The sequence below is a fragment of the Deltaproteobacteria bacterium genome (assembly GCA_029860075.1).
GTDB lineage: Bacteria > Desulfobacterota > JADFVX01 > JADFVX01 > JADFVX01 > JAOUBX01.
The window spans coordinates 1-43,050 of record JAOUBX010000036.1 but is presented as its reverse complement, the minus strand read 5'-3'; the positions used below and the strand labels follow the sequence as shown (position 1 = coordinate 43,050).

Annotated in this window: 36 protein-coding genes; 25 read left to right on the top strand and 11 right to left on the bottom strand. The window is 45.2% G+C overall.

Annotated features, from left to right (window positions below; translation table 11 throughout):
* Together OEV42_11940 and OEV42_11935 are read left to right on the top strand one after the other, a co-directional pair.
* Window positions 1–1,197: LysM peptidoglycan-binding domain-containing protein (locus OEV42_11940; protein ID MDH3974981.1), on the top strand; the 1,197-nt coding region annotated here is incomplete at its 5' end.
* A 255-nt stretch (window positions 1,198–1,452) separates the two neighbouring features.
* Entirely contained in the window at window positions 1,453–2,055 is a 603-nt protein-coding gene (locus OEV42_11935) for a response regulator (protein ID MDH3974980.1), read from the top strand.
* A 34-nt stretch (window positions 2,056–2,089) separates the two neighbouring features.
* Here OEV42_11935 and OEV42_11930 read toward each other — a convergent pair whose 3' ends face one another.
* The 7 genes from OEV42_11930 to OEV42_11900 all read right to left on the bottom strand — a co-directional run bounded on the left by OEV42_11930 (window position 2,090) and on the right by OEV42_11900 (window position 13,236).
* On the bottom strand, window positions 2,090–4,366 hold the full coding sequence (locus OEV42_11930; GenBank protein MDH3974979.1) for an RNA-binding transcriptional accessory protein: 2,277 nt from the start codon (window positions 4,364–4,366) through the stop codon (window positions 2,090–2,092).
* A 281-nt stretch (window positions 4,367–4,647) separates the two neighbouring features.
* Window positions 4,648–6,819 (bottom strand): UvrD-helicase domain-containing protein, encoded by a 2,172-nt coding sequence (locus OEV42_11925; protein ID MDH3974978.1) that lies wholly within the window; start codon window positions 6,817–6,819, stop codon window positions 4,648–4,650.
* Window positions 6,819–8,579: a chloride channel protein gene (locus OEV42_11920; protein MDH3974977.1), complete on the bottom strand. Its 1,761-nt coding sequence runs from the start codon at window positions 8,577–8,579 to the stop codon at window positions 6,819–6,821. Before OEV42_11920 ends, OEV42_11925 begins: the two co-directional genes overlap by 1 nt.
* Entirely contained in the window at window positions 8,579–10,408 is a 1,830-nt protein-coding gene (gene glmS, locus OEV42_11915; GenBank protein ID MDH3974976.1) for a glutamine--fructose-6-phosphate transaminase (isomerizing), read from the bottom strand. The genes OEV42_11920 and glmS overlap by 1 nt, the downstream gene beginning before the upstream one ends.
* A 3-nt stretch (window positions 10,409–10,411) precedes the next feature.
* Window positions 10,412–11,791: a bifunctional UDP-N-acetylglucosamine diphosphorylase/glucosamine-1-phosphate N-acetyltransferase GlmU gene (gene glmU, locus OEV42_11910; GenBank protein ID MDH3974975.1), complete on the bottom strand. Its 1,380-nt coding sequence runs from the start codon at window positions 11,789–11,791 to the stop codon at window positions 10,412–10,414.
* Between the two features lie 8 nt (window positions 11,792–11,799).
* Window positions 11,800–12,327 carry an ATP-dependent protease subunit HslV gene (gene hslV / locus OEV42_11905; GenBank protein ID MDH3974974.1) on the bottom strand — a complete coding sequence of 176 codons (528 nt, stop codon included), beginning with the start codon at window positions 12,325–12,327 and terminating at the stop codon, window positions 11,800–11,802.
* A 24-nt stretch (window positions 12,328–12,351) separates the two neighbouring features.
* Entirely contained in the window at window positions 12,352–13,236 is an 885-nt protein-coding gene (locus OEV42_11900; protein ID MDH3974973.1) for a tyrosine recombinase XerC, read from the bottom strand.
* A 160-nt stretch (window positions 13,237–13,396) separates the two neighbouring features.
* Here OEV42_11900 and OEV42_11895 point away from each other — a divergent pair, with 160 nt between their 5' ends.
* From OEV42_11895 to OEV42_11815, 17 genes are all read left to right on the top strand, one after another.
* Complete coding sequence (locus OEV42_11895) at window positions 13,397–14,824, top strand: diguanylate cyclase (protein ID MDH3974972.1); 1,428 nt, start codon at window positions 13,397–13,399, stop codon at window positions 14,822–14,824.
* Window positions 14,825–15,154: 330 nt separating this feature from the next.
* Window positions 15,155–16,714, top strand: coding sequence for a bifunctional phosphoribosylaminoimidazolecarboxamide formyltransferase/IMP cyclohydrolase (gene purH / locus OEV42_11890; protein MDH3974971.1), 1,560 nt, complete (start codon window positions 15,155–15,157; stop codon window positions 16,712–16,714).
* 210 nt (window positions 16,715–16,924) lie between these two features.
* On the top strand, window positions 16,925–18,124 hold the full coding sequence (locus OEV42_11885) for a cofactor-independent phosphoglycerate mutase (GenBank protein ID MDH3974970.1): 1,200 nt from the start codon (window positions 16,925–16,927) through the stop codon (window positions 18,122–18,124).
* Between the two features lie 107 nt (window positions 18,125–18,231).
* Window positions 18,232–19,185: a class II fructose-bisphosphatase gene (gene glpX / locus OEV42_11880; GenBank protein ID MDH3974969.1), complete on the top strand. Its 954-nt coding sequence runs from the start codon at window positions 18,232–18,234 to the stop codon at window positions 19,183–19,185.
* 354 nt (window positions 19,186–19,539) lie between these two features.
* Window positions 19,540–21,126, top strand: a complete 1,587-nt coding sequence (locus OEV42_11875) for a nitrite reductase (GenBank protein MDH3974968.1) — start codon at window positions 19,540–19,542, stop codon at window positions 21,124–21,126.
* A 151-nt stretch (window positions 21,127–21,277) separates the two neighbouring features.
* Entirely contained in the window at window positions 21,278–22,114 is an 837-nt protein-coding gene (locus OEV42_11870) for a 4Fe-4S dicluster domain-containing protein (GenBank protein ID MDH3974967.1), read from the top strand.
* An 11-nt stretch (window positions 22,115–22,125) separates the two neighbouring features.
* The gene (nrfD, locus tag OEV42_11865; GenBank protein ID MDH3974966.1) at window positions 22,126–23,034 is read left to right on the top strand and encodes a polysulfide reductase NrfD; all 909 of its coding nucleotides are present in this window, start codon (window positions 22,126–22,128) and stop codon (window positions 23,032–23,034) included.
* A 12-nt stretch (window positions 23,035–23,046) separates the two neighbouring features.
* Entirely contained in the window at window positions 23,047–25,461 is a 2,415-nt protein-coding gene (locus OEV42_11860; protein ID MDH3974965.1) for a molybdopterin-dependent oxidoreductase, read from the top strand.
* Between the two features lie 2 nt (window positions 25,462–25,463).
* Entirely contained in the window at window positions 25,464–26,105 is a 642-nt protein-coding gene (locus OEV42_11855; protein ID MDH3974964.1) for a NapC/NirT family cytochrome c, read from the top strand.
* Window positions 26,106–26,200: 95 nt separating this feature from the next.
* Window positions 26,201–26,626: a c-type cytochrome gene (locus OEV42_11850; protein ID MDH3974963.1), complete on the top strand. Its 426-nt coding sequence runs from the start codon at window positions 26,201–26,203 to the stop codon at window positions 26,624–26,626.
* Window positions 26,627–26,824: 198 nt separating this feature from the next.
* A complete protein-coding gene (locus OEV42_11845; protein ID MDH3974962.1) occupies window positions 26,825–28,207 on the top strand; it encodes a nitrite reductase in 1,383 nt (460 codons plus the stop codon).
* Window positions 28,208–28,209: 2 nt separating this feature from the next.
* A complete protein-coding gene (locus OEV42_11840) occupies window positions 28,210–29,448 on the top strand; it encodes a protein nirF (protein MDH3974961.1) in 1,239 nt (412 codons plus the stop codon).
* 5 nt (window positions 29,449–29,453) lie between these two features.
* A complete protein-coding gene (locus OEV42_11835) occupies window positions 29,454–29,852 on the top strand; it encodes a GxxExxY protein (protein ID MDH3974960.1) in 399 nt (132 codons plus the stop codon).
* Window positions 29,853–29,900: 48 nt separating this feature from the next.
* Window positions 29,901–30,665, top strand: a complete 765-nt coding sequence (gene cobA / locus OEV42_11830) for a uroporphyrinogen-III C-methyltransferase (GenBank protein ID MDH3974959.1) — start codon at window positions 29,901–29,903, stop codon at window positions 30,663–30,665.
* Window positions 30,666–31,059: 394 nt separating this feature from the next.
* Complete coding sequence (locus tag OEV42_11825; GenBank protein ID MDH3974958.1) at window positions 31,060–32,250, top strand: alginate export family protein; 1,191 nt, start codon at window positions 31,060–31,062, stop codon at window positions 32,248–32,250.
* Between the two features lie 132 nt (window positions 32,251–32,382).
* Complete coding sequence (locus tag OEV42_11820; GenBank protein MDH3974957.1) at window positions 32,383–32,835, top strand: AsnC family transcriptional regulator; 453 nt, start codon at window positions 32,383–32,385, stop codon at window positions 32,833–32,835.
* A gap of 99 nt (window positions 32,836–32,934) precedes the next feature.
* On the top strand, window positions 32,935–33,315 hold the full coding sequence (locus OEV42_11815) for an Lrp/AsnC family transcriptional regulator (protein MDH3974956.1): 381 nt from the start codon (window positions 32,935–32,937) through the stop codon (window positions 33,313–33,315).
* Between the two features lie 175 nt (window positions 33,316–33,490).
* On the opposite strand, the gene OEV42_11810 is transcribed toward OEV42_11815, so the two are convergent.
* Together OEV42_11810 and OEV42_11805 are read right to left on the bottom strand one after the other, a co-directional pair.
* Window positions 33,491–34,546: a radical SAM protein gene (locus OEV42_11810; GenBank protein MDH3974955.1), complete on the bottom strand. Its 1,056-nt coding sequence runs from the start codon at window positions 34,544–34,546 to the stop codon at window positions 33,491–33,493.
* A gap of 179 nt (window positions 34,547–34,725) precedes the next feature.
* Entirely contained in the window at window positions 34,726–35,361 is a 636-nt protein-coding gene (locus OEV42_11805) for a c-type cytochrome (GenBank protein ID MDH3974954.1), read from the bottom strand.
* 114 nt (window positions 35,362–35,475) lie between these two features.
* On the opposite strand from OEV42_11805, the gene acs reads away from it, so the two are divergent.
* From acs to OEV42_11775, 6 genes are all read left to right on the top strand, one after another.
* Window positions 35,476–37,425 (top strand): acetate--CoA ligase, encoded by a 1,950-nt coding sequence (acs, locus tag OEV42_11800; protein ID MDH3974953.1) that lies wholly within the window; start codon window positions 35,476–35,478, stop codon window positions 37,423–37,425.
* Between the two features lie 74 nt (window positions 37,426–37,499).
* Window positions 37,500–38,126, top strand: coding sequence for a metallophosphoesterase (locus OEV42_11795; GenBank protein MDH3974952.1), 627 nt, complete (start codon window positions 37,500–37,502; stop codon window positions 38,124–38,126).
* Window positions 38,127–38,289: 163 nt separating this feature from the next.
* A complete protein-coding gene (locus OEV42_11790) occupies window positions 38,290–38,442 on the top strand; it encodes a hypothetical protein (protein ID MDH3974951.1) in 153 nt (50 codons plus the stop codon).
* Between the two features lie 34 nt (window positions 38,443–38,476).
* On the top strand, window positions 38,477–39,010 hold the full coding sequence (locus OEV42_11785; GenBank protein ID MDH3974950.1) for a cytochrome C oxidase subunit II: 534 nt from the start codon (window positions 38,477–38,479) through the stop codon (window positions 39,008–39,010).
* 11 nt (window positions 39,011–39,021) lie between these two features.
* Complete coding sequence (locus OEV42_11780) at window positions 39,022–40,560, top strand: cbb3-type cytochrome c oxidase subunit I (GenBank protein MDH3974949.1); 1,539 nt, start codon at window positions 39,022–39,024, stop codon at window positions 40,558–40,560.
* A 12-nt stretch (window positions 40,561–40,572) separates the two neighbouring features.
* Window positions 40,573–40,698 carry a hypothetical protein gene (locus OEV42_11775; GenBank protein MDH3974948.1) on the top strand — a complete coding sequence of 42 codons (126 nt, stop codon included), beginning with the start codon at window positions 40,573–40,575 and terminating at the stop codon, window positions 40,696–40,698.
* A gap of 203 nt (window positions 40,699–40,901) precedes the next feature.
* On the opposite strand, the gene OEV42_11770 is transcribed toward OEV42_11775, so the two are convergent.
* Both OEV42_11770 and OEV42_11765 read right to left on the bottom strand, forming a co-directional pair.
* Window positions 40,902–41,903: a M28 family peptidase gene (locus OEV42_11770; protein MDH3974947.1), complete on the bottom strand. Its 1,002-nt coding sequence runs from the start codon at window positions 41,901–41,903 to the stop codon at window positions 40,902–40,904.
* Between the two features lie 150 nt (window positions 41,904–42,053).
* Window positions 42,054–42,860: a hypothetical protein gene (locus OEV42_11765; protein ID MDH3974946.1), complete on the bottom strand. Its 807-nt coding sequence runs from the start codon at window positions 42,858–42,860 to the stop codon at window positions 42,054–42,056.
* Window positions 42,861–43,050 lie beyond the last annotated feature (190 nt).

Genomic DNA, 43,050 nt, shown 5'->3' with positions numbered 1-43,050 from the left:
CCGGGAGATGGAGAGGAAAAGAAAAAGGAAAGCCATGGTGAGGCGCGGCAATTTACCGGCCCCGCCCATATTGGAATTGAGGCAGGCGAGGTTCCCATTGCCTCTCAGGGAGGTTTGGAAGAAACGGCCCGGCAGGAAGAAGAGGAAGAAATGGCCCGGGGAGAAAGGGAAGGGCTGGCCGCAGGGCTTGAAGAGGAGGGGAAATCGGGTATTGAGGGCAAGGAGGAAGCTGTTGAAGAACCCCTTTCCCCCGTCATGAAGAGTGACTCCGCCCATAAGCCGGCTGAAGGTGAGAGCGGTGAAACAGCGGCAATCGATGGCCCTGAGACAGGGGAAGAAGGCAACGGTGAGGAAGTCTCTGAAAAAATGACCGAAAGTGAAGCCGACGGGCCCGGTCCGGCTGGCGAGGCAGGGCCGGAAGAGGAAGAAGCGGTTCAGGGAGAAGAGGAAGTAGTGTGGGCGGAGCTTGAAGATGAAGGAGAGGCTGATGATGCTGATGTCGAGTGTGGCACAATGGAGCCATTGCAGGAGCAGGCAGCGGCTGAACTTGTTAGTGCTGTGGAGTATCCAGAGGCCGGGTTAACATCGGTGGGCGATCCCGGCGAAGTGATGAAATCGACGGCTCTTCCCTCCGGCCCTTCTCCCGCCCCTGTAGATGGGGCTTCCGGCGATAAAGGCAGAAAATGGCTTATATATGGTTTACTCCTTTTTTTACTGATGCTTGCCTTATTTGTTGTCATGCAATTTGAAGACACAGGCAGAGATATTGAAAAGGCAAGCATAATAAAGAAGGATGTTATATCCGGAAGGGGGAGTGCCGGTGAGAGATCCCCCATACTTAGTGAGACAGAGGGAGTGAAAGGGGAAGGCGAAGAAAAAGGGCAGAAAATAGGCCGCCTTGAAGAAGAACCCTCTTCCGTTGCAGCTGAGGCCAAAGGAGGCAATGAGGAAGATACGTTCCTTCTAATGGAGATAGAGGCATTGACAGATAAAATCTCCCTAAAAAGAACAAAAACAGTACCGAAAGGTTCCCGCATATATAAAGTCAGGAAGGGCGATACCTTGTGGGATATAGCCGAGAGCATGACCGGTAATCCTTTTGATTATCGCAGCCTTGCAGCCGACAGCAAGATTAAAAATCCCGATCTTATTTATCCGGGGCAAAAAATATTAATCAGAATCATAGAGGGGGACTAGTACTTGTTTCACTTCGCCATTTTACGGCTTCATTAGGGAAAAGAATGAGGGTATTGTCGATCAGCCTGCTGAAAAATGTGTAAAAAAGGGCCATACTTACAATCTGAATATCGAAATGATCTTCAAATTTCTTTGCTCCTTATTCGTTCCTGCTTTTTTTAAATGCACTCCATCCTGCAATACCCGCCAAAACCTGTTAAAATAAAGAAATCAGGACCGCAGGATAATATACTGCAAGGAAAAGGGAGGCTAAAAATGGGAGAGGCTGCTAAAAGGATGTTTTGCCCCAGTTGCGGGGAGAATGTTGATACTTTCGTCCTGGAAAGGGAGGGGGCTGCGCCGGGTGATCTGGCGGAGGAATTGCTTTGCAGTCATTGTGGAATGCTGGTTGTCGACCAGTGCAAAAAAGAGGTCAGTCCGGTAGAATCGATCCTCATATGCGACGACTCTTCAATGATCAGGGAGCTGCTGGGGGATGTGCTCACTAAAAGCAAGCTGGCGAAGAAGGTTGTTGCATCCAGGGATGGTTCAGACTTTATTACCTGTTTTACAAAAAGCATTATGGAAAAGTCCTTTTTTTCTCTCGTTGTGCTCGACCTTGCCATGCCTGTTTTAAATGGCACGAATGCAGCCATTGCCATGAGAGCCATCGAGAAGGCGCATCATATGAAGCCTGCTCCCATACTTTTTTTTACCGCCTACAAGTGTGATGAAAATTTCAAGAAAGTACTGTCTTTCTGCAAGCCTGCGCTCTATGTGAATAAAGGCGTTAGTTCGACGCCGGACCTGCTCGCGTCGAGAATCAGCCAGGTAGTGGAGCGATTATTGAAAAACAGCCAGGGTGCTTTGGGCAGATAAGGGTTTGCCCATAAAATAATAAATCTTCTTTTCCCTACTTTTTAAAAGCCGCCGCAAAGGGATTATTTGAAAAGGCCGGTTTTGGCGCTTTGGGTTTTTTAGTGTGCCTTGTCTGTTTTTTCCCATCTTTTACTTTTCCGGGGCTTTCCTTCTTTTTCGTCTTTGGCGCCGGGCTTTTCCCGGGTGTGCTTTTCATGGAGAGGGAAATGCGGTTTCTTTTAAGGTCAACTTCCAAAACGGATACGATCACTTTCTGTTGTACTTTAACGACGTCGGCCGGATTTTTAACAAAATTATCGGACAGCTCGCTAATATGGACCAGACCATCCTGATGAACACCGATATCGACGAAGGCGCCGAAAGCCGTTACATTCGTCACGATACCGGGAAGTTTCATTCCCTCCTGCAGGTCTTCCGGTTTATCAATGTCTTCGGCAAAGGCAAAGGCCTCAAAACTCTTTCTCGGATCACGGCCCGGTTTTGCCAGTTCGGCCATAATATCTTCCAGCGTGGGTCGTCCTACCGTTTCAGTTATGTATTTTTCCAGATCGATCTTTTTTCTTAGCTCTTCATCGCTCATGAGGTCTTTGACCAGGCAGCCCAGATCCTTTGCCATAGTCTCTACAATATTGTAGGATTCGGGATGGACAGCGCTGGCGTCTAGCGGGTTTTCGCCCCTTAATCTCAAAAAGCCGGCGGCTTGCTCGAAGGCCTTTGCGCCGAGGCGGGGTACCTTCATAAAGTCCTTCCTCGATTTGAATGGCCCCGCCTCGTTACGGTAGTCGATAATGTTTCCTGCCAGCTGAGGGCCGAGACCTGCTACATAGGTGAGTAACTGCTTGCTGGCGCTGTTTATCTCCACACCGACGGCGTTGACGGAGCTTATGACTACATCATCGAGGCTTTTTTTCAGAGCGCTTTGATCGACGTCATGCTGGTATTGGCCCACACCGATTGATTTAGGGTCGATCTTGACAAGCTCGGCCAACGGATCGATAAGGCGCCGCCCGATGGAGACCGTTCCACGTACGGTCAGGTCGAGATGGGGAAATTCTTCCCGTGCCACTTCCGAAGCGGAGTAGATGGAGGCACCACTTTCATTGACCATAACGATTTGTACAGAGTGGGGGAGGGTAAGGGAACGTACAAAGGCCTCTGTTTCGCGCCCCGCCGTTCCGTTACCGATGGCAATGGCGTCAATAGTGTATTTTTCGCAGAGTGCAAGGATCTTTTGCCCCGCTTCGCTTTTATTCTTTTCCGAATTGTGCGGATAAATGGTGTCGCTTACAAGCAGCTTCCCCTGGGAGTTGAGGCAAACTACCTTACAGCCTGTGCGGAATCCGGGATCGATGGCGAGCACATTTTTCTGCCCCAGAGGGGAGGCGAGCAGAAGTTCCCGCAGGTTGTCCCTGAAGACGTGGATTGCTCCCTCGTCTGCCCTCTCTTTCGTCGCCAGACGTACTTCTGTTTCCATGGAGTTGGCAAGGAGTCGTTTGTAGCTGTCGGCTACTGCCGGCTTTACTTCTTCTGAAGCTGCATTGTTTGCCTTGATAAAGAGCTTCTCCAGGATATTAATGGCTTTTTCTTCATCGGGCCTGAAACTGAGGACGAGAAAGAGCTCCTTTTCACCACGGCGCATGGCAAGAACGCGGTGTGAGGGGGCTTTTGCCAGGGGCTCTGACCAGTCGAAATAATCTCGGAACTTGGCTCCCTCTTCATCGCGGCCAATGATAAGGCGGGATGAAATTCTTCCTTCTTTAAAAAAGAGATCCCGTATTTTTTGCCGGGCCTCCTGGTTTTCATTAATCCATTCGGCCATAATATCACGGGCTCCAGCCAGGGCGTCTTCTATGCTGCCTACTTCCTTTTCGGCGTCGATAAAGGCCTCTGCCTCTTCTTTCACATCAACGTTGCCTTGTTCAAATATCAACTCAGCCAGCGGCTCCAGCCCTTTTTCCCGGGCAATGGTGGCCCGTGTTCTTCTTTTGGGGCGATAGGGGAGGTAGATATCTTCAAGCTCCGTCAGGGTGGTGGCAGCTTCTACCTTTTCTTTTAACTCATCACTAAGGACTTCCTGATCTTCCAGTGATTTGAGAATTGCTTCGCGTCGTTTATCAATTTCCCTCAGCTGCTCCAGACGGTCGCGAATGGCCGTGATTTGTACTTCATCGAGACTTCCTGTGGCTTCTTTTCGGTATCTGGCTATAAAGGGAACCGTACCCCCTTCGTCAAAAAGGGTGATTACGCTGGTAACCTGGTAAGGTTTGATCGATAGTTCCCGGCTGATGATGGTGATATGCTTTTCGGACATGTCTGTTCTCCTGTTGTTTATTACCGAAAATTCGGTATCAAGGTTGTTTTGAGCGGGAGTATAGTAGCAAAGGGGTTAGTTTATAGCAAGCTGGTTGCTAAATTTTTTGACCACCGAAAGAGTGCCTGTAAAAGCATACCACCCCCAGCACCTGCTAATACAGGAGGGGAGTAAGTAAGCAAAAACCCAAAAAAATCCCCTCCTTGATAAGGAGGGGCTGGGGGTGGTTGAATAAATTACGAAGTACCTTTTACAAGCTGACTTTATCTCTGCCTCCAGCATTATAATCTTTCAAGAGCTGAATATTTAAGAACAAGTTTTTTAAGGCCAAGCCGTGGAAAATAGATGCTTATTTTGGCTTTATCCCCCGTTCCTTCTCCCCCTCTTACAACCCCTTCTCCAAAGGTGGGATGCCTCACTTTCGTTCCCCTTGCAAAACCCTCTGCTTCCCCACTACTTGCGCCATCGCTGTCGCCAAAGTTGAACTGTGGACCGGAAGGCGCCGACCTTGCCTTTGTGGAAAATACCTCACTTTGATAGCCTTCATTGAAGGAAGGAGTGATATTGACCCGCATGAGGAGTTCTTCGGGGATGTCGCTTACGTACCTCGATGGAATATTGTGCTGCTGGGCGCCAAAGACCCTCCTCTTGTCGGCATAGGAAAGATAGAGCTTTTCCATGGCCCGCGTCATGCCTACATAACAGAGCCTGCGCTCTTCTTCCATTGCTTCAGGGTCGTCCTTTGACAGGCTGTGAGGGAATAGTCCTTCCTCCATACCGACCATGAATACGACGGGAAATTCGAGTCCCTTTGCGCCGTGGAGCGTCATAAGTGTGAGCCTTTTTTCATTCCTGTCTATTTTATCGACTTCACTCATGAGGGCGGCCCTTTCAAGAAAGGTTTCGATGGAATAGTCTTCACCTTCTCCAATCATTTCCCGCATGGCTTCTTCCAGTTCTTCGAGGTTTTCGAGCCTGCTTCTCGCTTCGACACTTTTTTCTTCTTCCAGCTTTTTAAGGTAGCCCGTTTTTAACAATACTTCTCTAAGCAGGTCCGGCAGTTCAAGTTCATCTTTTAGAGAAATGAGTTCTTCTATGATTTTTTTGAAGGCTATAATTTTGGCATTATTTTCTTCGAGTTCAATGGCGTTGTAGAGAGAGGTCCCATGATCAAGCGCTCTTGATTCAAGTGTTTCTGCACTCTTTTTGCCGATGCCCCGAGGCGGATTATTGATGATCCTTTTGAGGGCCACCGTATCGTCGGGATTGATTATTACTCTCAAATAGGCAAGGATATCCTTGATTTCCATCCTGTCGTAGAATTTCATGCCACCGATAACGGCATAGGGAATGCCCCGCTTTACCAGATCATCTTCGATAACCCTTGATTGGGAATTGGTCCGGTAGAAAATGGTGAAATCATTGTAATCTTTTCCTTCCCTGCTTCTTATGGATGAAATCTCATCAATAACGTATCTTGCTTCCTCGTATTCGTTGGCCATGCGGCAGATGGTGACGGGCTCGCCTTCTCCCGCCTCGGTCCAGAGTTTCTTGCCCTTGCGTCCCATATTTTTTTCAACGACGGCCCCTGCTGCCGAGAGTATTCTTTGGGTAGAACGATAATTCTGTTCGAGCCGTACAAGATGAGCACCGGAAAAGTCTCTTTCAAAATCGAGAATGTTTTGTATATCGGCCCCCCGCCAGCGATAGATGGATTGATCGTCATCACCGACGACGGTGATATTCATTGTATTGCCCGAAAGGAGTTTTATGAGGGTGTACTGAACGGGATTGGTGTCCTGGTATTCATCGACAAGGAGGTGGCTCCATTTTTTCCGGTAGTCGTCCAGTATACTTTCGTTCTCCTTAAAGAGTTTTACCGTCAGGTAGATGAGATCGCCAAAGTCAAGGGCATTACCCTGTTTCATCAGTTCTTCATAGTCCTCGACGGCGGTGATGATCTTGTCCCTGAAAAGACCGTAAGTTGAAGCGGCTGCTTCTATTGGCTTGATGCCTCTGTTTTTGGCGTCATTGATGATGGCCTGTACTCTTTTGGGACTGATGGATTTCTCATCGATGCCTATTCTCTCGAAGATGGTCTTTATTGCAGATATCTGGTCTCTGTCATCGTAAATGACGAAGTTCGATGAATAGCCGAGGTCGTCGATATTCTTTCTGAGTATGGAAGCGCAGATAGAGTGGAAGGTTCCTACCGATATGTTCATTCCTGCAGGACCGAGCAGATTACCTATTCTTTCTTTCATTTCACCTGCCGCCTTGTTGGTAAAGGTAACGGCAAGGATGTTCCAGGGAGGGATGGCCATCTCTTTTATGAGGAAGGCGACCCGGTAGACAAGCACTCTCGTCTTGCCTGAACCTGCGCCTGCAAGGACAAGGAGAGGGCCGCCACGGTAAGTGACCGCCTCATATTGGCTGCTGTTGAGGGATTCCATTACTGCTCCTTAAGGCTCTGTTCCAGAAGACCCTTGTTGTAGGCGGAAATAATGTCCCGGCGTGAAAGCATGCCGACTATTTTTTTGGGATTGTTTTTGGAAACAACGGGGAGCTGCTCAATATTTTTAGTACCTATTTTCTTGAAGGCGTCGTCCAGGTTTTCCTCTGCCGTAATGGTAATAACATTTTCCGTGGCCAGTTCCTTGACAACAATGAGGTCTTCAAGGCCGCTTTCAAATATGACCTCCTTAAAGTCCTGGAAAGAGATGATTCCCGTCATCATTTTGTTTTCATCTACAACGGGAAAGTTGGAGTACTTACTTTTTGTTAAAAACTGGTTGAACTGTCTCAGCGTCATGTTTTCAGGTATGGACTGGGCTCCTTTGGCCATGGCCTCTTTAACGAGAATGCTTTGAAGAATGTTTACCTCTTTACCTGCCTGCAGGTTAATTCCCTGCCTTGCCAGCTTCATTGTGTAAATAGATTCTTTCGAAAGGTAAGAGGCAAAAAGGGTGCTTGTGATGCATGTGAGCATGAGCGGCAGTATAATTTTATAATCGGAAGTCATCTCGAAGATGATCATGATGGCAGTGATGGGTGCATAGGTGCTGCCGGCAACGACGGCCCCCATTCCGACGAGGGCATAGGCCCCTGAAGACGCTGAAAGGGTAGGGAAGATGGCATGGGCAATTTTGCCGAAGGCCCCGCCTGTAGCCGCCCCAATGAAGAGAGAGGGTGCAAATACACCGCCTGAACTGCCGCTGCCGAGGCTTAATGACGTTGCAATAATTTTTAAAAAAATAAGGGCAAATAAAAGATAAAAGGGCATTTCCCCCAAAAGCGCCATGTCAATGACATGATAGCCGACACCAAAAATATGAGGTGAAAAAATACCGATGGCTCCGATCATAAGGCCCCCTATAGCTGCTTTAAAATAGGGAGGAATTTTAACTTTATTATTGAAAAAATCCTCAGTACCGTAGAGCGCTTTGCTGAAGCTGACGGCAACAACGGCTGAAATGAGGCCCAGCATAATATAGGCGGGAATTTCCAATGGGCTTACCAGCTCATATTTGGGTACGTGAAAGACGGGAACGTCCCCCCACCATGCACGGGAGATGATGGTAGCAGTAACGGCTGAAATGACGAGGGGAGAAAAGGTGGAAAAGGCAAGGTCGCCAAGGATAACCTCCAGAGAAAACATGACTCCTGCAATGGGGGCGTTAAAGATGGCTGCAATACCGGCGGCAGCGCCGCAGGCCACCATGGATTTCATCTTTTTACCGGAAAAGTTAAGGGACTGGCCCAGCACGGAACCGAGGGCTGAACCGATCTGCACAATGGGACCTTCGCTTCCCACCGATGATCCTGTGCCGATGGAGATTGCCGAGGCGATCGCTTTTGCGCCTGCTACCCTTCGCCTGATAATACCGCCGCGAAGCGCAACGGCGCTCATCACTTCCGGTACACCGTGGCCCTTTGCTTCGCTTGCAAAAAAGTAGATAATGAGACCCACAATGAGGCCTCCAATAGAGGGAACGAGCAGCTTTTGGTAAAAGGGAGCTTTTTCAATGACATAATAAAGCTCTCCCGCTCCGCCATAAAATAGCCACTGGATTCCCTCGATGGTATATTTAAAGAGGATGGCTCCAAAACCGGCAAGGACGCCGACAGCAACGGCCAGAATGGTAATATGGGCGTACTCGCTCTCCTTTATTTTGTCTATAAAATATTTTAAAGAAAGAGAGGAGTTATTCATTATTCTACGGTCACACTCTTAGCAAGGTTTCGTGGTTGATCTACGTCTGTACCGAGGTGCACTGCCACATGATAGGAAAGGAACTGGAGCGGTATGGTCATGAGAAAGGGACTGATAAAGGATGATGCCCCGGGAATCTCGACAAGACGGTCAGCCCTGGAAGATATTTCCTTGTCACCTTCAGAAAGAATGGCAATGACCTTGCCGTCTCTCGCTTTGACTTCTTCAAGGCCGGCAAGCACCTTATCGTAAAGATCGCCTTCCGGGGCGAGTATGACGACAGGCATGTTTTCGTCGATGAGCGCTATGGGGCCGTGTTTCATTTCTCCCGCCGGATAGCCTTCGGCATGAACGTAGGATATTTCTTTTAACTTAAGCGCACCTTCCAGGGCAATGGGGTATTCAATGCCCCTTCCCAGGTAGAGAAAATCCCGGTATTTTGAAAAATCCTTGGCAATCTCTTCAACGGCGCCATCTGTCTGAAGGGCCTCTTCTGTAAGGGCCGGAAGGTGCTTGAGGGCCGTAATGTGTTCCTTAAAGTCGGCATTGCTCAGGTTCTTTTTTGTTTGTGCAAGATAAAGCGCCAGCAGATAAAGGGCCGCCATTTGCGTGGTAAAAGCCTTTGTCGATGCGACCCCTATTTCCGGTCCGGCATGGGTATAGATAACGCCATCGGTCTCTCTTGCAATGCTGCTTCCCACAACATTACAGATGGAAAGTGTGAGAGCGCCTCTGTTTTTAGCTTCTTTGATGGCGGCAATAGTATCGGCCGTTTCACCGGATTGCGTGACGGCGGCGACAAGGTCGCCTTCCCTGATGATGGGCTTCCGATACCTGAATTCTGAAGCAATATCAACTTCTACCGGTATTCCGGCAATATTTTCAATGAGAAACTTGCCGACTAAAGAGGCATGCCACGATGTGCCGCAGGCTACAATAGTGATTTTGTTTATCTCCCTGATTTTTTCCTCTTCCATGTTGAGGTCTTCAAGGTATATTTCTCCGCTCTCTTCCCTGATTCTTGGGCCGATCGTATCAGCAAGGGCTCTCGGTTGTTCATAGATCTCCTTGAGCATGAAGTGGCGATAGCCTCCCTTTTCGGCCATGACGGGGTCCCAGGTGATCCGCTTTGTTTCCCTGTCCGTTTTCATACCCTTTGCGTCGTAAATCTCTATATGGCCGTAACTGAGCGAGGCGATATCACCATCTTCCAGGTACTTTACGTCCCGTGTCCGCCATAAAATAGCCGGAATATCGGAGGCAATGTAGCTTTCCCCCTCTTCCATGCCTATGATGAGGGGGCTCCCTTTTCTCGATGCAATAAGTCTTCCCGGATCACTCTCCTTCATAACGGCGATACCGTAACTTCCTTCGACCTTTGCCAGGGCCTTCCTGACGGCAGTGACAAAGTCCCTTTCAGTTTTAATGGTTTTCCATATAAGGTGGGCGATGACTTCCGTATCGGTCTCCGATTCGAATTTGTGCCCTGCCGCTTCCAGTTCACGTTTTAGTTCCAGGTAGTTTTCAATAATGCCGTTGTGCACGAGGGTGATATCTCCTGCCCTATGGGGATGTGCATTGATTTCAGAGGGTTTGCCGTGAGTAGCCCATCTCGTGTGGGCAATTCCTGTTGTTCCCTCAACGGGCGATGATCTAAGGTCATCATCCAGGGCTGAAACTTTGCCCTCTTTTCTCCTGATAACAACGCCTCCATCAACATTGACTGCGATGCCTGCAGAATCATAGCCTCTGTATTCCAGCCTTCTAAGACCTTCGATGAGGATGGGCTGAGCTTCACTTCTTCCCGTATAACCGATAATTCCACACATCTTTTACTCCCCCCTCTCTTTTCTTCTCTTTTCGGGCCACCCTTTTATACATCTTTGTTCGGGGCGTGTGAGAGACAGAGAGGCCGGAGGAACCGTTTTTGTAATAGTTGATCCGGCGCCTATTACCGACCCTTTGCCGATTGTGACCGGAGCCACCAGGTTTGTGCCGCTTCCAATGAAGGCGCCGTCTTCTATAACCGTTTTGAACTTACGGTATCCATCGTAATTGCAGGTAATGGTGCCGGCCCCTATGTTTACACCCTGGCCAACGTCGGCATCACCGACATAGGTAAGGTGATTTACTTTGCTCCCCTTACCGATGGTCGCTTTTTTAATTTCCACAAAATTACCGACTTTACCACCCTCACTGATGATACTTGCCGGCCTTATATGGGCGAAAGGGCCAATGGCCGTCTTTTCTCCCAGCCTTGAATCGGTAATAACGCAGTAGGGTTTTATGTGAGTATCGTTTCCTACGTGCGAATCCTTGATGACGGCGCCTGATTCTATGGCGCAGTTTTCACCGACCAGAGTTTTTCCTTCCAGTCTCACCTGGGGATAGATTGTCGAGTCTCTTCCCACTTGAACCGTACCATCAATGTAAGTGCATTCCGGATCGATAATAGTTACTCCCGCAGCCATAAGGTCATCTGTTATTCTTCTTCTCATGATAGCGCCTGCCTCGGCCAGTTCCTTGCGGCTGTTAATTCCCATTGTTTCACTGCTGTCTGTTATTTTCGACCAGCCCACTTTTTTGCCTGCCTCGCTCCCTATTTTTATGATATCGGTAAGATAGTACTCCCCCTGAGCATTATCTTTTCCCACACTTTCCAGGGTCTTAAAGAGGAATTCGCCATCGACACAGTAAACACCGCTGTTGATTTCGCAAATGCACTTTTCTTCGTGGGAGGCGTCCTTTTCCTCGACAATTCTGAGGATTTCTGACCCATCCTTGATAATGCGGCCATAACCCTGTGGATTTTCCATGTCCGCCGTGAGAACGGTGACGCTGTTCTTATTGTCCAGGTGACTTTTAACGAGCCCTGTAATAGTCGTTGATTGTATGAGCGGAGCATCGCCGCAAAGGATAACCACGGGGATGGACTTGTCTTGAACAGAGTCTTTGCAGACCATGACGGCATGTCCTGTTCCGAGTTGTTCTTCCTGGACGACAAAAGCCATGTCCTTAAGAGCCAGCTTTTCTTTAACTGAATCGGCGCCGTGACCTATGACGGTTACTATTTTTTCCGAGCCCGCTTCTCTTGCCGCATCGACGGGATAATGGATCATTGCTTTTCCGCAGAGGGGATGCAGAACCTTGGGCAGTTCCGACTTCATTCTCGTCCCTTTGCCTGCGGCAAGTATAATAGTGGTAAAAATCATTTCCCCCTCTATAATTCTTCCATGACAATGTTATTGTTTGTATAAACACAGATTTCTGCCGCTATGTTCATTGCTTCATGAGCGATTTCATTTGCGGGAAGCTCTGAATGCTTGAGCAATGCTCTCGCTGCTGCAAGGGCGAAAGAACCACCTGATCCGATAGCCGCAATACCGTCATCGGGTTCGATAACGTCACCGTTTCCCGATATAATAAAGGTATGGGATTCGTCGGCAACGATCATGAGCGCTTCCAGCCGTCTGAGCATTTTGTCGGTACGCCAGTCTTTTGCCAGCTCGACGGCGGAACGCGTAATATTGCCGTTATGCTGTTCAAGCTTTGCTTCAAACAGTTCGAAGAGTGTAAATGCATCGGCCGTAGCGCCTGCAAAACCGGCAATAACGGCATCCTTGTAGAGTCTTCTTACTTTTCTCGCCTTGTGTTTCATGACTGTGCTGCCTGTCGTAACCTGTCCGTCACCGGCGACGGCTACCTTGCCGTCTTTTCTTACGGCGACAATTGTTGTTCCTCTAATCATTTTCTGTGGTCCTGTGTCTAAAAATCAAGATTTTTTGGCCCTTGGGTGGGCCTTGTCGTAAACTTCCATCAATTTGTCTGTCGTTATATGGGTATACTTTTGCGTCGTCGACAGGCTGGAATGGCCTAACAACTCCTGGATTCCCCTGAGATCGGCACCTGCATCGAGAAGGTGGGTGGCAAAGGAGTGTCTTAATGTATGAGGACTTCCGTTGCCCGGGATTCCTGCCTTTAGTAAATATTTTTTTACAATTCTTGCAATACTTCGGGTGGTAAGTCTCTCCCCCCGGTAGTTTAGAAAGAGGGGGCCGTTTTTTGCGTCCCCGCCACCTGCAATTCTTGATTCGCAGTAGGCATTAATCGCTTCAAGCGCTTTGCCTCCCACAGGGAGGCGCCTTTCTTTATTTCCCTTCCCAATGACTTTAATCATCCCGGCGGCCATGTCTATATTGCAGATGTCAAGGCGGACAAGTTCTTCGGCCCTTAAACCTGAAGCGTATATAAGTTCAAGAATGGCCCTGTCTCTCACAACGAGCGGCTTTTCAGAACGGGGCGCATCCATTAGCCTGAAAATGTCATCGACTGAAAAAAAGCCGGGTAGTTTCTTTTCAGCCCTGGGGGTGGCAATTCCTTCAAAGGGGCTTGTTTCTATAATCTCTTCTCTTGAGAGATACCGGTAAAAACATTTAATAGCGGCCAGCTTCCTGCCTGTAGAGCTTTTTGTGTTTTTTTTCTGAAGAAGGGCCAGGTACCTTCTTATTGCAAGAGGGTCCATATCTATTTCAAGGCCCTCATCATTCAGGTAATTATTGTACTGGTCAAGATCGCTTAAATAATTTCTTATGGTATGATGAGAGAAATTTTTCTCATATTTCAAGTGTTTTGTAAAACGCTCTATGTATTTCTCGATAGCCATATGTTTTCTTGACGTAAGTTAACAATTTAATAACATAAATGACGAAATAATCCAACAAAAATACTCTTCATGTAACAGGCGTGCTTAATGTATGATATTATGTTAATAATAAATTACTTAGACAAGCGCTTTAATTTTAGTAAAGATTGCTGCCATGAGCGATAAAAAAATGATTCTTGTTGTTGATGACGAACCTTTTTTTCGCCAGATAATGACCGATATCCTGAAAGAGAGGTATACCGTTGTTGAATCTTCAGACGGTAAGCAGGCCGTAATTACAGCAAGGGAGCGTTTGCCCGACCTTATTATTCTCGATGTGGAAATGCCGGGGAAAAGCGGTATAGAAATCTGCAGGGAGTTGAAGGATGACTTTGCAACCCGCAACATTCCTCTCATTATACTTACGTCCAGGAGCGGAACCAATGATATTGTGGAAGGTCTCAATGCCGGCGCCGATGATTATCTTTCCAAGCCTGTTCACCCGCCGGAAGTTCTTGCCAGAATAGAATCACACTTACGGACAAAAGGTTATTATACCAATCTCGACCAGAAAGACCTGGTTTTGCTTCTTGAACTTTCAGAGACCATTTCCGTTTCCCGGAACCCCAGAAAAATTCTTCGTTATATTGTCGATAAGGTTGCCGATGTCATTGATGTGGCCAGATGTTCCATCGTCAGCCTGAACAGCAATAATGAGACTGTCGTTAAGGCGAGCAATGACCTCATGGCTGACAAAGAAATCCGTATCGATCTCGACAAGTATCCTGAAATAAGAAAGGCGCTTGAAACGAGGAAGACCGTTGTTGTCAACAATATCAAGAGTGATCCCATTATGGCGCCTGTTAAGCACCTGGTAGAACCTCTTGACTTTAATTCCATTATCGTTGTTCCCATGATCAGGAAAGAGAATATTATAGGCACCTTTTTTCTGCGTACTGCGTCTCCATTGGTCAACGGTATCAGCGATCGTGCCGTCAAGCTATGCCAACTCATGGCCAATATTTCTGCCAATGCCCTGGAAAATGCCATTCTTTTTGAATCAATGAAAACAGCGCAATTTCACCTGGAGCGCATGGCCATTACCGATGGCCTGACGGGCCTTTTTAATCACCGGTACTTTTATGACCGGCTGGAAGAAGAGTTTTCCAGGGCCCGCCGTTATGAACATGACCTTAGCTGTATCTTTATGGATCTCGATAATTTCAAGAAGATAAACGATGTCTACGGCCATCGTGCCGGTGATGAAGTATTGCGTAGTGTTGGCCTTTTTGTCAGGGAGGTTGTTCGCGAAAGTGACATTGCCGCCCGTTATGGCGGTGAGGAATTTGCTGTTCTCCTGCCTGAAACGAGTATATGCGGCGCTATGGATATGGCAAGGAGGCTTCACTCAATGATCAGGGAGCACTCTTACCCTTTTGTCGAAGGGGGAAGGGTGACCGTCAGCGTCGGTGTTGCCCTTTATGATAAGGAATCTGTCAATTCTCCCGATCAACTGATGCAGGTTGTCGATAATGCCATGTACATGGCCAAGGAACTCGGTAAAGACCGGGTTTTTGATGCTGCTCACCTCAAGTCGGACTGACCTCTCTTCCATAACCATTCAATAAATATGAAAAAAATCGGCAGCCATGAATAATGGCGCCCGGTAAAGCCTCTTTATTCCTTACTTTTATTGACAGTTTGCCCCTTTTTGGCTATTATAGCGCCTCATTATATAGTTAGTGTTCATCCAGAAACTATAATAAATCAAACTATGTTTTCAATTCGGAAAGGAGGGATTTTTTGCAAGGTCAAGGAAATCAAGGGTTTCGCCGAGTCGTACTGCTGTACGTCGCACAAGCAAATCTGAAGATTGACGCAGAGATTGCGAAAAAGCACCCTTTCCGGATGAAAACTAGTTAAGGAGTAAAAGATGGCTTTGGTTAAAAGAGCGCTTATCAGTGTCTCCGATAAGAGTGGAATCCTGGAATTTGCAAAAAAACTTGAAGAATTCGGTGTTGAGATCCTGTCAACGGGTGGCACGGCAAAACTATTAGCTGAAAATGGCCTTTCTGTTAAGGAGGTTGCCGACTATACCGGTTACCCTGAAATGCTTGACGGCAGGGTAAAGACCTTGCACCCTAAAATCCACGGGGGATTGCTTGGGCAGAGAGAAAATAGCGCCCATGTTGAAAAAATGAATGAACATGGCATCGAGCCCATCGATATGGTCGTCGTCAATCTCTATCCCTTTGAGGAAACCGTTGCAAAAGAGGGGTGCACCTTTGAAGAGGCCATTGAAAATATCGATATCGGCGGGCCTACCATGCTGAGATCTGCGGCGAAGAACCATAAGGATGTTTCAGTTGTTGTCGATGCCGGTGATTATGAAAGCGTCATTTCGGAGATGAAGAAAAATGGCGGCAAGGTTTCCGGCGACACAAATTTTTATCTTGCTAAAAAGGTTTTTCAGCACACTTCCGCTTATGACGGAGCCATTACCAATTACCTGACTTCATTAAAGGGCGGGGAAAAAAATGAATATCCCGACGTGCTTTCGCTGCAGTACAGTAAGGTACAGGATATGCGTTATGGTGAGAACCCTCACCAGACAGCTGCTTTTTATAAAGAAGCTGATATTGAGGAACCTTGTGTTTCTAATGCGCTTCAGCTTCAGGGCAAGGAGCTTTCATTTAATAACATTGCCGATCTGAATTCTGCCATTGAAATTGCAAAGGAATTTTCAGAGCCTGTTTCCGTTATAATCAAGCATAACAATCCCTGTGGTGTTGCGCTTGCCCATGGAGACCTCGTTGAGGCCTACAGGAGGGCAAGAGATTGTGATCCTGTTTCCGCTTTCGGCGGGGTTCTCGGTTTTAACAGGATTGTTAATGTGGAAACGGCCAGGGAAATTGCATCCACCTTTGTAGAAGCCGTTATTGCACCGGGCTATGATGATGAGGCGTTGAATGTTTTTAAGGAGAAAAAGAACCTTCGCCTTCTCCAGATCCCCCTTCTTTCACCCTTTCATCAATTGGGTTACGATTTAAAGAAGGTAACCGGCGGGCTTCTGGTGCAAACGAGAGATACGGCAAAGATTAATTTGGAAGAACTAAAGGTTGTTTCCAAACGAAAGCCGACGGAAGAGGAGCTAAAGGCCCTGGACTTCTCATGGAAGGTTTGCAAGCATGTCAAGTCCAATGCCATTATCTATGCCCATGGAGACAGGACCGTTGGTGTCGGCGCCGGTCAGATGAGCCGTGTCGATTCATCAAAGATTGCCGTTTCCAAGGCCCAATCGCCTGTAAAGGGGACGGTGATGGCTTCTGATGCCTTCTTCCCTTTCAGGGATGGTATTGATGCCGCAGCGGAGGCCGGCGCTACGGCCGTTATTCAACCGGGAGGCTCTATCAGGGATGACGAGGTCATTGCTGCTGCCGATGAACATAATATGGCCATGGTTTTTACCGGCATAAGGCATTTCAAACATTGATTTTAAAAAGGGCCGGCCTCAATATTGAGGCCGGCCCTTTTTGCTTCTGCTCCTTTTCGTGCTTTGTCAGTTGCCCATAGCAAAATTGCTTCCTATGCCCCTGCATGCCGATGCGATATTATGAGAAAAAACGCTTTCGGCTTGATATATCGATTAAATAATGTATACTTTTTTCTTTAAAAATCAGCTGAAATTTATGTGGAGAATCTTTTGAAATATATTGTGTTATTAGGTGACGGGATGAGTGATTATCCTGTAGAAAGCCTGGGTGGAAAAACGCCGCTTGAGTACGCCCGCACACCCAATATGGATTTTATAGCCGGCGAGGGGATGATTGGGCGGGTTAAAACCGTTCCTGACGGTTTCCCTCCCGGAAGCGATGTGGCAAATCTCAGTGTTTTTGGCTATGAAGTGGCAAAATACTATACGGGAAGATCTCCCCTTGAGGCGGCCAGCATGGGTGTCGCTCTCGAACCGGATGACGTGGCATACCGCTGTAACCTTGTTACTCTCGTAGAGGGGATGGGGGGGCTTATTATGGATGATTTTAGCGGTGGCCACATATCGACTGAAGAGGCTTCCCGGCTTATTGCCGAGCTTCAGGAAGGGCTGGGCAGCGAAGAGTTTACCTTTCACCCCGGCGTCAGCTATCGTCACCTCCTTGTCTGGAAGGGTGGCAGTGACAGACTGGAGACGACGCCTCCCCATGATATTTCCGACAGGGTTGTTCTTCCTCACTTTCCATCGGGAGAAGGGGCCGGAGCTATTTCCGATCTCATGAAACGATCTCGGGAAGTGCTTGAAAAAAGCGAGGTCAACCATAAAAGGGTAAGAGAAGGCAAAAAGCCTGCCAATTCAATCTGGCTCTGGGGGCAGGGGAAGAAGCCTAAAATGCCCGACTATCAGAGTCGCTACGGCTTGACAGGTTCCGTTATTTCGGCAGTGGACCTGCTTAAGGGGATCGGTGTCTATGCCGGGCTGGATATTATAAACGTGCCCGGCGCAACAGGATATATCGATACGGACTATGCTGCCAAAGCCTCTTATGCACTGAAGGAACTGGAAACAAAGGATTTTGTTTATCTCCATGTGGAAGCGCCTGATGAAGCGGCCCATAGTGGCAGCCTGGAAAATAAAATCAAGGCCATAGAAGATTTTGATGAAAAGGTGGTCGGTACTGTTCTTGAAGGATTGAAGAAGTTTAAGAACTACAGGGTATTGCTTATGCCCGATCATGCCACGCCCATTTCTTTGAAAACCCATACGGCGGACCCTGTCCCTTGTGCAATTTATCCGGCTACTGATGGAGGGTTTTGTTCGCCGGCCGGCTATAATGAAAGGGCTGCTGAAAAAAGCGGATTTTTTATCAAAAAAGGGAGTGATATTATGAATCACTTTCTGGCCCGATAAACCTGTTCTTTGTGGTATGTACACGAAAGTACCTTCAATAAAGTAATTTCCTGACATAATTTTGCAGGAAAATTTAAAAGTTACTAAAAAAAATAGACGAGGGGATTATGGACAGAAATCTGGCATTAGAAGCTGTGAGGGTTACGGAAGCTGCGGCCCTTGCAAGCGCAAGACTCATGGGACTTGGTGATGAAAAAGCTGCCGATCAGGCGGCAGTTGATGCAATGAGGAGGGCCTTTGATGCAATCCCTTTTGCCGGCAGGGTTGTTATCGGCGAGGGAGAGCGTGATGAAGCCCCCATGCTTTACATCGGCGAAGAAGTGGGTTCGGGAAAATCCCCACGAATTGATATCGCGCTGGACCCGCTTGAAGGGACGACTATTTGTGCTACAGGCGGTAATAATGCGCTTTCTGTTATCGCCTTTGCAGAAGAAGGCAAGTTTCTTCATGCGCCTGATACGTATATGGAAAAAATTGCCGTTGGCCCCAGGGCGAAGGGATGCATTGATATTAATGCCACTGTTACGACAAATCTTACTGAAGTAGCCAGGGCGCTCGATGTTAATGTAGATGATCTGACTGTAATTATTCTTGATCGGCCGAGACATGCTGAAATTATCAGTGAAGTTCGTGAAAGCGGCGCCAGGATAAAGCTGATTGGTGACGGTGACGTTTCTGCGGCAATTGCCACCTGCAAGGAGGGTTCCGGTGTGGATTTGCTCATTGGAACAGGTGGCGCCCCCGAGGGGGTTATTGCCGCTGCGGCCCTCAGGTGTATTGGCGGAGATATGCAGGGACGGTTAAAGCCGAGAAATAACGAAGAAATTGCCAGGGCGGCCAAGATGGGGATTGACGATATAAATAAAGTGTATGCCATCGATGAACTGGCGTCAGGTGATGTCATGTTTGCTGCAACAGGTGTAACGGATGGTGATTATTTACAGGGTGTTCGCTTTTTTAAGGGGGGGGCTGTGACCCATTCTGTTGTCATGCGTTCCAAATCGATGACGACCCGTTTTATTGAGGCGACGCATCACTTTAGAAGTAAGCCCGTATATTGATTGATAGACTTGTTGAGTTTGTTTGTGACTTTTTTATCAATACCTGGTTGCCGGCGAGTAGTTAAGAAGGGTTAGTTCTTATGGACTATGGCTCTTAACCCTTATTGGCTAGGAGTTTCAGAAAGAGACAAAAAGATCCCTTTTTTTCTTGACAAGGGGGTTTAGTCAGCATAGAATTCGCATCACGGAAAGCAGGATTGTGCCATGAATTGTTCTTTTGTTTATACAAAAGTTACGTGCTTATAGACACTTTTTTTAATAACGAAGGGAGGGGATATAAGAAATATTTGCAATAATTTAAGATTTTAGGCTAGTAGGTAGTTTGTTTATCAATTATTTTTTAAGGAGGAAAAGATGGTAAAAAGATTCATCAGTGTAGCAGTACCTTTCCTGTCGGTTGCCCTTATCGCCGGCACATCCCTGGCAGCGCCAAAGCTTTCCAAGGATGAATTCGCAAAAGCTCAGGACCTTTATTTCGACAGATGTTCAGGTTGTCATGGCGCCCTCAGGCAGGGTGCAACGGGCCCAAATATTACCCCTGAAAAAACTCTTAAGAAGAGCCTCGCCAAGCTTGAGGACGTACTTTATAATGGCACCGAAGGCGGTATGCCCGGTTGGGGTAAAGACGGATTTATGACCAAAGCAGAAACAAAGCTTATGGCCAAGTACATCCAGCTCGACCCACCAGCACCACCCGAGTGGGATATGAAGAAGATCAAGGCTTCCTGGAAGGTTCATATTCCTGTTAGCAAGAGACCAAAGTCACCTCAAATCAAGGGCTGGAAGAACTTCTTCGGTGTTATCCAGAGGGATGCCGGTAAGGTTTCCATCATTGATGGAGACAAAAAGAAGATTCTCGCAACACTTCCTTCCGGTTTTGCTGTACATATCCTGAGGACTTCCGCTTCAGGTCGTTACATGTACTCTATCGGTCGTGACGGTAAGGCAACAATGATTGATATGTGGTCTAATCCACCAACTCTTGTTGCTGAGATCAAAACAGGTATCGACGCAAGATCTATTGATACTTCCAAGTATAACGGTAAAAAAGGTAACTTCAACGATAAGTACGCCGTTGTTGGTAACTACTGGCCTCCTCACTACGTTATTATGAAGGGTGATACACTTGAGCCTCTCAAGGTTGTACGTACCAGCAGCTACACCTATGACACTAATGAGTACAAGGAAGAAACTCGTGTTGCTTCAATCGTTGCTTCTCACCACGAGCCTGAGTGGGTTCTTACCCTCAAAGAGGCCGGTATTGTTGTACTTGTAGACTACAGCAAGGTTGATGTAGGAACGGTTGTTGAAACCAAAATCAACGCTGAAAGATTCCTCCACGATGGCGGATGGGATTCAACAAAGAGATACTTCCTCGTTGCAGCTAACATGAGGGATACGGTTTCTGTCATCGATACGGTTGAAAGAAAGCTCGCTGCAAACGTAGAAGTTGGTACCAAGCCTCATCCCGGTCGTGGCGCCAACTGGATTGACCCTGAGTTCGGTCCTGTATGGGCAACGGTTCACCTCGGTGAAGGGCTTGTATCCATCATCGGTACTGATCCGAAAGGTCACCCCAAGCAGGCATGGGAAGTTGTAAGAGAGTGGAAGCTTGGTGGTAACTCTCTCTTCATCAAGACCCATCCCAAGAGTAAAAATGTTTACTGTGATAACACCATCAACAAGAACAAGTCTAACGTAATCACCGTATTCAACAAGAATAACCCAACTGCTGATCCAAAAGAGCTTGTATTCGAGAAGAAGGTTGTTCACCTCGAGTACAACCAGGCAGGTGATGAGATGTGGGTTTCTCTCTGGGATAAAGACGGTGCGCTTATCGTAATTGATGATAAGACACTGAAAGAGAAGACAAGAATTACCGGTCTCGTAGCTCCAACTGGTAAGTTCAATGTCTACAACACCATGAAGGATATTTACTAAGATTGACCAATTTAAGGGTTGGGTGGGAAACCACCCGGCCCTTTTTTTTACCCTCATGAATCTGAAAAAAAGTGATTAATAATTGTCTCATCAGATTAAACGTTTTTTTGCAGCTTCATCCCAATAAAAACTAAAGCAGGAGACCTTTTCTATGTCGAAACGGGCATATGGCATACAGTCACCACCAAGCTATGGAGTAGAAGGTAAAAAACGCTATGGCATGGTGATTGATTTAAGACGGTGTACCGGCGGCGGCGCATGCATGATGGCATGTAAAGCTGAATTCGGTACGCCTCTCGGTGTGTGGCGTATGTGGCTGAAGGAAGAGAATCGGGGGACTTTTCCTAATGTAACTAAAACAGTAATGCCCGCTCTCTGTAATCACTGCGATTACCCCATTTGTGTAAGAAACTGCCCCACAAACGCGACTTACAAACATCCTGACGGTTTTGTTCTTCAGCGTTATAACCGTTGCATCGGTTGCCGAACCTGTGCCATTGCCTGCCCTTATAATGCCAGGCACTTACTGCCCTATAAGAGAACAGACGATGATTTGCCTACGAGGATAGTTGATAAGTGCAGCTTTTGTATTCATAAGGTCTCCAGGGGGCTTCAGCCGGCCTGCGTGTCTGCCTGTACGGCAAGGGCTATCATCTTCGGTGATTTAAATGATCCCGATAGTGAAATAAGTAAGCTCATCAGTAAAGAAAGGGTTTCTGCCCTCAGATCCGATATGGGAACAAGTCCTATGGTGTTTTATATTGGAATGGATGGCAGGGGCGTTGCTGATCCTGATGATTGTTACGATAAGAGAAGTGCCATGCTGAGAGATGATTTTGATGAATATAAACGTTATCATAAAGGAGAACAGCATGGTGATATTATAGAGGCCGAGTCTTCTCCCTTGGGTATGACTAAGCAGCTTGCCACCAATATGTTTAACTTTTTAGTAGAAATCCTGGAAAAGTCGGGAATCATTAAACACTAGGGAGGGGTACTTTGGAACGCGAAATAATTGCCAACGCTTATCACCACGTATACTGGGGTGTCCCTATTGCCGTTTATTACTGGATGGCAGGAATCAGCGAAGGTATATTCATGATTGCCAGTCTTGGCTGGGCTTTCGGTATTAAACGTTTCAAATCTATTTCCCTTTATACAACTATCATAGCTGTTTCTCTTATTTCAGCAGTCCAGGTGCTTCTTGTCTTTGACCTGGGACGTGTTGAGAGAGCGCTTCACCTCTTTCCAATTGTTACGGGCTACTGGCATGAGTCTGCTCCTCTGGCATGGGGAAGCATCCTCGTTTTTGCCTATACCATTGGTGCAATCCTTTACGGTATTTTCGTTTATTTGAAAAATGAAAAATTGGCAAGGTTTTTTGGGTTATTAACCTTTCCTCTGGCCGGTGCACTCTGTTGGTATACGGGAGTGGCGCTTGAGCTAAATCCATCTCGTCATCCTAATCATACCGGTATGGCTGCTTTGCTTTTCTTTGTCGGTGCCAATCTCTCCGGCTGGGGAGCTTCATGTTTGCTCATTTGGGCTCGCGATTATTTTGTTAAACCGGAAAATCGTATTAGTCCGGATGTTATTTTGATGCTCGGTCAAATGCTTCTTATTGGGATTACCTTTGATCTTTTTCTCGTCTTTTCAGAATTTTTACAGATGAGTTACGGCACTGCTCACGAATACCATACGCTGTCAATTATCAAAACTGTTTTTAAGGGTGCTGTTCCTTTCTGGTATATGGGTGTTGGACTTGTTATTCCTTTTATAATATTCCTTACTCCCTTTGGAAGAAAGAGGGAGGGCATTGTTGCCGCATCGGCATTTATCGTTGTTGGTATGTTTGGTATGCGTGTCGGTTGGGTTCTTGTAGGTCAATTCAGTCAATCCTTCTTTTAGGGAGTTTTTTATATGTCTAAAGTTACAAGAAGACAGTTTCTAAAGGTAAGCGGTGCTGCTGCTGCTGGAGTTGCTATTGGTTCCAGAGATTCTGTTAAGGCAATGGAGCTGGAACGAGGAGAGCGCGCCTATAATTATGGTCGTATCGCACAGCTTCGTGAGCCCTACTACTCAGTAACACCCTATGGGAAACTTAAAAGTCCTGTTGAAGTATTTGTTGAAAATGAAGAAACCGTCGTTCAGGTGGCAGGACATCCGGCGCACATTGCTTCAAGGGGACGTTCAAAAGCACTTGATCTCGTTTCTCATTATGAGCTCACCGATCCTGACAGGATTAAGTTTCCTCTCAAAAGAACGGGTAAAAGAGGGGAAGGATATTTTAAGAAAATATCCTGGGAAGAGGCGCTCAAGGAAATTGCCAAGAATGTTAATGAGTCGCTTAATGAGAATGGTCCTGATTCAATTGCCTTAGTACGGGGCGAAGATGTGGGTGGTGGCGAATTTAGGCGCTTTATGCACACTCTCGGTTCCACTTCCATTTTTGAAATGGCCGGTGATGCTAATAAAAAAACCGGTCAGAAGTTGACCTGGGGCGCAGATATTGAGGTGCCCGACTTTTCAAAATCCAAATATATATTGAACTTTGGTTCGAATATTTATGAAACTTTTGAGCCTCATGCACAGACCTTGATTGATGGTCGGATCGACAATCATGCAAAGCTTGTGACTTTTGATCCTAGAATGTCAATGACGGCAGGTAAGTCTGATGAGTGGATACCTCTTACGCCCGGTACGGATGGTCTTGTTGCCCTTGCTATGGCTAATGTCATTATGTCGGAAGGGCTGGCTGATGAAGATTTTATTAATGAATGGACCAATATTACGGCTGAAAAACTAGCAGCACACCTGGAAAAATTTACGCCTGAAAAGGCGGAAGAAGAGAGTGGGATTTCTGCCGATACTATTTCAAGGTTGGCAATTGAATTTGCCAAGGCTAAGCCGGCTACTGTTTTCAGTTATAGGGGAGCTTCTTCTCATTCAAATGGCGTTTATACTGAAAGGGCCATCATGCTGCTTCCCATTATTACAGGTAATGTGGAAGTGGAAGGGGGGTATTGTCTTCCCAGGCGAGTCAACTGGAATGACATCCAACCGGTTCCCCCCGTACCGAAGGGAAGTGTTGTGAAAAATGGGAGCACATTCCCTTATCTGGTTTCTTCAAAGGGACTGAAAACAGGTGTTTTGTTTAATTATAATAGTAACCCGGCTTATAGTGCTTCGGCTGCTCCCTATTGGAGGCAGACTTTAAAAGATGAAACCCTTTTGCCCTTTACCGTAGCCATTGCTCCATTTATGAGTGAAACAGCTGCCTTATGTGATATCGTTTTGCCGGAAGCTCTCTACCTCGAAAGGTTTGAACCTGTGACGAGTCCTTCTTCACTAATGCCCTGGGTTGGGGTGAGAACTCCTTTGCAGGAAGCACCTGAAGAGGTTCTCGATCTTCCCTCCATACTTCGTGATATTATCGATGTTCTCGATCCGGAAGAAGAGAGAGGTTATAAAGAGTTCTGGCAGTTTGAGGATACGGAAGAATTGATGCCTGCCTATTTTGAAGGTGTCAAGGAGATGAAGGAAGATGGCGGCTATGATGCCATGGCTGATTACGCCATATGGCCTGTATATGGCGCTGTAAATACGGAGACGGGAAAGTTTGAAAATGACGACGGTGAAGCGGTAGAAGCCGAATTTGGTGCTCATGAAGAGAATGGTTTTAAAACAGACTCGGGAAAGATTGAAATTGAATCGACTCTACTTGAAAAGGCTGGATATGAAGCACTTCCAACGTGGGTAAAACCGGCAAATCTGGAGGCTGATGAAGATTCTGACGATGAGGGGTTAACTTTTATTACCTATAAAACGGCTTACCAGGCGGGTTCAGCTACTGCTAATAACAAATATCTTTCAGAAAAAAGCCATAACAATTATTGCATGATCAATAAGGAGACTGCATCTGAACTGAATATTAAGGACGGAGCCCTTGCCAGACTGTCAACGCCTGTTGGCTACATTATTACTAAAATGAGAGTGACCAATGCCATTTGTCCCGGTGTTGTTGCTATGGCAGCCTCCTGTGGCCATTGGTCCATCGGTCCTGTTGCTACGGCGGAACCCCACAGGATTACAAGCTGGAATAAGGTTTATGATCCTGACGTCCATTATAACCTCTGGTGGCGCGATAACGGGATCAGTGTCAATGAAATATTTCCTCTCTTTATCGATCCTGTTAGTGGTAATGCGTCTCTTTCATTTAAAGTGAAGGTTGAGCCTGCCGGTTCAAGAGATAAGCATGGTGATGTGAGGACCGATGTTACCGGTCATGATAAATTTTTTAAAGCTGCTACTGAGATGCTGAAGGACAGGAGTTGAGAGTGCCAAAGAATGTATTAGCCATAGCCGGTGGAGTTGTTGCTGCAGGTATTATTCTGGTGGCAGGTTTGCTCTTCTTTCTTTCCCACGGTTCTGTTGAGGCAAAAGGATTCTGTGATTTTTGCCATACAGCCTATTATGATCCTGATGAGTACGCCTTTAATGAAAAGGTCAAAATGGAAAAGCCCACGGGAATGTTGACCGGTTGTGCAGAGTGCCATCCTCAGCCCTATGCCGAATTTAAAGTTTCTGCCCATTATGAAACAGAAGAGGAAAATTTGAGGCCTGGTTGTGTTAATTGTCATGCGCCGCATTCCGTATGGCTCTGGACAAAATATATGTATTTTAGCCCCAAGGCCTGGGAGCGTATTCAGGTGTCAATTCATGATGATACCTATTGGCAGGAGGAACTCAGGGGAGAACTTGCAGCAAAGGTCAGAATTCAATTTGTAAAAGAAAAAAGTAAACTCTGTAAGGATTGTCATGTAAAAAATGATTTCTTCGATGCAGATATCAAAAGGCATAAAGCAGAGCTTGAAACAGTAAAAGAAGTAGGTAAGTTAAACTGTATCAAATGTCACTATAATCTGGTTCATGCTGAAGTTGACTGGGATGATAAGAAAGAGATTTTGAAAAAGTACTGATTTTGTTATTGAAGAATTTTGGTGATTTGATTAAAATGTTTCAATTAATGACCTAATTGTCATCATAAAATATTAATTAAATAGGAGGGAAAAGAATGAGGATAGGAACAAAAATATTAGTAGCTGTTATTGTCGGTGCGTTTCTTTTGACGGCCGGGCCCGCGTTGGCTGCCCATAAGACGCCTGAGGCGCCGGCCGACTATCAGAGTAAAAAGGCACCAAAAGCGAAAAAGAAAGACCTTAAAAAAGGAAAGAAGTACTACGAAAAGAAATGTAAGAAATGTCATGGTTCAAAAGGTGATGGAAAAGGTTCCTCTGCTGATGATCTTAAAATACCGGCCACTGCATTTAATGCACCAGGTTACATGAAGAGCAAGTCTGATGGGCAGCTTTTCTGGATTACTGAGAAAGGAAGTAAGGGGACTGATATGGAAGCTTTTGGTCCCGGTAGTGATGTAAACCTTTCTGAGAAGAAGATCTGGCAGATTATTAACTATATGCGTAAGGAATTTACCAAGTAATATAAGTTTCAGTTAGCTTATAGAGAGGGGAGGATTTCCTCCCCTTTTTTTATTTAGATTTAATTTCGAAGAAAGCTCACCTCATTTTCAAAACAACTGAAGATTAAAATTCAATTTATGCTTAGAAGCTTTTTAATATTAACATTACTCGTAATTTTTCTGATTCCATCCTCCCTTTTTGCAGGGAAAGCAGGTAAAATGGCAGGTGCTCCTCACAATCCGGTCATTTTGAAAGCGGGTAAGAAAACATATGAGAAACACTGTGCTGAATGCCACCACCATGAAAGGTACGGTCTTGTCGGTCCTCCCCTCTTGCCGGAATACTTTGGTAGAAAAAAGGATAAAGATATTCAAGCTGCTATTTTAGAAGGGCTTCCCGCTACCAATATGCCTCCTTTCAAGGATAAGCTAAGTGAGAAGGACGTCAAAGCGCTTATTGCCTATATTAAGTCTCCTGTGGATAAGCCGATTTGGGGTGTTGAGCAGATGCGTGATACCTGGCAGATTTCTTACTTTGGTCTTGATGAGAAAAAGCCCAAATTTGACATGACTAATTTCTTTATGATTGTCGAAGGGGGGAAAGGGACAGTTCACTTTATGGATGGGGACCGGTTTAAGTTGCTTGGTGCAGTAGAAGTCGGTGCTATTCATGGTGGCCCCAAATTTGGTAGAGATTTGAGATATTCTTTTGCTGTTTCAAGAGGAGGCTGGATAGTAAAATATGACCTTATCGATTTTCGAGAGGTTGGACGAATAAGAGGAGGTATCAGCACCAGAAATATTGCCGTCTCCAGTGACAACAAATATTTGGCCCAGGTTAACCTGCTTCCTAAAAATATTGTAATTATTGACGCTTTCACCATGAAGCCGAAAGAAATTATCGATCCTGAAGCGACACCCGGAGCTGTTTATGCTTTGAAATCAAGGGGTGTTTTTGTTGTGTCTCTTAAGGATAAAGCTGAAATTCTTGTAATTAATGATAAGACCTTAAAAGTGCAGAGGATCAAGATAGACCAACCCTTTACCGATTTTTTCATCGATCCTTCCGAAAGATACCTTATAGGTACCTCCAGAGGATCGGATCACTTTAGTGTCATCGATCTTGTTAAGTCGAAAGTGACAAAAAAAGTGCAATCTCAGGGTGGAATGCCACACCTTGCTTCTGCTGCCGTATGGAAAAACTCAAAAGGGACTTTTGCGGCCTTCCCACATATTGGGAAGCCTGAAATTTCCATTATTGAAATGTATACCTGGCAGGATAAGGGAAAAGTAAAGACAAAAGGCGCTGGATTTTTCGCCAGAACACATGATAAAATACGTCAAATTTGGGCTGATACAGGTACTGACACGATTCAGATTATAGACAAGGACAGTCTCAAAGTTGTTAAAGAAATAGTACCTCAAAAGGGCAAGCGGGCCATGCATATTGAGTTTAATAAAGATGGAAGCCGTGCTCTTGTTAGTGTCTGGGAGGATGATGGCGAAGTCGTCATCTATAACACGAAAAACTTTAAAGTTGTTAAGCGCATGCCCTTTAAAAAGCCTGTAGGTAAATATAACGCCACGAATAAAAGGTTCTAAAAATGCATTATAGAATTTATAGTATTGTGATCATCATTGCCCTGTTACTTACAGGGTGTTATGGCATGGTCAGGAATGATGCCGACCGTAAGATCTACGGAACGGCTTCGCTTATGGTAATTGTAGAACGTGAGAATGGCGGTATTGTCGTTGTTGACTCTGTCAATCATGAAGTATTGGGTCGTGTGGAAGATCTTGGTAATCTTCGCCACGCCAGCATGGTCTTTTCAAGGGATGGCAGATATGCCTATATCATAGGCAGGGATGGCACTCTAAGTAAAGTTGATCTGATATTGATGAAGCTTGAGAAGAAATCTAAGGTGGGTGAGAATTCTATCGGCATTGCCATTTCAAGGAACAATAAATACATCATGGTATGTAACTACCAGCCCGGTGGTGTCGTTGTGCTCGATTCTGATTCTCTCGATCTTTTAAAAGAAATACCTGCTGTCAGGGAAATGTCAGATGGTAAAAAAGTCATATCCAGGACCGTTGGTCCTCTCGATACGGCTGATGATCTTATGATGTATGGACTCATGGAAACGGGTGGTGTCTGGATTGTTGATATGAAACAGGAAGGATTTCCCGTTGTTAAAAAATACTGGGATGTGGGCGATACACCCTATGATCAGCTAATTACACCTGATGGCAGAAATTATATGGTTGGCTTCCTTGGATCCGATTGGATGGGACTTCTTGACACCTGGACGCTGGGTGATATGAAGAAGATCGATGTGAGCGAAAAGAAAGCGGGACTGAAAAAGTATAAAGAATATGATAAGGTGCCTGTTTATCATATTCCCCATTTAGAGTCTTGGGCCATTTCCGGTGATCTGGCTATTGTACCTGCATTTGGAGAAAAAAGAGCTATCGTCTATAACATGCGTGACTGGTCATTAGTCAAGTCTATTCCTATTGCCGGTACGGGCCTTTTTGTTGTTGCCCGGCCAGGGGGGCGTGAAGTATGGGTTGATAATGTTGCAGCTCCCGGCAGTGAGGAAGAGCGACTCATGCAGGTGATTGATATGGAGACACTGAAAGTTAAAAAGACCATCGATGCCGGAAAGGGTGCGATTAATCCCCAGTTTACACCGAAAGGTGAAGCTGTCTACCTGTCTGTTATGGGTGAGAACAAGGTGCGGGTCTATGATGCTGACAGTTATGAATTACTCAAGGAAATTCCTGTTAGGAAACCTTCGGGGATTTTTTGTACTGATAGAACGTCAAAGTTTGGACTTTAAGATTTATGCACCACAAAGACAGAAAGGTCACAAAGAGGAGTGATGAACTTTCGCAATTGATAATCGGTGCTTCTATAGAAGTTCATAGGAACCTTGGTCCAGGACTATTGGAATCTTCTTATGAAGAAAGTCTCTGCTATGAGCTTTCATTAAGAGATGTTTCCTTTGAAAGACAAAAATCATTACCCTTGGTTTATAAAGGTAACGAACTTGAATGTGGTTATAGGCTTGACCTCCTGGTAGAAAAGCTTGTTGTTGTTGAAATTAAAACTGTAGAAAGGATAGAGCCGATTCACGAGGCACAGCTTCTTACATATTTGAAGCTCTCAGGCCTTTGGTTGGGGATGTTGATTAATTTTAATGTTCCTGTCCTAAAGGATGGCATTAGAAGAATTGTAAATTAAAAAGTTTTCTTTGTGCTCTTTGTGTCTTTGTGGTGATTGGATAATAAGATGGAAAAAGGAAAAGTATATTTAGTCGGTGCCGGCCCCGGCGATCCCGATCTCATAACGCTTAAAGGAAAGCGTCTTTTAGAAGAAGCTGAAGTTGTGATTTACGACAGACTCGTGGGAATTGGCGTCCTGGCTTATGTTAACGGGGAAGCCGAAAAGATTTTTGTCGGTAAGGAGGACTCCTTTCATACCCTTCCGCAGGAAGAGATTAACAGGCTCATTGCCGATAAGGCCAAGCTGGGAAAAAAAGTAGTCAGACTCAAGGGGGGTGATCCCTATATTTTTGGCCGGGGAGGGGAAGAGGCTCAGCTTTTATATGATGAAGGCGTTCCCTTTGAAGTCATTCCCGGTGTCACCGCTGCTTCCGGTGTGGCTGCTTATGCCGGTATGCCTCTTACCGACAGAAGGCACACTTCAGCCGTTACTTTTGTAACCGGTCATAAAAGGATCGGAGCTGATATTGAAGATGTGAACTGGAAAGCCCTTGCCGAACTGGATAATACCCTTGTATTTTATATGGGTGTTAAAAACCTGGAACCTATTACCGATAATCTTATGAAAAACGGTCAGAGGGGAGATACGCCGGCAGCGGTAGTCAGGTGTGGGACCATGCCTGAACAGAGAACGGTTGAGGGTACGCTCACTGATATCTGCGAAAAAGTCGAAAAGAGTGGCCTGACTCCTCCTGCGCTTCTTCTCGTCGGAGGTGTTGTGACTTTGCGGGAAACCCTCGGCTGGTTTGAAAGAGAGTCTGTTTCTGCTTAGTTCTCATGGTTGTTGATCCCCCAAAATAACTATATGGAATGATGATTATATCCCCCAAAATGTATAAATGCAAATAAGGGTGTAATAAAAAGGGAAAAAAAGAATAAAAATAGTTGATTTGTCCATTTCTCTATGATAAGGTTTCGGCCTAAGTAATACCCTGCTGGCCTTCATATGGCGTTAATTCCCTCTTTTGGGATTAAGATTTCGGATTCACAACTCTTTGAAAGGGAGGTGATAGGGGGCACACTCGAAATTAGTTCTGCAGTTTGAATGATAATATGATCATTCCAAGTTTTGTAATATTGTAATTATTAATTAAACAGGAGGTAAGGATAGTATGAAGAAGTTATGTTCAGTAGTTGCAGCAGGCGCTATGGTTGCTGCGGGCATTGTGCCGTCATTTGCGGCGGATGTAGATTGGAGTGGAGAAGTTAGAGTAAGGTACGAGCAGAAAGATAACTGGAGCGATTTGGATAAGGATAAAGGTGACCTTGATAGAACCACAGGTCAGCGTACCACTATTAATGCAAAAGTTGCCATAGATGATCAGACCACCGGCTTCATCTCCATCAGAGACGCAAGAAACTGGGGTTCTGAAAATGCAACTAATAAGTTAGGCAGCACGGTATCAACTGCAGATGAAGATCAGGCTACGGATCTTTCCGAAGGTTATCTTGATGTTAAAAACCTCGTTGGGCCCGTCGGTCTCAAAATAGGTCGTCAGAAGCTTGCCTATGGAAATCAAAGATTAATCGGTCATCTTGAGTGGACTGACTGGGGAAGACGTTTTGATGCCATCAAGCTGAACCTGAAAACTGAGCCTGTTGATGTTGATTTTGTGACGGCAAAACTCTCCGATAACGCTAATGAGACTGAGGATCAGCTAAATTTCATCTATGCTACTCTCAAGGTTATTCCCCAGAATAAGCTTGATGTGTATGCTATCCAGAGTATTGGTGGTGGAGATTATACGAACGCTGTAGGATGGACCGTTCACAACAACCAGAACTTCCTTACCACGGGATTGAGATTAGCAGGTAAAGCTGCCGGCGCTGACTGGACGGCTGAATTTGCCAAGCAGAGTGGAGATGACAAGGCAGAGGGCACGGATATCAATGCTTCTGCATTTGCCGTAACCGGTGGTTACACCCTTCCTGTGCTCGGCGGTTTAAGAATAGGTGGTGAAGTTTTCAGTGGTAGTGGCGATGATAATTCTGCTGATAAAGATAATGAAGCATGGCAAAACCTCTACCCAACAAATCACTTCCATTATGGTATTTCTGACTTTGCCAATACCAACTGGCAAAATAACACTGGTGCAGCAGTAAAGGTTAGCATGAAGCCTGCTAAGGGTCTCTCTGTGAAGATTGAGCGTTGGCAGATGGAAACAACTGAGGATACCGGCACTAAAGGTGGTGTCGAGACTGTTGAATCGAATATTCAGGTTAAGTACAAGTTAACTGAGAAGACAGGTCTCTACGTTTACTATGCTATGGTTGATGTTGAAGATGATAACGCTGCAGCTGGTGCTGCAGAAGATCAAGCAACCAAGCTCGGCATTCAGATTGCTGCCAAGTTTTAATCGTTGAGTTAGACGAAGTTTTTGGTTAGACGAAGTTTTTGAAAGGCCCCGCTTTAATAGCGGGGTCTTTTTATTTAATGGATATACCTTTTTGTAGTATACTTTACACCGTTTTAAAGGAAGGGGCATTAAATGGATTCAGTTGATAAGGCAATTTTGAATGAAGTACAGGGAAATTTTCCTGTCTCTTCCGATCCTTATGGTGATGTCGGTAAAAAGCTTGGAATATCGGGTGAAGAGGTTCTGACAAGAGTTAAAGCGCTTAAGCAAAATAAGATTATCCGCAAGGTAGGCCCCTTTTTTGATGCCAAAAAAATGGGGCATAGAAGTACGCTTTGTGCTGTTCATGTTCCTGAAGAGAAATTGCGGGAAACAGCAGATATTATCAGCAGTTATGTTGAGGTTACCCATAACTACCTGAGAGAAGGCTCTCCTAATGTCTGGTTTACGCTCATTGCAGAAAATGAAGGGGAGATTGAGCGTATTCTTTCTGAAATTTCGGATAAGGCGGGTGTAGGGCCTATAAGGAATTTACCTGCCAGGCGAATGTTTAAAATTAAAGTTGATCTCAAGTTGAAAGGATAATCAGTGGAGCAAAAAGATATTGACATAATCAGGGCTTTACAGAATGAAGAATTCTATTTTGAATTAAACCCCTTTGCAAAAATTGCTCATAAATTGAATATGGAATTAGATCTTCTGCTCGAAAGAATAAAGCAACTTAAAGAGGCAGGAATTATAAGACGATTTGGCGCCGCCATGACGCCTCATAAGGCGGGATTTAGCTCAAATGCGATGGTTACATGGAATGTTCCCCTGGAACATGAAAACGAAGCCGCAGAGGCCATGGCGGCCCATGCCAGGGTTAGTCATTGTTATTTGAGAGACGGTTTTGAAGGGTTTCCTTTTACACTTTATACAATGGTGCATGCTAATTCACCTGAAGACCTTGAAGTGGTTCTTGATGAGCTTGCCGAGCTTGGAAATGTTAAAGAGAGGCGCGTTTTGAAGTCCCTTAAGGAATATAAAAAAAGTTCCCCTGTTTACTTTCCTGAGAAGATGTAGGGATTACGACTACAGATACACTAAGCTGTTTGAAGAGATCAAGCAGTTCCTTCATGTTCCGCTGGAATGAGGTAAAATATTTTGATTATATATTGAAATAGAAATTTCCTTTCATCAGGTTGTACTCTTAAAGACAGAAGTGTTTGTGAATAATAAATGTAACAATTCTTCCTTTCTAATTAGCAGTAATACCCAATTCTTCATCAGTCAGATAGCAAGCCGGATCTTCGGCCCATAGGTCATCTGTCACAAATTCTGCTCTAACACGATAATTGGCCCCGCAGATATCAAAGTGAGGGCAAAGGGCGCATCGGCCTTTGATTGCGGCTCTCCTGTCTTTGAGTATGTTCATGACCGGATCGGATCTATCCATCCATATTTCACCGAAATCTCTGTCTCTAACATTTCCCAGTGAATAATGCTGCCAGAATTGATCAGGGTGAACGTTTCCCAGATTATCGATGTTGGCAAGTGTCACTCCCGATGAATTGCCTCCTCTGCCTATTAGCAGCTTATGAAGATCTTCCGCCCTTTGGGGATCAGTCTCTTTTAGTTTTAAATAAAGATACACACCATCAACATCGTTGCTGCCTGTGACAATATCTTTCGCCTTGCCATCGGCAACAAAGCTCCCGGCCTTGTCAAAAATATAATCAACTGCTTGCCTTGTTTCATTGTGGTCGAGATCTTCCCTTGAAAACTTTTGCCCTCTTCCCGAATAGACGAGATGGGCAAAATAGCCTCTTTTTATGTTTTCCTTTTCAAGGAGATCAAAAATGGCCGGCAATTGGCCTACCGTTTTTTTACTCATGGTAAATCTGATTCCGGCAATTAATCCTGCATCCCTGCAGTGCCTCAATCCTTCTACGGCTTTATTATAGGCGCCTTTCATTCCTCTTAACTTATCGTTTACTTCTTCACCACCGTCCAGGCTTACGCCAACGTACGTTATTCCCGTCTGTTTAATTCTTACGGCTACTTGCGGTGTTATGTGAATACCACTTGTTGAAAGAATGGGACGCACCCCCTTGTCTCTCGCATAAGAGGCAAGTTCAAAGAGATCATCTCTGAGTAAAGGGTCTCCACCTGAAAAAATTATTACAGGCGCCCTGAAGGAGGCAAAAGAGTCGATAAGAGCCTTTCCCTCTTGTGTTGTTAACTCGCCCGAATAGAGCCTGTTAGCCGAATCGCTATAACAGTGGACGCAGTGCAAGTCACAGCGTTTCGTCATATTCCAGACAACAACGGGTTTATCTGTTCTTGAATATCGGATTTTATGAGTTTGACTATCTTTCTGTGAAGGAAGATTATTTGATAATAGCTTTGATACGCTTAACATAGGGTTATTATCTCATGACTTAAAAATGGTAACAACGAAAAAAAGCAGCAATAGAAATAAGATCTGTCATATTAGTTTTCTCCCTTTATTTGCTTGAATCGCATATAAGAGATAATGGCGTCAATGTCAGACATGGATAGAGGGAAAGGTCCGTATCCCTTCGTAAATCCCTTCATGGGAGTCCCGGGGCGACCGTACATGATTGTTGTTCTAATTACCTGGTCTGATGCTGATTTGAGAAAACCTCCGTCAAATAGAGGCGGTCCCATGGCGCCTTCTGTTTTAAGGCCGTGACATGCGCCACAAATAGGAAAAAGCTCCTTTCCTCTTTCGCTGTCTTTTGCTTCTACTTTGTAGCCCGGAGAGTGGATCGTTTTACCCATTTGCCAGCTTTTAATAAACCGGGCAAGCTCGTTAATATCGCTTTGTGAAAGCTTTTTTTCATGGGGAGGGCAACCTGAAAGTGGTCTTCCGTATTTAATGCTTCCAATAAAGTAATCAATGTCAGCTGTTACTAATAACCCTTCCTTATTAAGCGCGTAAGCTTTGCCTCCTTCACCCTCTTGCCCGTGACATTGGGCGCAATGTTTCAGATAAAGCCTTTTTCCATTAGCCCGTCCTTTTAATGGATTGGTTATGGTTAAAATGATAACTATAAGAAATAGTGAAGCCTTCATGCCTATACGTCTTTTCAGGTATTTATTCACAGCATAGTGACAAAAAAAAGGGCTTCTGTCAATGCTATGTTGACATTGTCTGAAATACTGTTAGAATTTTCTTCATATCTTTTAATTACAAACTTAAACCGTTGGAGGGTTGGCATGTCACAGGTTGATATAACGTCCGTATTACATGAAGAAAGAGTTTTTAATCCGGCTAAAGATTTTAGCGCTAATGCCCATATCAAAAGCATGGAAGCGTATGAGGAGATATATGCCCGTGCCCGGAAAGATCCCGAATCTTTCTGGGCAGAGCAGGCTGAGGAACTGCACTGGTTTAAAAAATGGAACCAGGTACTTGATTGGAAGCCCCCTTTTGCTAAGTGGTTTGTGGGAGGGGAGCTTAATATCGCATATAACTGCATTGACAGACATCTGGATACGTGGCGTAAAAATAAGGCAGCCCTTATTTGGGAGGGTGAGCCCGGCGATGAAAGGGTGCTCACTTATCAGGACCTTCACAGAGAAGTTTGCAGATTTTCAAACGCACTTAAAAGTCTGGGTGTTGTAAAGGGGGATAGAGTTGCCATTTATATGGGGATGGTTCCTGAACTGGCCATCGCCATGCTCGCCTGTGCAAGAATCGGAGCAACCCACAGTATAATTTTCGGTGGATTTTCTTCAGAAGCGCTTAAGGACCGTATCAATGACGCTGAGGCAAATGTGGTAATTACAGCCGACGGCGCCTATAGAAAAGGTAATGAGATCCCCCTTAAAAAAAATGTCGATGATTCTCTGGTTGGCTGTCCTACTGTTGAACACGTTATTGTTTGCAAGAGAACCGGGTCGAGCTGTCATATGAAGACAGGTCGTGATCACTGGTGGCAGGACCTCATGTCTGATGCGTCGGCTGATTGTCCGGCAGAACGGCTTGACTCGGAACACCCACTCTTTATTCTCTATACCAGTGGTACAACAGGGAAGCCCAAGGGTATTGTCCATTCCACCGGTGGTTATCTCCTGCAGACCCATCTGACGAGTAAATGGATTTTTGACCTTCGTGATGAAGATACTTATTGGTGTACAGCTGACATTGGCTGGGTAACGGGTCACAGTTATATCATTTATGGTATTCTTTCAAACGGGGCGACAAGTGTTATGTATGAGGGGGCGCCTAATTATCCCGGTCCTGACCGCTTCTGGGAGATCGTTGATAAATACCAGGTAAATATTTTTTATACAGCGCCTACGGCTATCAGGGCCTTTATGAAATGGGGTGATGAATGGCCTAAAAAACATAATCTTTCCAGTTTGAGACTTCTCGGTTCTGTTGGAGAACCGATAAATCCTGAGGCCTGGATGTGGTATCACCAGGTTATTGGAAAGGAAAAGTGCCCCATTGTGGATACCTGGTGGCAAACGGAGACAGGGGCTGTGATGATAACACCGCTTCCAGGTGCAACACCGGCCAAGCCCGGTTCGGCCACAAGGCCTTTCCCGGGCATTGTGGCCGATGTTATGACGAAGGATGGAAAAAGTGTTGATGCCGATCACGGCGGCTATCTTGTTATCAAAAAGCCCTGGCCTTCTATGTTGAGGACGATATACAGAGATCCTGAGAGATATGAAAAGCAGTACTGGTCGGATATCCCGGGCGTATACTTTGCCGGAGATGGTGCCAGAAAAGATAAGGACGGCTACTTTTGGGTTATGGGACGGGTTGATGATGTTCTCAATGTGTCCGGTCACAGACTGGGAACTATGGAGATTGAAAGCGCACTGGTCAGCCACCCGCTTGTTGCGGAAGCTGCCGTTGTTGGCAGGCCTGATGATCTCAAAGGGCAGGCGGTAGCCGCCTTTGTCACCCTGGAAGGCGATACTAAAGCGACGGAGACATTAAAAGAAGATTTGAAGATCCACGTAGTTAATGAGATTGGAGCCATTGCCAGGCCCGATGATATCCGATTTACCGACAATCTCCCTAAAACGAGAAGTGGAAAGATTATGCGGAGACTTTTGAGAGACATTGCTTCAGGTAAGGAAACCGTAGGAGATGTTACGACCTTAGAGGATATGTCGGTCCTTGCGCGATTAAGAGAAGAGGATGAATAAGGGCTTCACAGCTTGCACTGTAGTGAAAATGTAGTATAATAAGTCTTTTTTAATTAATACCAAGGCTTATTATTTTGTTTGTTATTGGCGATATTCATGGCTGTGCTAAAGCGCTGGAACAACTTCTTGCTGAAATTCCAACCGGTGAAACAATCTTTGCTGTTGGTGACCTCATTGACAGGGGCCCTGATAGTTCTAAAGTAGTATCAATTTGTATGGAGTCAGGTATCCGTTCGGTCATGGGAAATCATGAACATATGTTTCTTGACTATTTGGATGGCGCGCACTTCTACGGTCGGGGGCTTTTTTTTGCAAATGGCGGCAGAGAAACGATAGAAAGCTATGGAGGCAATATTCCGGAGGATCACATAGACTACTTGCGGTCTCTTCCGCTCTATATTGAAACCGATCACTTTATTTTGTCCCATGCCGGTGTACATTTCGCGTACACACTGAAAGATGCCTGCAACATTAAACCCAATTGCGACTTTAATCTGCTTTGGAATCGTTCACCACTTGCTGATTTGGGAAAAGTTCAGATCCTGGGGCACACCTACAATCAAAATGTTCTTGAAATAAGGGAAAAGAGGAAGCTGATTGGAATTAATATTGATACGGGTTGTTGCCATGATGGGTATGGTAAGTTAACGGCAATTTCATTGCCGGACTTAAATACCATTCATGTGCGGCGGCCCTGTTAATCCCCCATTACAACTTATTAAAAGAGGACAAATATGCTTTTTTTGCTTGACAAAAAAAACGCTATAAAATAATATCCGCTTTTAATAAAAAAAGCTCTATAGGTCTTTTTTATTAATCACATTTAACTAACTTTAATTTGTTTATTGAGAAAGGAGGATGGTTATGTCAGACGAACACGATATGCCGGCTGGAAGAAAGCTTTATGACAATATTTGGTTGTTGTTAGCGCTAGGTATTGTTGTGCCGACATTAATATTTACAGTCTGGGGGCTGATTGAGATTCAGTCTTTACCCTATTTATCCCTGGACAAATAATTTAATTTTATTTTAGGAAGGAGGACATAGTTATATGGCTATTTACGAGCCGGAAGGTAATTGGTGGCAACCGATTCATAAAGATGAAAAGATCTGGTTTATCCTTGCCCTCGTCTGGATGCTGGTATCTTTCTTTTATATGCCGATTCAGCATTTTATGGGTAAGCAGAATCCCCCAACGGAGAGTTACAGGGTGAGCGCTGAGGATTTTGATGCGCTGGTCGAAGGAATGGTTCAAAAACATCAGATAGGCACCACAGGTGTTGAAAATGATGTGCCTCTTGTGGCGCCACCTGCTGGTGAGCCTGTGTTTCTCAGGGCCAGTATGTGGGAATGGTACCCTGCGCTTCAGCTGAAAAAAGGGGAAACCTACAAGGTGCATTTGTCTTCCATGGATCTTCTCCATGGATTTTCCATTCAGCCTATCAACCTGAACCTTATGGTAATTCCCGGGTATGATTATATTGCAAATATAAAGCCCACCAGGACAGGTGACTATAGGATTTTATGTAATGAATTTTGCGGTGTTGGCCACCATATGATGGTGGGCAAGATCGAGGTCATATAAGGGGGCTTATTATGAGTGAAATGAGAACTTGCGATATTACAGGTTTAAAAATTGATAAGACCGCCGAAACGATGGTTAAGCTGAACATTACGACAGCTATCATTTTTCTTGCGGTCGGTGGCGCAGCTGCGCTGCTTGTTCTTTTAACTAGATGGCCGGCTATCCATTTGCTTCCCGTAGAGTGGTATTATAGGTGGCTCACGGCTCACGGTCTCGTGGCTTTGATTGTCTGGATCCTCTTCTTTGAAATAGGACTGGTCTATTTTGGTTCGGCAATTCTACTGAATACACGAATTGCGGCGCCGTTGCTTGCCAAGGTCGTTTACGGGATGATGCTCGTTGGTGTATCTCTTGTTGCCGTTATGGTGCTGATAGGAAAGGCTGATGTTCTTTTCACGTCCTATGTTCCGCTTCAGGCGAATCCGCTCTACTATCTCGGTATCGTTATTGCCGCCGTAGGTATGCTTCTAGGATTTATCCACTTCTTTATCAATGTGGCTGTTGCCAAGAAAGAGGGTAAATACAAGAAGACTCTGCCTCTTGTCGCCTTTGGAATTATGGCCGCTTCAATTATCGGTATTCTGACCATCGCTCATGGCGCTGCCATTTATATTCCGACGTTTATCTGGTCTCTCAATGATTTCCTGGCAGATCAGGGAATGGCGCCTATTATACAGAATATAGATCCTGAGGCGTACAGACTCGTTTGGTGGGGGCTTGGTCACCCATCCCAGCAGATCAACGTATGTATGATGGTTGCAATGTGGTATATGACGGCAGCCTTCCTTTTCGATGCAAAGCCGCTTAGCGAAAAGCTCTGTCGTACGGCTTTCGTACTTTACATTCTTTTCATCAACGTTGCATCCGAGCATCATCTTCTTGTTGATCCCGTTCTCAGTACGTGGCACAAGATTGTGAATACCAGCTATGTTATGCACCTTGCCGTACTCGCCAGTATGATTCATGCTTTCGCCGTGCCTGCTGCTATGGAAGCTGCGCTCAGGAAAAAGGGCTATACCAATGGTCTCTTCGAGTGGTTAAAGAAGGCGCCCTGGGGTAATCCCGGCTTCTCAGCGATCTTTATCTCCATCATTCTCTTTGGTTTCCTTGGTGGTATTACCGGTGTTATCTTTGGTACTGAGCAGTTCAGTATCATCAGACACAATACATGGGCTATTACCGGTCACTTTCATGGTACTGTTGTTGCCGGTACGACCATCGCGTTTATGGGCGCCGCCTACCAGTTCATTCCAATATTTTTCAGGAGAGAACTCATTTTACCGGCTGTTGCGAAGATCCAACCTTTTGTTTACGGGCTCGGTGTTATGATACTTTCCATCTGTATGATGGCGGCTGGTTCTTTCGGTGTTCCCAGAAGACACTGGGATTACAACTTCTCTGATGCGCCTTTCGACTACGAGTTCGACCCGACTGTTGGCATATTTATGGATCTTACCGGTGTTGGTGGTGTGATTGCTACTGTTGGTGGAGCTATGTTCATCGTGGTTACCCTCGGTTCAATCTTTGCGGGAAAAAAGATAGAAAAATAAGGAGAGTTAAAAATGTCTGATGATGGAAAATTTGAAGCACCCGGCGTTTTTACGCTGGCTATAATATTCCTCGTTACATTTATTATTATCTGGCTTGCTCATGCAAAATGGCTCACGGACATCTGGGAGCTTTATTGAGAAGAGCATAATGTGATGTAATAAAAAGGCCCTGCTAAATCAGCAGGGCCTTTTTTTATGGGATTGAAGTTGTTAATGTTCTTTGTTTGGCTATTTTTTGATTAAAATAAAAAATATTGAACGAATTAGTTAGGTTTAATAGCTAATGACTTTTTCTTATGAAGCAATATGTTGGCAGGATAAATTAATAATTGTTTAATCCTTTATTTGTTATTAAGTCTTTTTAAGGTTTCGAATATTCCGATTACTACTTTTGCCATCTTTTCATAATCCAGTCTGCCGGCGGAATCATTTTCTTTATGGTAGGCCCTGTTCCGGTAAAAGGAGGTGTCAGTCACCATGACAGCCTCATATCCGTTGTTCCAGTAGTTCCTGTGATCCGAAAAATCAACCCCTGCTATTATGGAAGGTGCATTAATAGAATGTACAGGCAGGTTTGTTGTTCCTCTCATTAAACTTTTAACCTTTTTTGTAATTTCCCGCTGATTGAGATTGCTGACGATAAGGATGTAGTTACCCCTGGACGGATATATGAGTTTTAGAAGGGGCATGGGGAAAATCTGGCTGTCTTCCTCATCTGTAAAATAACCGATCATTTCCAGTGAGATCATGAGTTTGACTTCAATTTCCTCTGCTGCTAAAAATTCAGCGTGAACAGCGCTTCCCATGTGATTGGTGGCAAAGAAAGGTGGTTCTTCCAGGGTATAAGCGACAAGCTCAATATGGCCCTTTATCGGACTTATCCCTAAAAGATAGGCTAACTCTATCAGGCCAGCTACACCGCTGGTATTATCATCGGCGCCCGGTGTGCCGATCACTGTATCATAATGAGCGCCTACAATAATTCTTTGGCCCTCATCAGGGCCGAAGTGGGCAATAACGTTTTTATAGGTATTGCCCATTCTTTTAAATTCCTGAAATGAAGTGAATCTAGCTCCAGCTTTATTAAAGTGATCCATAATGTAAGCAGCAGTACGGTTCAGGTTTTTAACATTCCTGTAGTTCCTTGGATGAAATTCTTCCGACAGGGTTCGCACATGTTTTTCCAGTCTTTTGGCATCGACTCTTTTGTCGGATGGATTATTTTTTTCCCATGTTGGTTGAGCGATGACTAACCAGACTGCGGCAACTAAAGCCGAACAGATGACGAGGACAGTAAGGAGGATGGAGAGGACGCTTTTGAGTAGTTTATTGAAAATATTCATAGTTGCTGAAAACCTCTTGCGTCATTGCGAGCGAAGCGCGGCAATCTGGTTTTTATCTAAAAAAATACCTTGAGATTGCCACGCTTCGCTCGCAATGACTGTAATAAAGTTTTTTACTGTTTCTATTTTTATTCCTTGTCTGTACAGGAATTATAAGTTGTCAACAAACTTCGACACCTCATGCCAATATTTAGAATAGCCCGCAATGTCGTTATGATCTGCGCCATCTATTCTGACTTTCTTATATTTTACTTTAAAGAAATTTAAAAGATTTTCCGTTCGCTCATTTGGAATAATCCGGTCTTTTGAACCGTAGACAACGAGAACGGGCGATGTGATTTTTGGTGCATATCTTGTAGAATCAAATTTATGTCTAAGAAGCAAAGAGGTGGGGTAGAGTGGATAGTGCTCCCCGGCCAGGTTGCTCATGCTGTCAAAGGGGGTGATGAGAATTACGCCGCTGCACTCCACCTTGCTCGCCACAAAGGACGCTATCCCTGTACCGACGCTCCTGCCGAAGATAATTGTCTTCTTCGGTTTATAGTTTGTTTTGGCTATTTGCAGGATCTTTAATGCATCACTGAATAGTGCTTCCTCACCCGGAGTCCCTTCACTATAGCCGTAGCCGCGGTAGTTGATGAGCAGCGCTGCCGCCGTGAGATTTGAAAAATGGTTAATATTGTAGTAAACATCTTCCGCATTGCCGCCGTAGTAGACTATGAGTTTCTTATTGGCTAAGTGCTTGTTAATGAGCCAGCCATGGAGCTTTAAGCCATTGACCTTATATATTATCTCTTCTGAATGCTTATTTAGTTGTCGGGAATAGTCGGCTTTAACAGGGAAAAAGATGAGTGATTCCTGGACGGAGTAGATATAGAGGCAGAGGCCTCCGTAAATGAGGATGATGTAGAGGGCGATTCTTTTTAATATAGGATAAAAGGATTTATCAAACTTCATAAATTAAAAGTTAGCACAAAGGGCAGGATATAAAAAGGGAAATAGGCTGGATTTTTTACCACCTGTTCAACCCAAAGATAGGTAACACTTTAACCTATGGACATGGGTAACACTTTTTGGGTACTGGTTTAGGTTCTACTTTACCAAGTTTCATATTAATGACTCCAATTGGATACTTACCAAAGCAAAG

What these genes read in the sequence shown, in the direction of transcription:
- OEV42_11935 (MDH3974980.1), top strand. Translation starts at nt 1,453, where the DNA reads ATGGGAGAGGCTGCTAAAAGGATGTTTTGCCCCAGTTGCGGGGAGAAT.
- OEV42_11930 (MDH3974979.1), bottom strand. Translation starts at nt 4,366, where the DNA reads ATGTCCGAAAAGCATATCACCATCATCAGCCGGGAACTATCGATCAAA.
- OEV42_11925 (MDH3974978.1), bottom strand. Translation starts at nt 6,819, where the DNA reads ATGGAATCCCTCAACAGCAGCCAATATGAGGCGGTCACTTACCGTGGC.
- OEV42_11920 (MDH3974977.1), bottom strand. Translation starts at nt 8,579, where the DNA reads ATGAATAACTCCTCTCTTTCTTTAAAATATTTTATAGACAAAATAAAG.
- glmS (MDH3974976.1), bottom strand. Translation starts at nt 10,408, where the DNA reads ATGTGTGGAATTATCGGTTATACGGGAAGAAGTGAAGCTCAGCCCATC.
- glmU (MDH3974975.1), bottom strand. Translation starts at nt 11,791, where the DNA reads ATGATTTTTACCACTATTATACTTGCCGCAGGCAAAGGGACGAGAATG.
- hslV (MDH3974974.1), bottom strand. Translation starts at nt 12,327, where the DNA reads ATGATTAGAGGAACAACAATTGTCGCCGTAAGAAAAGACGGCAAGGTA.
- OEV42_11895 (MDH3974972.1), top strand. Translation starts at nt 13,397, where the DNA reads ATGAGCGATAAAAAAATGATTCTTGTTGTTGATGACGAACCTTTTTTT.
- purH (MDH3974971.1), top strand. Translation starts at nt 15,155, where the DNA reads ATGGCTTTGGTTAAAAGAGCGCTTATCAGTGTCTCCGATAAGAGTGGA.
- glpX (MDH3974969.1), top strand. Translation starts at nt 18,232, where the DNA reads ATGGACAGAAATCTGGCATTAGAAGCTGTGAGGGTTACGGAAGCTGCG.
- OEV42_11875 (MDH3974968.1), top strand. Translation starts at nt 19,540, where the DNA reads ATGGTAAAAAGATTCATCAGTGTAGCAGTACCTTTCCTGTCGGTTGCC.
- OEV42_11870 (MDH3974967.1), top strand. Translation starts at nt 21,278, where the DNA reads ATGTCGAAACGGGCATATGGCATACAGTCACCACCAAGCTATGGAGTA.
- OEV42_11860 (MDH3974965.1), top strand. Translation starts at nt 23,047, where the DNA reads ATGTCTAAAGTTACAAGAAGACAGTTTCTAAAGGTAAGCGGTGCTGCT.
- OEV42_11850 (MDH3974963.1), top strand. Translation starts at nt 26,201, where the DNA reads ATGAGGATAGGAACAAAAATATTAGTAGCTGTTATTGTCGGTGCGTTT.
- OEV42_11845 (MDH3974962.1), top strand. Translation starts at nt 26,825, where the DNA reads ATGGCAGGTGCTCCTCACAATCCGGTCATTTTGAAAGCGGGTAAGAAA.
- OEV42_11840 (MDH3974961.1), top strand. Translation starts at nt 28,210, where the DNA reads ATGCATTATAGAATTTATAGTATTGTGATCATCATTGCCCTGTTACTT.
- OEV42_11835 (MDH3974960.1), top strand. Translation starts at nt 29,454, where the DNA reads ATGCACCACAAAGACAGAAAGGTCACAAAGAGGAGTGATGAACTTTCG.
- cobA (MDH3974959.1), top strand. Translation starts at nt 29,901, where the DNA reads ATGGAAAAAGGAAAAGTATATTTAGTCGGTGCCGGCCCCGGCGATCCC.
- OEV42_11820 (MDH3974957.1), top strand. Translation starts at nt 32,383, where the DNA reads ATGGATTCAGTTGATAAGGCAATTTTGAATGAAGTACAGGGAAATTTT.
- OEV42_11815 (MDH3974956.1), top strand. Translation starts at nt 32,935, where the DNA reads ATGGAATTAGATCTTCTGCTCGAAAGAATAAAGCAACTTAAAGAGGCA.
- OEV42_11810 (MDH3974955.1), bottom strand. Translation starts at nt 34,546, where the DNA reads ATGACGAAACGCTGTGACTTGCACTGCGTCCACTGTTATAGCGATTCG.
- acs (MDH3974953.1), top strand. Translation starts at nt 35,476, where the DNA reads ATGTCACAGGTTGATATAACGTCCGTATTACATGAAGAAAGAGTTTTT.
- OEV42_11790 (MDH3974951.1), top strand. Translation starts at nt 38,290, where the DNA reads ATGTCAGACGAACACGATATGCCGGCTGGAAGAAAGCTTTATGACAAT.
- OEV42_11785 (MDH3974950.1), top strand. Translation starts at nt 38,477, where the DNA reads ATGGCTATTTACGAGCCGGAAGGTAATTGGTGGCAACCGATTCATAAA.
- OEV42_11780 (MDH3974949.1), top strand. Translation starts at nt 39,022, where the DNA reads ATGAGTGAAATGAGAACTTGCGATATTACAGGTTTAAAAATTGATAAG.
- OEV42_11775 (MDH3974948.1), top strand. Translation starts at nt 40,573, where the DNA reads ATGTCTGATGATGGAAAATTTGAAGCACCCGGCGTTTTTACGCTGGCT.
- OEV42_11770 (MDH3974947.1), bottom strand. Translation starts at nt 41,903, where the DNA reads ATGAATATTTTCAATAAACTACTCAAAAGCGTCCTCTCCATCCTCCTT.
- OEV42_11765 (MDH3974946.1), bottom strand. Translation starts at nt 42,860, where the DNA reads ATGAAGTTTGATAAATCCTTTTATCCTATATTAAAAAGAATCGCCCTC.